Genomic DNA, 57671 nt, shown 5'->3' with positions numbered 1-57671 from the left:
AGATCGTGCGGCGGCGATCCGACGGGGCTCGGATCCCACTTGAGCCCCACCTCGACCTTCTTGATCCCCTTGCTGACACTGCTCACAGAGTCCCCTCCTCGTGTCCCGGCTGACGCTGTCGCTCCAGACATGTCCACATGTCCGCACGGCATGCCCTACGGACACGCTACGACGTGTGACTGACATCTCTGAAGTTTCCGAGTGCGCAGGGCCGTTGAGGCCGCCGGCGGCATTCCCGGTGGCGCGCGTGCCCGGGCGCGTAGATCATTGGCGTCATGACGTGGAACGGGGAAGAACTGGACATCGAGGCCTACTTGGCCCGGCTCGGGCATGAGGGGGAAGTGAAGCCCGACTTCGACACGCTCCGTGCGCTGCACCGGGCGCATGTGGCGTCGATCCCCTTCGAGAACCTGGAGATGATGCTGGGGCGGCCCGTGCCGCTGGACCTGGCGGCGTTGCAGGACAAGCTGGTGCGGCGGCGCAGGGGCGGCTACTGCTACGAGCAGAATCTGCTGTTCGCGGCGGCCCTGGAGCGGATCGGCTTCACCGTCAGGGGGCTCGGCGCCCGGGTCAGGGCGGGTGCCTCGTCGCGGCGCGCGGTGACGCACATGCTCCTGAACGTGGAGGCGGACGGGCGGCAGTGGCACTGTGACGTCGGTTTCGGCGCCGAAGGGCTGCTCGAACCGATCCCCTTGGGGGAGGGCGACGGTGACGTACGACAAGACGTACGACAAGACGTACGACAAGACGTACGACAAGACGTACGACAAGGAGAGTGGCGGTTCGGGATCGTCCAGGAAGCAAACGGGGCACGCGTGTTGCGGACCGAGCACGCGGACGGCTGGTTCGATCTCTACGAGTACACGCTGGAAGAACGCCTTCCCGTCGACTACGTAGTGATGAACCACTACACGTCGACCCACCCCAAGTCATCGTTCATCCGCCGCCCGGTGATCCAGCGGGCCGCGCCGGATGTGCGCCGGACCCTGGTCGGCGAGCGCCTGACGGTGACCCGTCCGGACGGCACATCGGACGAACGTGACGTATCCGCCCATGAGTTGGGCAATGTGCTCGTCCAGGAGTTCGGTATCGAACTGAACGCCGATGACGGCGCCGAGCTGATCCGGGTGCACTACGCCGGAGCATGACCCCGGCCACGTCCGGCGCCGTACGATGGCGCGGTGCTGGTCAAGTGGATTCGCTGCACCGTGGTGGACCGACGGGGGTTCGAGCGGGGGCAGCGAAAGTGGGCGGGGCTTCTGGGGGAGCCGGGGTTCCGGGGACAGGGCGGAGGGTGGAGCCGTGAGCGGCCGGGCGTGGCGCATGTCTTCGCCTTCTGGGAGAGCCGGGCTTTCTACGACTCCTTCATGGCACGCTCCCACGACCGGCTGGCCGCCGCGCAGTCGGGCACCTTCAAGGACATCCAGAGCAAGCTCTTCGTCCACCGTTTCGACGTGAAGACGGGCTTCGAGCCCCGTTTCGCGGACGCCGACGTGGTGCGCGTGGCGCACTGCCGGGTCCGTGAGGCGCGGGTGGAGCACTTCGCACTGATGCAGGAGAAGGTCTGGAACCCGGCGATGGCGGGCTCCCCGGGCATGGTGCGCGGTCTCTTCGGGGAGGCGCCGGGGCACGAGTTCCTCGTCCTTTCGATGTGGCTGTCGGCCGCCGAGCACGGCAAATACCGCAGGGAGCGGGTGGAGCGCCTTTCACTGCGTGCCCAGACGGAGGCCGATGTCGCGGCGCTGGCCGGTGACATCGTGGAACTGGAGCCGTCGTGGACGGTGTGACGGCGCGCGGGCCGAAGCGGGTGTCCGTCCTTTGCGCCGGATGGAGCCGGGGCGGCTGACCGGTTGGGCCGTCCGGCAGCGGCCGATCTAGGGTTTCCCCATGGCACGTCCGCAGCGCATCTTCCTTGTCCGGCACGGCGAGTCGGCCGGAAACGCCGACGACACCGTGTACGAACGCGAACCCGACCACGCGCTGGCGCTCACCGAGAAGGGGTGGCGGCAGGCGGACGAGACGGGCGAGCAGCTACGGGGCGCCGTCGGCCTGGAGCGGGTCAGCGTGTACGTCTCGCCCTACCGGCGGACCCACGAGACCTTCCGGGCCCTGCGGCTCGATCCCGAGCTCGTACGGGTGCGCGAGGAGCCGCGGCTTCGGGAGCAGGACTGGGGAAACTGGCAGGACCGGGACGACGTCAGGCTTCAGAAGGCCTACCGCGACGCGTACGGACACTTCTTCTACCGCTTCGCCCAGGGTGAGTCGGGGGCCGACGTGTACGACAGGGTGGGCGCGTTCCTGGAGAGCCTGTACCGGAGCTTCGAGGCCCCGGACCATCCGCCGAACGTCCTCCTCGTCACCCACGGCCTGACCATGCGGCTGTTCTGCATGCGCTGGTTCCACTGGTCGGTGGCGGAGTTCGAGTCGCTGTCGAACCCCGGGAACGGCGAGATGCGGACCCTGGTGCTCGGCGACGACGGCAAATACACGCTGGATCGGCCGTTCGAACGCTGGCGCGAACCGGAACCGTACGGTGTCACCGGATAGAGTGGGAAAGCGATGACCGCTGACTTCTCTCCCGAACGGCGCCTGGCCCGCGCTCTGGCCAGCCTGCGTGGACTGGCGGTGGGAGACGCGCTGGGCTCTCAGTTCTTCGTGCCCGCGAACTACCCGCTCCTGAAGCGCCGGGAAGCGCCCCCTGGCCCCTGGCAGTGGACCGACGACACCGAGATGGCCTGCTCCGTGTTCGCGATCCTGGTCCGGCACGACCGGATCGACCAGGACGCGCTCGCCCTCTCCTTCGCCGAGCACCACGACTTCGACCGCGGCTACGGCCCCGCCGTGAACCGCCTGCTCAGGCTGGTCCGGGAGGGCGGGGACTGGCGGGAGCTGGCCTCCGCGCTGTTCAAGGGGCAGGGCTCCTGGGGGAACGGCGCCGCCATGCGGATCGCCCCCCTCGGTGCCTGGTACGCGGACGACCCGGAGCAGGCGACACACCAGGCGGAGATTTCCGCCTACCCCACCCACCAGCACCGTGAGGCGGTCGTGGGGGCCATGGCGGTGGCTGCCGCCGCCGCACTGGCCGCCGACCCCGCGGGGCCGCCCGCCCCGAAGGCGCTGCTCGACGGCGTCATCGACCTCGTGCCCCGCAGTGCCGTCGGGGCCGGGCTGCGCCGGGCGCGGGACATGCTCGACTACGGGGACGCGGCGACGGTGGCCGCGGTGCTGGGCTGTGGCCGCCGTACGACCGCGCATGACACGGTGCCGTTCGCCCTGTGGTCGGCTGCCCGTGGCCTCGGCGCTTTCGAGCGGGCCATCTGGTCCACCGCCCAAGTGGGCGGCGACATGGACACGACCTGCGCCATCGTGGGCGGAGTGGTTGCTTCCGGCGAGGGCGGCGCGCCCTCGGGGGAGTGGCTGGAGCAGACCGAGGCGCTGCCCGGTTGGGTGCCGGTGGCTGCGGGCTGACGTCGGGGCCGGTCTCCCCGTGGGACTGTCACGGTCATGCCACAGCCTTGCCGAGGCGGGAGCCGTCGTCGGCCGCGCGGCTACTCTTGCCGCAGGCCGCCAGTTGATCATGACTTGCGTGTCCTCAACGAGATGCCGGTCGCCCGGCGGCCCCGCCACGCGTGCGTGCCGTCTGCTGCATGTGCGGACCGGCCGGGAGGGGGTCCCGTGTCCGATACACCGTCCACGCCTGAGCCATCAGCCGCAGATGTGGGAGATCCACCAAGGAAGCCGAGAGCACCGAGAGAGCCAGGGGAGCCGGGGGAGCCGGGTAGACCCACAGGCCCGGGAAGACCCGGAGAGCCCGAGGATGCCGTGCCGGGCCCGCGTGCCGTGGCGAGGCACCCCGCGCCTCCTGCCGACTGGGCGTACCCGGCGGGCAAGCCGGAGCCCCTGCTGGCCGATCTGAGGGCCGATGAGCCCGCTCCGATCCGGACGGGCACGCTCGGCGCGGTACTCGCGACCGGTCTGCTGAGCATGCTGCTGCTCGGCGACGGGCTCGCGCTCAATCTGCTGATCGTCGCCCTGCCGGCCGCACTCGCCGCGTACTTCGCCGCCGAGCAGGCCGGACGCAGGCCGCGCCCCTGGACGCTGGTCTGGGCGATCGGCGGCCTCGGGCTGCTGGCGGTGCCCGCCCTGCGGGACGCAGCCTGGCCCTCGTTCCTCGCCGTCGTCTCCGCCGTCGCGCTCGGCTCACTCGCCCTGCACGGCTGCCGCACCTGGCCCGGCGTGCTCATCGGCCCGATCGGGCTGTTCGAAGCGGTGGTCTCGGGGCTCGGCTGGGGCTGGCAGGGGGTGCGCAGTCGCGCGAGCGGGTCCAGGAGCGGGCCCGTTCTGCGGGCGGTGGTGGTGACCGCCGTACTGCTGCTGGTCTTCGGGGCGCTGTTCGCCGGGGCCGATGCCGCGTTCGCGGGGCTGCTGGGCGATCTGCTGCCCGACGCCTCCGTGGGCGAGGGGCCGTGGCGCCTGCTGCTCTTCGCGGCCGGTGTCGTCGGAGCGCTCGCGGCGGCGCGCACCGCTGCCGCGCCCGTGCGCTGGGACCGGCTCGTCGTGGGTCCCGGCCGGGAGCGGAGCCGCGTCGAGTGGGCGCTGCCGCTGGTCGTCCTGAACCTGCTGTTCGCGGCGTTCAACGCGGTGCAGCTGGCCGTGCTCTTCGGCGGCTACGACGCGGTCCTCGACAAGACCGGCCTCTCGTACTCCCAGTACGCGCGCCAGGGCTTCTGGCAACTGCTGCTCGCCACGCTGCTCACCCTGGTCGTCATCGTGCTCGCCCTGCGCTGGGCGCCGCGTGGCGGGGCTCGCGACCGCGGACTGGTGCGGGCCGTGCTCGGCACGCTCTGCGCTCTCACGCTCGTCGTCGTGGCGTCGGCGGTGCGACGCATGGACATGTACGTCGACGCGTACGGTCTGACCCGGCTTCGGGTGTCCGTCGTGGCCGTGGAGCTCTGGCTCGGCCTGGTCGTCGTGCTGATCATGGCGGCGGGGGTGTGGGGCGCGCGCTGGCTGCCGCGAGCCGTTGCCGCGAGCGCCGCGGCCGGGGTGCTGGCCTTCGGGCTCCTGTCGCCCGACGGCCTCGTGGCCGAGCGCAATGTCCAGCGCTACGAGGACGCCGGGAAGTTCGACCTGGAGTACGCGCGCGGCCTTTCCGCCGATGCCGCTGTGGCCATCGACGAGCTGCCGGAGCCGCTGCGCTCCTGCGCTCTCGAGGGCATCGCGAACAGCCTCGGGTCCGAGCCCGACCCCTGGTACGCCACGAGCCTGGGCGAGGCACGCGCCAGGGAGATCATCAAGGAACGGCCGCCGACGGTCGCCCCGGGGGACTGCGAAAGTTCCGACCGGGAGGTCTCGTACCGCTGAGATCGCCTTGCCGGGTCGGCGGCCCCACGAGGCCGCCGACCCGACACGTACGACACCCCCGTCAGCCGCCCGCGGGGCCCGCCGCGCTCGCCGTACCGGCCAGTGCGTCCATGTCGCTCTTGCGCACCCGGACCAGCACCACGGCGGTGACCAGCGCGAGCAGAGCCATGGCGACGGCCGGTATGAAGGCCGTGGAGATCCCCTCGGACAGCACTTCGTGTCCCCAGGGCGGCGGCAGCTCGCCGGTCTTGGCGAAGGCGGCCTTCTGTTCCGGCGACGCGTTCGCCATGAAGTCGGCCATCTGCTCCTTGCCCTCGTCCCGGCTGGCCGTGCCGAAGACCGTGGTCAGGATGGAGAGGCCGAGCGAACCGCCCACCTGCTGCGTCGCGTTGAGCAGGCCGGATGCGGCGCCCGCTTCGTGCGGGGCCACTCCGGAGACGGCCGTCAATGTAAGGGTCACGAAGTTCAGACCCATGCCGAAGCCGAACAGCAGCATCGGGCCGAGCACTCCGCCCACGTACGAGCTGTCCGGGCTGATGAGGGTCTGCCAGCTGAGCCCGACGGCGACGAGAGCCGAGCCGATCACCATGAACGGCTTGGGGCCGAGGACCGGGAGCATCCGCTGGGAGATGCCCGCGCCCGCCACGATCGCGACCGTGACCGGCAGGAAGGCGAGGCCCGCTTCGATCGGTGTGTAGCCCAGTACGTTCTGGACGAAGAGCACGATGAAGAAGAACATGCCGAACATCGCCGCGGCCAGGCTCAGCATGATCACGTACGAGCCGGAGCGGTTCCGGTCGGCGAACATCTTCAGCGGAGTGATCGGTTCCTTCGCCCGGCTTTCGATGAGGGCGAAGGCAATGAGCAGCACGACGGCCGCGCCGAACGACGCCAGGGTGAGGTTGTCGCGCCAGCCCTCCTCGGCCGCCCGGATGAATCCGTAGACCAGGGAGGCCATGCCGAGGGTCGACGTGAGGGCGCCGGCGATGTCGAACCGGCCGGGGTGACGCTCGGACTCGCTGATGTAGAGCGGGGCGAGGAAGGCGATCAGGACGCCGATGGGTACGTTCACGAACAGCACCCAGCGCCAGTCGAGCCACTCCGTGAGCATGCCGCCCGCCAGCAGCCCGATGGCGCCGCCGCCCGCGGAGACGGCAGCGAAGACACCGAACGCGCGGTTGCGCTCGGGGCCTTCGGGGAACGTCGTGGTGATGAGTGCCAGGGAGGTGGGCGATGCGATCGCGCCACCCACGCCCTGCAGAGCCCGCGCGGCCAGCAACTGCCAGGGCTCCTGGGCGAATCCGCCGAGAAGCGAGGCGAGGGTGAAGACCAGGATGCCGGTCATGAAGACGCGGCGGCGGCCGAGGATGTCACCGGCACGGCCGCCGAGGAGCAGCAGCCCGCCGAAGGTGAGGGTGTACGCGCTGACGACCCAAGTGAGGTCGGTGGTCGAGAATTCGAGCGCGTCCTGAATGTGCGGGAGCGCGATGTTCACAATCGTCGCGTCGAGGACCACCATGAGTTGGCAGGCCGCGATGACGGTCAGGGCGATTCCGGGCCGGCTTCCTCTGCGTGCGGCGCCAGGCTTGTGATCTTGAGTTAATTGAGAGGTTGTCACTATGGGTCCCCCACAAGTGCGTTAGTGAACGGCACCGTTCACTGTCTCGTCAACGGTAGTGACTCCCCATCAGTGAACGCAACCGTTCACTGACACTGCCTCGATCGCCCAACGGAGAGATATCGATGGTTACTTCGCGCTGGAGCGCCGCCCCCGCTCCGACGGCCTCCCTGCGCCGGCGGGGCCCCGTCCTGGAACGGGCGATCCTCGAGGCCGCACTCGAGCAGCTCAGCACCGTCGGCTGGAACGGCCTGACGATGGAGGGTGTGGCCGCGGGCGCGCAGACCGGCAAGGCGGCGGTCTACCGTCGCTGGCCCTCCAAGGAGGACCTCGTCGTGGACGCCCTGCAAGCCGGTCTCCCGAAACTCGATTCCGCGCCGGACTGCGGCGGAGTCAGGGAGGATCTCCTCCAGCTGTGCCGCCAGATGCGTGAGGCGATGTACTCGCGGCCCGGATTCGCACTGCGCGCCGTGCTTCACGAGTGCGACACGGTCACTGCCGAGCGGTTCCACGCGGTGATCTTCGACGGAGTCATCGGGCCGAGCGTGGAGCTGATCAAAGAGGTCCTGCACCGCGGTGTCGAGCGCGGAGAGGTGCGCGCGGATGTCATGGACCCCTATGTGTGTGACGTTCTTCCGGCGATGATGATGTATCGCTCCAAGGTGTGCGGGAGCGAATGGGGGGACGAAGAGGTCACCGATCTGATCGATCGGGTCATGGTTCCGCTGCTTCGACGGTAGGCCTGGGTGTCGCGGGCGGCATGCGGCGGCGTACGCTGTCTGGCGCCATGCCGTACGAACCACCCACCCACACCGTCGAGCGCTCCCTTCGCGCTACCACCGGCGCGAAGATCGTTGCCGGTGTCGACGAAGTCGGGCGCGGAGCGTGGGCGGGACCGGTCACCGTCTGTGCGGCGATCACGGGACTGCGCAGGCCGCCCGACGGGCTCACCGACTCCAAGCTGATCACTCCCAAGCGGCGCACCACGCTCGCCGGGGAGCTGGAGAGCTGGGTCACGGCCTACGCCCTGGGGCACTCCTCGCCGGAGGAGATCGACGACATGGGGATGACCGCCGCGCTGCGGCTCGCCGCGGTGCGCGCCCTGGAGTCGCTGCCGGTGCGTCCGGACGCGGTGATCCTCGACGGGAAGCACGACTATCTCGGGGTTCCCTGGCAGGTTCGTACGGTGATCAAGGGCGACCAATCCTGTGTGGCCGTCGCTGCGGCGTCGGTGATCGCCAAGGTTCGGCGCGACAAAATGATGGCCGAACTGGGTATCGAACATGCAGACTTCGGTTTTGCGGCCAACGCCGGCTATCCGTCGCCGGTGCACAAGGCCGCGCTGGCGGAGCGGGGGCCCACCCCGTACCACCGGATGTCGTGGGCGTATCTTGATGCGCTGCCCCAGTGGCGGCACCTCAAGAAGGCCCGCAGCTGGGCGGATGGAGGCGTTCCGGAAATCGAGGGCCAGCTCGGCTTCGATTTCTGATGTTTCCGGCAGTTCCACTCGCACTCATGTGCCACCCGCCGATGCGACCCGCATCGGCATTTGACAGACAACAACGCCTGCCTCTCAGTCCCGAGGAGCCTCAGATTCACGAGAGTGCCCAGGGTCCCCGCGTGACCCCGGCCAGTGGCCGCATCACGCCGACCCCTCGCCCCGTACCCGGCCCGCGTCCCGCCGCTGTGCCGCGTCCAGGCCGACCGGGCCCCGCCCGGCCGACGCCGCCGGCGCAGCGCACGTCGCGTGAGCCGGCCGCAACGCCGCGGCCTTCGGCCCCGGCTGCTTCCGGATCTTCCGCCGTTCCCGCTGCTTCCACCGCGGGCTCCGCCACGGCCGACGGCGCTTCGGTGCCGCAGATCCAGCTGATCCCGGCTTCCGCCGAGGGGGCGCTCGACGCCGCCGAGGAAGCCGTCGACCTGCTGCTCGACTCGGGCCGTGCCCCGGGCGAGGTCCTGGTGATCACCACCGGTGACCCGCACCCGTGGGCCACGCACGAGCTGTCGTTCGGCGAAGCCTCCTACTGGGCCCAGCACGAGGCGGGTGACGACGTCTTCTACGCCGACGCCGCCGCCCTGAACCGTGCCGCGTCCCGTCCCGTGGTCGTCGTCGCCATCAACGGCGGCAGTGAGGAGACCGCGGTCGGCGCCCTGCCGACGGCGCTCACCCGGGCCGGAGTCCTGTTGATCGTCTGCGGTGACCCGCAGCGGATCAACGCGATGCTGGGCGCGGGCGTCTGACGTTCCTTGCTGTCCGACACCTGCGCCGCGGTGCTCCGGCTCCGACTGCCTGAAGTCTGATGCCGGGTGTCGGGTGCTGGGTGCTGGGTGCCCGAGCCGGGTGGTCGGGCAGGCTCGTGTCATGCGCGCGCGTGCGTGCCTACGTGCGTGCGTCGAGTGGCGTGCGACGCAGGCGGCGGCGTGCAACCGGCCCTGCCGGTGGCCCGCCTCGCGGCGTCATGTCTTGCGCGGCATCCCGGAGGGCGCTTCAGCGTGCCGCCGCCCGGCGCAGCACATCGGACGCCGCGCCGCCGGTGCGTGGTGGTGGAGGATCCGTTTCGGCGAAGGCCTCGGGGCGTGAGCCGGAGCTCGGCCGACGGCCTCCGCGGCCCTCGCCGAGCACCTGCCAGCCGTCACGGGTCAGCGTGATGTAGGCGCCGCACCGCAGGCCGTGCAGCGTGCACGCGTCCCGCAGCCCCCACATCCACGCCCCGTCCTCCTGCGTCCAACGCGCGTCGCCGTCGCGGCAGTAGAGCAGGACGGCGGTACGCACCGGGGTACGGCGGCGCAGGTCGTGCGGTATGACCCGGCGCAGCTGTGCGAGCAGCGCGTTACGGAAGACCCAGCCGTCCGCGGCGCTCGGCCGCCGGGTGAACGAAGCGCTCGCCCGGAGTCGCTCCTCCGGATCGAGCACCGCGACGACGGCTGTCGCGGGCGTCGGACGATGCCGGGCGTGCAGGCCGCTGACGACCTCACGCGGATTGCGCAGCAGGGGAATTCCCGCGGCTGACCACTCCGCGGGCTCGAGCATCCGGGCCAGTCGGTTGGCGGAGTCGGCGGACATCTCAGCCGACGTCGAGAAATCCGACATCGATGCCGCACCGGACGAAGAGAATCCGAAGGTCACGGTCCTCCCTTCGGCTACGCGCCCAGAGGGCGGGGTCGGACTGTGGAGCGCACCGCGGCACAGCCCTGCCGGACCACGGGGAGGCGCGCGGGGAGCGGTGCCAATTCTTCCCGTCGTACTGCCTTGCGGCAACGAGCAATTGGGTCCGCCGACCGGTATCTGACGATGCGCCACCTATATCCTTGCCCACGGCGCACCGCATTGACGCTTGGGTCAGCCTTGTACAGCCAGGACCAGCGGCAACACCCCCTCGGCCCCGGCCCGGCGGAGCATGCGAGCGGCCACCGCCAGGGTCCAGCCGCTGTCCGTCAGATCGTCGACGAGCAGAACGGGACCGCCCGCTTCCTGGAGCGCCGCGGCCAGCTCGGCGGGCACGGTCAGTGCTCCGTCGAGGGCGCGCAGACGCTGTGCGCTGTTGCTCCGCGGCACATGCGCCGTATCGGCTCCTGCGGCGTACTCGATGGAGCCGAGGAGCGGAAGACGGCCGATCTCGGCGATCCGCGCACCCAGGGTCTGGATCAGCCTCGGCCTGGTGTGCGAGGACATGGTCACGACGCCGGCCGGCCGCGGCTGCGCGTCGGCATGGCCCGAGGCCCAGCCGCCGGGGCCCTTCGCCCAGTCGGCGAGGACGCCGACCACGGCATTGGCCACGTCGTCGGGCACGGGGCCGTCAGGGGCCTGCGGGGCGAGCATCGGCCGGAGCCGGTTTCCCCATCCGATGTCCGAGAGCCTGCCCAGGGCCCGCCCCGGGGCGGCCTGCTCTCCCGCGGGGATACGTCCCTTGAGCTCGACGCCGACCGCGGCGAGCCCGGTCGGCCACATCTTCCGGGGCTCCACGTCGACACCCGCGCGGACCAGCTCGCCCCGTGCCGTGTCCAGCGCGCCGGAGGACACGGCGTCGGTGAAGCGCGCGCCCGCGCAGTTGTCGCACCGGCCGCAGGGCGCCGCTGCCTCGTCGTCCAGCTGCCGCCGCAAGAACTCCATGCGGCAGCCGGGAGTCGTGGCGTAATCACGCATCGCCTGCTGCTCGCTCTGCCGCTGCTTGGCGACCCAGGCATAGCGCTCGGCGTCGTACTCCCAGGGCATTCCCGTGGAGATCCAGCCGCCCTTGACGCGCCGGACCGCGCCGTCCACGTCGAGGACCTTGAGCATCGTCTCCAGGCGGGACCGGCGCAGTTCGACCAGTGGTTCCAGAGCGGGCAGCGACAGCGGCCGTCCCGCCTGCGCCAGCACGTCCAGCGTGCGCCGGACCTGCTCCTCGGGCGGGAAGGCGAGCGAGGCGAAGTAGTTCCAGATCGCCTCGTCCTCCTTGCCGGGAAGGAGCAGCACCTCCGCGTGATCGACGCCGCGGCCCGCACGACCGACCTGCTGGTAGTAGGCGATCGGGGACGAGGGCGAGCCGAGATGCACCACGAAGCCGAGATCCGGCTTGTCGAAGCCCATCCCCAGGGCGGAGGTGGCGACCAGGGCCTTCACGCGGTTGGCGAGCAGATCCTCCTCGGCCTGCTGGCGGTCCGCGTTCTCCGTCTTTCCGGTGTACGAGGCGACGGTGTGCCCGCACTGCCGCAAGAAGGCGGTGATCTCCTCGGCGGCCGCGACAGTGAGCGTATAGATGATTCCCGAGCCCGGCAGCTCGTCCAGGTGGTCGGCGAGCCAGGCCAAACGGTGCGCCGCGTTGGGCAGTTCCAGCACGCTCAGGCTCAGGCTCTCCCGGTCGAGAGGTCCGCGCAGCACGAGCGCGTCCGAGCTGCCGCCGGTGCCCAGCTGCTCGGCCACGTCGGCCGTCACGCGCGCGTTGGCCGTCGCGGTGGTGGCCAGGACGGGGACGCCCGGCGGCAGGTCGGCGAGCATGGTGCGCAGCCGTCGGTAGTCGGGCCGGAAGTCGTGGCCCCAGTCCGAGATGCAGTGCGCCTCGTCGACCACGAGCAGGCCGGTGGCCGCGGCGAGCTTGGGCAGGACCTGATCGCGGAAGTCCGGGTTGTTCAGTCGCTCCGGACTGACGAGCAGGACGTCCACGTCGCCGGAGGCCACCTCGGCCTGGATGGTCTCCCACTCCTCCGTGTTGGAGGAGTTGATCGTGCGGGCGCTGATTCCGGCCCGCGCGGCCGACTCCACCTGGTTGCGCATGAGCGCGAGCAGCGGGGAGACGATCACGGTGGGGCCACTGCCCCGCTCCCGCAGCAGCGCGGTCGCGACGAAGTACACGGCGGACTTGCCCCATCCCGTGCGCTGCACGACCAGCGCCCGGCGCTTGTCCGCGACCAGCGCTTCGATCGCGCGCCACTGGTCCTCGCGCAGTCGTGGACCGTCCGACGGCGGCACCTCGCCGTTCGCGGGCGCGGGGCCGCCGACGAGGCGGGCGAGTACGGCATCGGCCGCCGTGCGCAGCTCTTCGTTGCTCATGCCCCCATGCAACCCGATGGGTCTGACATTCGGCGAACGCGTCCGGCGGCTTGTGGATAACTCTTGGCGTGCCCCTGTCCGCAGTTATCCACAGGGCAAACCGGAATCCAGTGATCCGCGGGAGAGTCGGCGCATGGCGAACCACAGCGAACAAAACGACTCGATCGACCCCACCGACTCCACCGGGCTCGACTCCACCGGGCCCACTTCATCCACCGAGCCCACCGATGCCCCTGGCATCTCCGATTCCGTCGACGAGGCCATGGTCACCCTGCGCACTCCGGCTGAACTCGCGGACGCCTTGCCGTACTTGCTCGGGTTCCGGCCCGAGGAGAGCGTCGTCCTGATTGCTCTGCACGGCGAGCGGGGGCGGTTCGGCGGACGGGTGCGCCTCGGTATTCCCGGGCGCGCGGAGGACTGGCCGCCCATCGCGGAGCAGCTCGCCCAGTGCCTGGTGGGCGGCTGCGAGCGGCGCGGGGCCCGGCCCGACGGCATCGTCGCGTTCCTGTGCGCGGAGCCCGACGGCGCCGAAACAGGGCGGCAGGTCATGGAGCGCCTGCGCCCGCTGGCACAAGTGCTCCGCACCGCCTGCGGAAGCCTCGACGTCCCCGTGTTCGAGGTCGTGTGCATCTCCGCGGGCCATTTCTGGACCTACTGCTGCCCGAACGAGGAATGCTGCCCGCCGCAGGGCGTGCCGCTGCTGCGGCCCGGCACATCGGTGCTGGCCGCGGCGACGGCCTACGCCGGCACGCAGGTGGGCGTCACGCCGAGGGAGATCCGGGCGCGTCTGACGCCGTGGGAGTCCGCCGCCGTGCCCGACCAGCGGGCCGCTCTCGATGCGGCCGGCATGGAGATCGTGCGCCGGATCATGGAAGAGGGCGGGCACGCCGAGGTCGCCGCCGACACGCTCGACCTGGCCCGCAGGATCATGGGGCGCATGACGTCCGCACCCCCTGTCAGCGACAGGCTTGAGGCGGATCTGCAGGACGACGAACTCCTGGCGCACGACGAGGCCGCGGCGCTGATCCTCGGCCTGCAGAACCGCACGACGCGCGATCAGGCGGCGGAATGGATGGAGGGCGACGTCGCGGCAACGGCGCTGCGTCTCTGGAGGGCCCTGGCCCGCCGCTGCGTCGGAGGCTACGCAGAGCACGCCGCCGCACCTCTCTCCCTCGCGGGCTGGGTCGCCTGGTCCCTCGGTGACATCACAGAGGGGCAGGAAGCGCTGGACATGGCGCTGTGCGCCGACCCCGCCTATACCTTCGCGCAACTCCTGCACCATGCCTGCGCCGGCGACCTGGACCCCGAGCCGATCCGCCGCTGCTTGCGCAGGGAACGAACCGGACGTGACGCGAAGGAGTCCCGCACCGACCTGCCGCTCCCTGCGGAGCCCCCGGGCCCGGAGCCCGAGCCGGTGGGTGCCGCTCCACGCCGCCGCCGCCCCGCGCGCCCGAAGAGCGGCAACGGTGCCCGGTCCACCGAAAGGCCGGGCACCGGACCGCAGAACCGCCGCCGCACCATCCGCCGCGCAGCGAGGAACGACACGTGAACGCGGGGCTGCGTGACGCGGGACTCCGCACAGCGGGACTCCGCCGTCGGAGGACAGGCCGGACGGCTCGGCGGGGGAGAGGGGGTCGGAGTACTGGGGCGAGACGGCTGTCCGAGGAACTGCCGCACGCGGAAGTCGGGGGCCGGCCGGGTGGCTTCCCGGCCCCCGGGCGTGACTCCGGGCGGGGCCGGTCCGTTCACCTGAGTGGCGGTACCCGTGCCCGGATCGAGCCGCCGAACGACCTCCGACTCCCCGTAGCGCGGACAGCGCGGAAGAAGCCGCCTCATGCCCCGGCCCGCCCCGTTTCCCGTTTCCGGCGCTTCAGGTGTCTCCGGTGTCGCCGGTGGCTCCGGCAGAGAGGGGCCCCGGCGGCCCGCGTCGGCCCCACCGCGTCCGCCCGGTGGGCAGGCCCCGGCTCCCGCGCCGCGCCGCCCCGCTCAGCTGCCGCCCGCGCACGCCGCGCTGATCTGTGTCGCCATGCCCGCGCTCGCTATCTCCTCGGACCAGGGGCAGTTGACCGGCCGCGGACTCGAGGGCTTCTACCGCGCGGGGCGCAGGCTGCTCTCGCGCTGCGAAGTGCGGGTGGCGGGGCGCGAACCGATCGCCGTCCAGGCCCGGATGATCTCCGCCGACCGTGCCCGCTTCGTCGCGACGCTGCGTCCGTTCGCGGACGGCGGCCCGGATCCGGACGTGGTCGTCGAGCGGACCCGGTACGCGGACGGCACCGAGCAAATTCTCCTGCGCAGCGCCGCGGGCCGCCCCCTGCGGATGCCCGTGGAGGTGTCGCTCGGCACAGACCTGGCGGAGCTCGGCGCGGTCGCGTCCGGCAACGCCGGTCCCGAACTGGCCGCCAGTGTCCACGACTCGGGCATGCGCTGGTCCTCGCCCAAGGGCCACTGTGCGGTCACCGCGCACCCCGCGCCCGCGGATGCGCTGGCCTCCGCGGGGCTGCTGCGCTGGGAGGTGGAGCTGCCGCCGGGCGGCACCTGGAGCGTGGAGCTGCGGGTACGGCCGGAGGGGGCGGGCCCGGTGCGGGCGGTCGGGCACGGGGCGTCGCGCTCCCTTGCCACGGCACGGGCCGCGGGCGACGATCCCGGGGCCGGGGCCCTGCTGGACCGTTCCGTGGAGGATCTCCAGGCTCTGCTGCTGCGGGACCCCGAGCACCCGACCGACGTCCACCTGGCGGCGGGTGCGCCGTGGCGCTGCGGTCTCGCGCCGGCCGAGGCGCTCGCTGCCGCTCGGATGGCCTTGCCGCTGGGTACGCGGATCGCCGTGGGGACGTTGCGTATCCTCGGCCGCCGTCAGCTCGCGGGCAAGGGGCCACGGGCGGGCATGATCCCCGGGCCGTTGCGGAACACGGGACCGCATTTGCCTGCCGGCTGTACGGGGGTCGAAGCCACGCTGCTCTTTCCGGCGCTCCTGGCGGAGGCGTGGCGCTGGGGAATTCCGGAGCAGGAGACGGAGGAGTTGCTTCCGGCGGCCGAACGCTGTCTGCGGTGGCTGGTTGCGGCGACCGCCGACGGGGAACTCCTGGCGGACCCCTATCCCGGCGGTCCCGCGCGCTGCGAGACCCAGGCTCACGCCCACCGGGCCGCGCTGCTCGGCGCCGACCTGCTCGACGCGCACGGCCGACCGGGCGCCGGCGAGCTGCGGCGGTGTGCGGAGCGGCTGCGGGATGCCTTCAGGGAGAAGTTCTGGGTGGGGGACCGGACAGGCGGGCGGCCTGCCGCTGCCCTGCTGGCCGACGGTCGCCCCGTGCCCCTCCTCACCGGCGGTGCCGCCCATCTCCTCGACACGGGGCTGCTCGGGTCGGGTGCGCTCGCGCCGGGGCTCCTCGACAAGGTGCGGACCGAGCAGCTCGCGCGGCTGCTTGGCGGGCCCGCCATGGACTCGGGGTGGGGGCTGCGGAGCCTGGGCGTCAAGGAGGCCGCGTACAACCCGTTCGGGCACCGGGGCGGAGCGGTCCGTGTCCACGAGACGGCGGTCGCCGTCTCGGGTCTGGCCGCCGCCGGATACGACAAGGAGGCGAGCGGGCTGCTGCGCGGGATGCTGGCGGCGGCCGAGACGTTCGGCCACCGGCTGCCCGAGATGTACGCGGGGGAGCAGCGCACGGAGGGTGGCGCTCCGTTGCCGCACCCAGCAGCGTGCCGCCCGGCGGCCACCGCCGCGGCCGCCGGAGTCCAGCTCCTCACGGCGCTCGCCGGGATCCGGCCAGATGCCCCGGCGGGCACGGTGACGCTCAGGCCCGTCCGCAGCGCGCCCCTGGGGGAGCTGGGGCTGACGGGGCTGCGCGTCGCGGGTGCTCCGTTCTCCGTACGGGTCAGCAGGCTCGGCCTCGCCATGGTCGAGGAGGCCGCCGAGGGACTGCAGCTGGGGGTGTGACGTACGGAAGAGGGACCTGCGGCCGGCGGCGGCAGGGGGCTTGTCGTACGGGAGGGGGAGCCTGCGCCAGGAGTGGCGCGAACCCGACGTGGGGGCCGGTGAATCCGGCCGGGATCGGTTGCCGGAGGAGCTGTTTATCGTCAGGCAGACGACTATGATCGCGGCATGTCGCCCTACGACCCGTCGGCCTTCCCGCCCTTCGCTGTCACCGTCGATCTGGTCGTGCTGACCGTGCGCCGCCACGCGCTCTGTGCGCTTGCCGTACGGCGGGGTGAGCCGCCGTTCCAGGGGCGTTGGGCGCTCCCTGGCGGATTCGTGCGCGACGACGAGGACCTGTCGTCGGCAGCCGCGCGGGAGCTGGTCGAGGAGACGGGGCTGCGCGCACACGACCCGGACACTCCGGCCCGGGCGAACGGCGCGCACCTGGAGCAGCTCGCCACGTACGGCGATCCCAAGCGCGATCCGCGGATGCGGGTCGTCAGCGTCGCGCATCTCGCGCTCGCCCCCGATCTGCCCGCACCGCGGGCCGGCGGTGACGCGAACAGCGCGCGCTGGGCGCCGGTCGAGGCGCTGCTCCACCAGGGCGGATACGGCCGTGAGGACGAGCAGGCGGCGCCGCTCGCCTTCGACCACGCGCAGATCCTGGCGGACGGCGTGGAGCGCGCACGTTCGAAGATCGAGTACTCCTCCCTCGCGACGGCCTTCTGCCCGCCCGAGTTCACCGTCGGGGAGCTGCGCCGGGTGTACGAAGCCGTGTGGGGCGTCGTGCTCGACCCGCGCAATTTCCACCGCAAGGTGACCGGCACGCCGGGCTTCCTCGTCCCCACCGGCGGTACGACCACCCGCCAGGGCGGCCGCCCCGCCCAGCTCTTCCGCGCGGGCGGCGCGACGCTGCTCAACCCGCCGATGCTGCGCCCCGAGGTCTGACGCCCCCGCCAGGGGTCACGCGCTGGTCAACTGCCGTTCCTGCCACGTGATGGACACCCGCGGCCCACGCCTTGACCGAAATGACGGAAATATCGCGTTATCTTGCAGAAGTACCCACGGGGTTCGCCCGCCCCCGACCCGGCGGACGGATCCCGGCCGTCGAGCGGTCGCACATCCCGCGAGAGAAGCGATGATCCAGGCCATCGGACTGACCAGCAATACCCGTCAGGAGCTGCCGCCCGCCGTCGACGACGTGTCGTTCGAGGCGCGAACAGGCCGTGTGACGGCACTGCTCGGCGCGCAGGGCGCCGGTAAGACGACGGCGCTCAGGCTCATGCTCGAAATCCAACAGGGCCGAGGAGTCACCTACTTCAGAGGGCGCCCCCTGCACCGCATCAGCCATCCGTCGCGCGAGGTGGGTGTCCTGCTGGGCGAGGTGCCGGGGCATCCCGGCCGCACGGTCCGGGGCCAGTTGCGCATGCTGTGCGCCGCGGTCGGTGTGACCGTCCAGCGCGCCGACGACGTACTCGAAGTGGTCGGTCTCGTCAGCCTCCGTGATCAGCGGCTCGGCACGCTCTCGCGCGGCATGGACCGCCGTCTCGGCCTGGCGTGCGCGCTGCTCGCCGACCCGCACACACTTGTCCTCGACGGTCCCGCAGACGGGCTCTCGGCACGGGAGGGCACATGGCTGCACAGTGTTATGCGCGCGCATGCCGCCCAGGGGGGAACCGTCCTGTTCTCCACGGCCGACCCCAAGGAGGCGGCACGGACCGCCGACCGGGTCGTCACGCTGGAGGCGGGCCGTCTGGTCGCCGACCAGGAAGCCGGTGACTTCGCCCGCACCCGGCTCCGCCCGCGGGTCGCGGTGCGCAGCCCGCACGCGGCACGTCTCGGTGCGCTGCTGGCCAAGGAAGCCCGTGCCGGGCGACGCTCCATCGAGGTGGTGAAGGAGGAAGGCAACCGGCTTTCGGTGTACGGCAGCCAGTGCGCCGAGATCGGAGAGACGGCGTTCCGCCACGGAATCCTCGTCCACCAACTCGCCGACGAAATCGGGGATGCGGGACCCGTGGCCGCGGTGCCGTCGCCGACGCCCGCGCCCGAACGCGTAACCGAAACTCCTGAAGCGGCGACGGCGGCAACGGAAGCGACGGCGGTAACAGCGCTTGCGGGCGGGACGGAAGTGGGCTCGGCAGGAGCCAACTCGGAGGGAGGCGACCCGGCTGCGACAGCCGACGTGCTGCCCGAGACCGACACCCTGGCCAGCACCGCCACCGCGACCACCACCGCGACCGACGCCGAGGCCACCATCGCCACCGCCACCACGACCGGCATCGACACCAGCACCGACACCGGCGCCGAAAGCGACGCCGAGACTGCGCCCACAGCCACAGCCACAGCCACAGCCACAGCCACAGCCACGCCCACGGCCGAGACCACCCCCACAGCCCAGACCAAGATCCTCATCCCCCTCGCCGCCGCAGACCCGACCAGCACCCCCGCCCCGCAGGATGCCGCGGCTCCGACCCCTTTGCCGCCCCCCATCTCGATCCGCCCCGCCCGCGGCCCCCTTCGCCCCTTGCGCTACGAGCTGCGCCGCGCCGCCGGTATCGGCACCGGGTACCTCACCATCGCCGCGGTGCTCGCCGTCTCCGCCGTCCTCGCCGTCTTCCTCGCCAGGAACGGACACACGCCGCAGCCGCTCCTGCTCGCGGCCTGGCCCGGGGAACTTCCCTTGCCGCCAGCGGCGCTTGGCGCCGGGCTGCTCGGGGCGCTCGCCTTCGGTGAGGAGTTCCGCCACCCCGCACTCGCCGCCGACCGCGGCACCGTCCCCCGCCGCTTGGGGCTGCTCTGCGCCAAGTTGATCGTCGCGGCGGGCACCGCGCTCCTGCTGAGCCTGCTCGTGCTGGTATCCGACGCCGCGTTGCTTCACTTGGTATACGGAGACGAGGTCGCGAAAGTTCCCCCTGACTGGCTTTCGCTGAGCGCGAGTTGGGTCGCCCTCGTGGCGGGCTGCGCCTGGGCGGGGGTGCTCGCCGGAGGGGTCTTCCGGTCCACGACCGCCGGCCTGGCCGCTGTTCTAGCGGTGCCGATCGTCGTCGTACCGCTCGTACAAAAGGCCTTGGAGGGACCATCTGTGCGATCGGCGGCGGGGCTGCCGGGGCGGCTTCGCGACCTCGCTCTGGTGCAGTGGCCGTTCGGCGTCGAGCGCTATCTGGCCGGCGGAGTCCGGATGATCGCCCAACCTGTGGGCAGCGCGCTGATGTTGTCGGTTACCGCTCTGCTCTGCGCGTTTCTGCTCACGGGGGTGCGAACCAGAGCCCGATGAGCGACCGTCCGGCGCTTCCGTTCGCGTGCTGCGCACAACTCCCCGCAGACCGGACGCTTCTTTCCGATAAGGCGTCAATTGCGGCGGGGTAAGCGATCACCCTTTCGTGTGCTTTTCACCAAAGACCTCAAGGGACTTGGAAGCCGCGCCGACAAAGGTTCCGTGAGTACCCTTGCGCACACCATGATGACCGCCGCCCGCTCCGCCGACTCCGGCCTCGCCGGTCCGGGCGAACTCGACCGCTACCCCTACGCGGAGGCCTCCGGTGCCGATCGCGTCGTCGCACCCTCGTGGGACAGCGCCGACCAGGATCTCGGCCGCGTCGGCCGGCGCACCGCAGGCAGCCGCGGCCGTGGACTGCACGGCCAACTCGTTCAACAGCTCGGCCAGATGATCGTCTCCGGTGACCTGGGCGCCGACCGCCCGCTCGTCCCCGAGGAGATCGGCCAGCGCTTCGAGGTCTCCCGCACCGTCGTCCGGGAATCGCTGCGCGTACTCGAAGCCAAGGGCTTGGTCAGCGCCAGGCCCAATGTCGGCACGCGCGTGCGCCCCGTCAGCGACTGGAACCTCCTTGACCCCGACATCATCGAGTGGCGTGCCTTCGGGCCGCAGCGCGATGACCAGCGCCGCGAGCTCGGCGAGCTTCGCTGGACGATCGAGCCCCTCGCCGCCCGGCTCGCCGCGGGCCACGGCCGCGAGGAGGTGCAGCAGCGGCTCGCCGACATGGTCGAGATCATGGGCCACGCCCTGAGCCAGGGCGACGGAATCACCTTCTCCCGCGCCGACGCGGAGTTCCACTCGCTGCTCATCCAGCTCGCGGGCAATCGCATGCTGGAGCACCTGTCCGGGATCGTCTCGGCCGCGCTCCAGGTCTCGGGGGGCCCGGTCACCGGCTGTGACCGTCCCACGGAGACGTCTCTGGTCCACCACTCGCGCATCGTCGACGCTCTCGGGGCGGGCGACGGGCCCGGCGCCGAAGCCGCCATGCGGCAGCTGCTCACGGCCCACCCCGAGGTGGAGCGCGTCGTGCCCGCCCCCCGCGAGCACTGACGGGCCGGGTCTGCGTCCGTACGGCCGGATCATGCGCCTCGCGGCCCGACCTCATCACTCCGCCTGCGCGGCACCGTCGCCGGGCCTCTGCGGGTTCCTCGGGGATCCGTCAGAGCCCGGCGACACGGTTGTCGCCCTGCGAGCGGCCTTCAGAGCCTAGGTCTGGACTCTTCTGACCGTATCTGGCCGCTTTTGAGTGCTTACGGGGTGTGACTCGGGCCACGTAGATTGGGCGTAACGCTCCTCGGGGCAGCGCGATGACCTAAGAGGTGATAGCCGAGGAAGGAATACAGCAGTCGTTCGCGGCGCTGTGTAGCTCCCCGGCCCCGCCTGCGCCGTCGGCCCATCCCCAGTCGTCGGTCGTCGGTCCTGGTCCACAATGGACGGGGCCGGAAGCCGTTTTCCAACGTTCCGAGAGGTTGTTCGTGTCGGCCAGCACATCCCGTACGCTCCCGCCGGAGATCGCCGAATCCGTCTCTGTCATGGCGCTCATCGAGCGGGGAAAGGCTGATGGGCAGATCGCCGGCGATGACGTGCGTCGTGCCTTCGAAGCTGACCAGATTCCGGCCACTCAGTGGAAGAACGTTCTGCGCAGCCTCAACCAGATCCTCGAGGAAGAGGGTGTGACGCTGATGGTCAGTGCCGCGGAGCCGAAGCGCCCCCGCAAGAGCGTCGCAGCAAAGAGCCCGGTCAAGCGCACCGCGACCAAGACCGTCGCGGCCAAGACGGCCACGGCGAAGCAGGCCACCGCGACCGCCGCCCCCGAGGCGTCGGCCGCAGATGTCGCAGCCGAGGACTCGCCCGCGAAGAAGGTCGCCGCCAAGAAGACGACGGCAAAGAAGGCCGTCGCCAAGAAGACCGTCGCCAAGAAGGCGACGGCAAAGAAGAGTGCGTCCAAGCAGGACGACGAGATCCTGGACGACGAGGCCACCGAGGAGGCGCCCGCCAAGGGCAAGCCCGGTGAGGGCGAGCCCGCGGAAGAGGGTGCCCAGGGCTTCGTGCTGTCCGACGAGGACGAGGACGACGCCCCGGCCCAGCAGGTCGCCGCGGCCGGTGCCACCGCCGACCCCGTCAAGGACTACCTGAAGCAGATCGGCAAGGTCCCGCTGCTCAACGCCGAGCAGGAGGTCGAGCTCGCCAAGCGCATCGAGGCCGGCCTGTTCGCCGAGGACAAGCTGGCGAACGCCGACAAGCTCGCGCCGAAGCTCAAGCGCGAGCTGGAGATCATCGCCGAGGACGGGCGCCGCGCCAAGAACCACCTCCTGGAGGCCAACCTCCGCCTGGTGGTCTCCCTGGCCAAGCGCTACACCGGCCGCGGCATGCTCTTCCTGGACCTCATCCAGGAGGGCAACCTCGGTCTGATCCGCGCGGTCGAGAAGTTCGACTACACCAAGGGCTACAAGTTCTCCACGTACGCCACCTGGTGGATCCGTCAGGCGATCACCCGCGCCATGGCCGACCAGGCCCGCACCATCCGTATCCCGGTGCACATGGTCGAGGTCATCAACAAGCTCGCGCGCGTGCAGCGCCAGATGCTCCAGGACCTGGGCCGCGAGCCCACCCCGGAGGAGCTGGCCAAGGAACTCGACATGACCCCGGAGAAGGTCATCGAGGTCCAGAAGTACGGCCGCGAGCCGATCTCCCTCCACACCCCCCTGGGTGAGGACGGCGACAGCGAGTTCGGTGACCTCATCGAGGACTCCGAGGCGGTCGTTCCGGCCGACGCGGTCAGCTTCACGCTCCTCCAGGAGCAGCTGCACTCCGTGCTCGACACCCTGTCCGAGCGTGAGGCGGGCGTGGTCTCCATGCGCTTCGGTCTCACCGACGGCCAGCCGAAGACCCTCGACGAGATCGGCAAGGTCTACGGAGTGACGCGTGAGCGCATCCGTCAGATCGAGTCGAAGACGATGTCGAAGCTGCGTCACCCGTCGCGTTCGCAGGTCCTGCGCGACTACCTCGACTAGTCAGCAGAGCTCCAGACAGAAGACCCGAAGCCTCACCGAGGCCTCGGGTCTTCTGTCTGTTCGATGCCTTCACCCGGCGCCGACCTGTTCTATGCGTCCGCCCTGCTCCGGACGCGCGTGGCGAGGGTGCGGGGCGTGCCGCTCTCGATCACTGTGGGTGTGCCATGGCAACTCAGAGTGGGGAGATCGCATGCCTCGTCCTTTCGCCCGAACATTTACGGCGGCGTTGGCCCTTGTCGCGCCGGTGGCGGTACTGCCGCTGGCCTCACCGGCCCCCGCGGCGGCCGACAGCATCGTCATCGGGGGCAGCCCGGTCAAGGTGGCCGACAGCCCGTGGGTGGTGGCGCTGTCCAGCCGTGACCGGTTCGGAGGTACGCGCTCGGGACAGTTCTGCGGAGGAGTGGTCGTCGGACGCTCGACGGTCCTCACCGCGGCGCACTGCCTGGGCGAAGAAGTCCTGGGAGTGCCGCTGAGGAAGATGAGCGACCTGAAGGTGATCGCGGGCCGGGACGATCTGGGCACGTCGACGGGCCGTGAGATTCCGGTTCGCGAGGCGACGGTCAATCCGAAGTACGACAGCACATCGAACTCCGGTGACGTGGCGGTGGTGACGCTGGCGAGCCCGCTGCCGCAGGACTATGTGATCGACATGGCAGGTCAGGGCGACCCGGCGTACGAGCCCGGCACCCGCGCGGCCGTCTACGGGTGGGGTGACACGACGGGAGCGGGTGATTACGCGCGGACGCTGCGCGCCGCGAATGTGCGCGTACTGCCCGACTCGACGTGCAAGAAGGCCTATCCGGGCAGCTCTGACGGAACGTACACGCCCGCATCCATGCTGTGTGCGGGGGAAGTCCAGGGGGGCCGTGACGCCTGTCAGGGGGACAGCGGCGGTCCGCTCATCGCGCGCGGGCGGCTGATCGGCCTCGTGTCGTGGGGCAGCGGCTGCGGCCGGGCGGGTAGTCCCGGTGTCTACACGCGGATTTCGGGTGTCGCGCAGGACGTGCCTCTGCGCGGCTGAAAATGCCGGAGCTGCCGGCGCGGGGAGTGCGGGGCGTCGCGCAGGGCCGCCGAGAAGGCGCCTGGGCGCCCGTGTGACGAGATCGGGCGGCCACCCCTGGGGTTGGCAGGGGTGGCCGCCCGATCACCGGCCTGATGAGCGCCGGATGGCTCGTCGTGGGTGCGAGGTGTCAGCGATCCTCGTCCGTGGTTTCGGGAACGGCCGTCAGCCGCTCCGTCTCATCCTGTATTTCAGCGGCGATCTTCTTGAGTTCCGGCTCGAACTTGCGGCCGTGGTGGGCGCAGAAGAGCAGTTCACCGCCGCTCAACAGGACGACGCGCAGGTATGCCTGGGCGCCGCAGCGGTCGCAGCGATCAGCGGCCGTCAGGGGGCTCGCGGGGGTCAGAACAGTAGTCACGTCGCCTCTTCTCTAGCTCGACGAGCTGTCGTACCAGGGTCAACATCCAACCAGGCCGAAAACGTTCCCGCTCGTGGCTTTTCCTCGAAGTTTTTTCCGAGGCGGCTGTCTGCTGCCGGTTGGCGGCGAATGTGCCGTATTACGTCTCTAACGTGTCGTACGGTTTCGCGCTGTCTGTCAGGTCGGTCGTCCGCCGGCTGGGTTGCCGGTTGTTCATGAGGACGTGCCCGGAGCCTAAATGGTTCATGCCTGGAAGGGAACGTGACGTGCGCTTCACTCAATCGAGGGATCGAACAAGCGTGCGGCACTGGACTAGTGTGAGTTGAGACGAGGGTGGCGTTACAACGGCTCTACCAGGCCTCGGTACCCTCTGAGCGGCAACCGAAGCCGGGCCCTTACCCCAAAGGGGCCCATTTGAAATTCAGCGAGGAGCGAACCGCGTGACCGCCGAGACGTCCGTGCCGTCCACAGCGTTGCTGACCGGAGCAGACCGGGACGGTTCCAACTACACCGCGCGGCACCTGCTCGTCCTGGAGGGGCTCGAGGCCGTTCGCAAGCGTCCTGGCATGTACATCGGGTCCACGGACAGCCGTGGCCTGCTGCACTGCCTGTGGGAGATCATCGACAACTCCGTCGACGAGGCCCTGGGCGGCTACTGCGACCACATCGAAGTCATCCTCCACGACGACGCCTCAGTAGAGGTCCGGGACAACGGCCGAGGCATCCCGGTGGATGTCGAGCCCAAGACCGGCCTTTCCGGGGTCGAGGTCGTCATGACGAAGCTCCACGCGGGCGGCAAGTTCGGCGGTGGCTCCTACGCCGCCTCCGGCGGCCTGCACGGCGTGGGTGCCTCCGTGGTGAACGCCCTGTCCGCACGCCTCGACGTAGAGGTGGACCGCGCGGGGCACACCCACGCGATCAGCTTCCGTCGTGGTGTCCCCGGAGCTTTCGCCAAGCCCGGCCCCGACGCCGACTTCGACTCGTCGGCCAAGCTGCGCAAGGCCAAGAAGATCCCCAAGACGCGCACCGGCACGCGCGTGCGCTACTGGGCCGATCGCCAGATCTTCCTCAAGGACGCCAAGCTCAACCTCGACACGCTGCACCAGCGCGCCCGGCAGACCGCGTTCCTGGTGCCGGGCCTGACCATCGTCGTGCGCGACGAGTACGGCCTCGGCGAGGGCGGCACCAAGGGCGAGGAGTCCTTCCGCTTCGACGGCGGCATCAGCGAGTTCTGCGAGTACCTCGCGCAGGACAAGGCCGTCTGTGACGTCCTGCGTCTCACCGGACAGGGCAGCTTCAAGGAGACCGTCCCGGTCCTGGACGACCACGGCCAGATGACCCCCACCGAGGTCACCCGCGATCTCGCCGTGGACATCGCGCTGCGCTGGGGCACGGGCTACGACACGACGCTGCGGTCCTTCGTCAACATCATCGCCACCCCCAAGGGCGGCACCCACGTGACGGGCTTCGAGCGCTCCCTCACCAAGACGATGAACGAGGCGCTGCGGGCCCAGAAGGTGCTGCGCGTCGCCGAGGACGACATCGTCAAGGACGACGCCCTCGAAGGCCTCACCGCGGTCGTCACGGTCCGCCTCGCCGAGCCGCAGTTCGAGGGCCAGACCAAGGAGGTGCTCGGCACCTCGGCGGCCAACCGCATCGTCGCCAACGTCGTGGCCAAGGAACTCAAGGCGTTCCTGACGTCCACCAAGCGCGACGCCAAGGCGCAGGCGCGCGCCGTGATGGAGAAGGCCGTCGCCGCGGCCCGCACGCGCATCGCGGCCCGTCAGCACAAGGACGCCCAGCGCCGGAAGACGGCCCTGGAATCCTCTTCGCTGCCCGCGAAGCTCGCCGACTGCCGCAGTGACGACGTGGAGCGCAGCGAGCTCTTCATCGTCGAGGGCGACTCGGCGCTCGGCACGGCCAAGCTGGCGCGGAACTCCGAGTTCCAGGCGCTCCTGCCGATCCGCGGAAAGATCCTCAACGTTCAGAAGGCGTCCGTGACGGACATGCTGAAGAACGCCGAGTGCGGCGCGATCATCCAGGTCATAGGGGCAGGGTCCGGACGGACCTTCGACATCGACGCGGCGCGCTACGGGAAGATCATTCTCCTCGTCGACGCCGATGTCGACGGCGCCCACATCCGGATTCTCCTGCTCACCCTCTTCCAGCGGTACATGCGTCCGATGGTGGAGGCGGGCCGGGTCTTCGCGGCCGTGCCGCCGCTGCACCGGATCGAGCTGGTGCAGCCGAAGAAGGGCCAGGACAAGTACGTCTACACGTACTCGGACAACGAGCTGCGCGAGACGCTTCTCGAGTACCAGCGCAAGGGAATCCGCTTCAAGGACTCCATCCAGCGCTACAAGGGCCTCGGCGAGATGGACGCGGACCAGCTCGCGGAGACCACCATGGACCCCCGCTACCGCACTCTGCGACGGGTCAACATCGGCGACCTGGAGGCCGCCGAGCAGGTCTTCGATCTGCTGATGGGCAACGACGTCGCGCCCCGCAAGGAATTCATCACGAGCTCGGCGGCGACGCTGGACCGCTCGCGCATCGACGCGTAGCGCTCTCCACCCGTGGGTGGAGCCGTCGGCTCCACCCACGTTCCACCCCTGCTCCGATGCCTTGACCAGGCCATTTCCGTAGCGTCGAAGGCGTCGGTCCTTCCCGGATCGGCTCCGCACTTCTTCGCTGCACGGAGGCCGTCATGTCTGGGCTCACCAATGTTCTGGTGATCTGCGCCGTCGTCGCGTTGGTGATCGCGCGCCAGTTCAAGGCGCAGCAGATCACCACGGACAGGCGCTGGTGGGTCATACCTGCCGTGCTGGTCCTCATGGCCGTGCGCGATCCGGACCTGCTGGATCCGCACCACCGGGCGGTGGCCGCCGTGCTGCTCGGTGCGGAGCTGCTGGTCGGTCTGGCCATGGGCTTCGGCTGGGCGCGGACCACGCATGTGTGGACGGCACCGGACGGTGCCGTGTGGGGCAAGGGGACCAAGGCCACCGCCATCGTCTGGACCGCCGGGATCGGGTTGCGGCTCGGTCTGTTCGGCATCGGCGCGCTGCTCGGGGTGCGGCAGGGCAGCGCCGCTCTGATGCTGGCCCTCGCGGCCACCCTCCTCGTGCGCAGCGGGGTGCTGGCGCAGCGGGCCGGCCTGTTCCGCCCGGCGTACGGTGTGGCGGACGCGGCGTACGAGCCGATGCGGAAGGACCCCGTGTGATCTCCGACCGGTGGATGAGATGGCCCTCGCGGGAAGCGCTCAGCCGGGGAGGGCAGAGCGTCGCCCGGCTGTGGTTCGTCAGGGTCCTGAGGGTGGCGGTCGCCTGCGCCCTGCTGTGGAACGCGTTCCAGCACGACAGAGGCTGGCTTCTGGTGGCCGGGGTCGGCCTGGTCGTGCTCTGCTGCGGGCTCGCCTGGGCCTTCCTGCGCACCTCCTTCGACCGGCGGTTGTGGCCTTCGGTCGCTCTGCTGCTCCTGCTGATGGGGGCCGGATATGCCGCGCAGGCGGGCGACTGGAGGGTGCTGGCGCTCGTCCTCTGGTGCAGCACGGGCGTCCTGGCCCTGGAGCGGCTGCCGCTCCTCGCGGCTGCGGCCTGTGTGCCCGTGGCGATGATCGCGTTCGCCGTGTACAACAACGACAACTGGCTCGTCACGGGCCTGATCGTCGTCGGGCTCGCGCTTGCCGGGTACACCCTGCGGCTCGACGCCGACGCGCGGGGCAATGCCCAGCGGCTCCTCGCCCAGGAGCGGGCCGCCAGCGCCGCGGAGGCCGAGACGGCCGCGCTCGCCGAGCGGGCCCGCATCGCCCGCGAGATCCACGACGTGCTCGCGCACAGCCTCTCCGCGCAGCTCGTCCACCTGGAGGCGGCGCGTCTGCTGATCGAAGGGGACGCGACACGCGATCAGATACTGGAGCGGGTGGTGGCGGCGCGGTCCATGGCCCGCGAAGGGCTCTCGGAGACCCGGCAGGCGCTCTCCGCGCTGCGCGGAGAGATGACACCGGTCGAGGATTTCCTGCACGATCTGGTCGCTTCGGACAAGGCGTCGGTGTCCGTGACGGGAGAGCGGCGCGCTCTGCCCGCCGAGGCGTCACAGGCGGTGCGGCGCGTCGCACAGGAGGCTCTGACGAACGTCCGCAAACATGCGCCGGGCGCCGAGGTGTCCGTGCGGCTGGCCTACGGAGAGGGTGAAGTGACGCTGGACGTGCGGGATTCGGGCGGGCCACCGGGTGAACTCGCGGCGTCCGGGGCCGGGTACGGTCTGCTCGGAATGCGGGAGCGGGCCGAGTTGCTGGGCGGGTCCCTGACGGCCGGGCCGGGCGAGGAGGGCTTCAACGTGACGCTGAAGGTGCCCACATGAGGACGGACGGCGGCGCCAGGGCGCCGGCGCGGGTGATCGTGGTCGACGATCAGACCGTGGTGCGCGAGGGCATCGTGATGCTGCTGGGGCTGTTGCCCGGTATCGAGGTCGTCGGTTCGGGGGGTGACGGGGAGGAGGCCGTCCGGCTGGTGGCCGAGCTGTCTCCGGACGTCGTGCTGATGGACCTGCGTATGCCGCGGGTCGACGGCGCGGAGGCCACCCGCCGTATCCGGGCCGAGTATCCGGGGACGCAGGTCGTCGTCCTCACCACCTTCGCCGACGACGACTCGCTCTTCCCCGCACTGAAAGCGGGTGCTCGCGGCTATCTCACCAAGGACGCGGGCGGGGACGAGATCGTGCGGGCCGTCGAGGACGTGCTCTCGGGCGACGCGGGGCTGTCTCCGCAGATCCAGCGGCGTCTGCTGGAGCGGCTTTCGGAACCCGAGCAGCCCGCGCCCGCGGCGGAGCCGCCCGACGGACTGACCACGCGCGAGACCGAAGTGCTCGTCCTGATCGCCGAGGGACTGACGAACCAGGAGATCGCCCGCGCGATGCAAGTCTCCACCGCGACGGTGAAGACGCACATCAACAACCTCTTCGCCAAGACGGGCATCAAGGACCGCGCACAGGCGGTCCGTTATGCCTACGGACACGGTCTCGTCACGCCTCCGAGCAAGCCGCCGGGGGCCAGGCCGGTCTGAATGAGGTCTTTGGTGAGGTCCTTCACCTGATGGGGTGAAGAGGAGGGAGAGAAGAGTCAGGGATCTTCCCGTTCTGTCCATCCTTGGGCACGCGGCCGAACAGGGCTGCGGACAAGGAGAGTTCGGTGGAGAAGCACGACGGGCGCGATGCGGGGCAGGCGCGGACCGGTGATCCGAGAGATCCCTGGTACGACGCGCTTGCCTCCGGCTGGGGCGAGTTGGACGGCACGGGGGCGCCGGCGCCCGTGGTGCCGCCCCGATCCGCGCCGGAGCGCAGCGCGAGCGCGGCCGACATCTACCTGGAGGTCCAGCGCAGTGCCGCCTTCCAGGAGGTGCGTGCCCGCTATCGGCGCTTCGTCGTCCCCGGCGTGGCCGTCTTCTTCACCTGGTATGTCGCGTATGTCGTGACGGCGACGACGGCGCCCGGCCTCATGGCGCGGCCCGTCGCCGGATCCGTGAACGTGGCGATGGTCGCGGGCCTCGGGCAGTTCCTCACGACCTTCCTGCTGACCTGGGCGTATGCCCGGCACGCCCGGCTGAGGAGGGATCGCGCGGCGCTCGATCTGCGCTGGGCCGTGTTCGAGCAGAAGCGGGAGCAGGACCAGCGCGTACTCGATCACCAGCGGGAACCCGGCGCGTGGGGCGCGCAGGAGCCGGTCCGGGGGAGCGAGCGATGACCGGGGACCACCAGACGCTCGCGCTGCTGCTGTTCGGCGTGTTCGTGGCCGTCACCCTCGGCATCACGACGTGGGTGAGCCGGAACCGGCACGGCTCGGCGGAGGAGTTCTATGCGGGCGGGCGGCTCTTCTCCCCCATGGAGAACGGTTTCGCCATCGCGGGCGACTACATGTCGGCCGCCTCCTTCCTCGGCATCTCCGGACTGATCGCCCTCTTCGGGTACGACGGGCTGCTCTACTCGGTGGGCTTCCTCGTCGCCTGGCTGGTCGTGCTGTTCCTGGTGGCCGAACTGGTGCGCAACTGCGGTCGGTTCACGCTCGCCGATGTCGTCGCCGCCCGGATGCGGGAGCGGCCCGTGCGCATCGCGGCGGGAACTTCCTCGGTGACCGTGTCCGTTCTCTATCTGGTGGCGCAGATGGTGGGGGCGGGCTCTCTGGTCGCGCTGCTGCTCGGCGGGACGAGCGGGGCGGCGCAGGCCTGGACGGTGATCGGCGTCGGCGCGCTCATGGTCGTCTATGTGTCGTTGGGAGGGATGCGGGCCACCACCTGGATCCAGATCGTCAAGGCGGTCCTGCTGATGTGCGGCGCGATCGCGCTGACCGTGCTCGTTCTGGTGCGTTTTCACGGCGACTTCGACCAGTTGCTGCGGACCGCGGCCGACCGCAGCGGACACGGCAGCCAGTTCCTCGCGCCCGGCCTGAAGTACGGCGGCGACTGGACTTCGCGACTGGACTTCATCAGCCTCGGGCTCGCGCTCGTCCTCGGCACGGCCGGTCTCCCGCACATCCTCTCCCGCTTCTACACGGTGCCGACCGCCCGCGCCGCCCGCCGCTCCGTCGTCTGGTCCATCGGCCTCATCGGCAGCTTCTACCTGATGACGATCGTGCTGGGCTTCGGTGCCGCCGCCATCGTGGGATCCGATGCCGTACGGGGATCGAATGCCGCGGGGAACACGGCGGTTCCGCTGCTCGCGCTCGATCTCGGGGGCGGCGCGGACTCCACAGGCGGAACGGTTCTGTTCGCCATCGTCGCCGCGATCGCCTTCGCCACGATCCTCGCCGTCGTCGCCGGGATCACGCTCGCCTCCTCGGCGTCCGTGGCCCACGACCTGTACGCGTCGCTGCGGCGCAAGCGGGCCAAGCCGCGCAGCGAGGTGGCGGTGGCGCGGCTCGCCGCCGCGGGCGTCGGGGTGGTCGCGATCGGCCTGGGGCTGCTCGCGCGCGACCTCAACGTGGCATTCCTGGTGGGCCTCGCCTTCGCGGTCGCCGCGTCCGCGAATCTCCCCGTACTGCTCTACTCGCTGTTCTGGCGGAACTTCACCACGCGGGGAGCGGTCTGGTCCGTCTACGGCGGCCTGGTGCCCTCCCTGGTGCTCGTCGTGCTCTCACCCGTGGTCTCCGGAGGACCGAGTTCGCTCTTCCCCGGGGTGGACTTCCAGTACTTCCCCCTGGAGAACCCGGGGCTCGTCTCCATCCCGCTGGGCTTCCTCGCCGGGTGGCTCGGCACCGTCACCTCGCCGGAGCCCGCGGACGAGGCCAAGCACGCGGAGACCGAGGTGCGGGCACTCACCGGGGCGGGAGCCGCGTAACAGCCGGCTACGAAGCACTCGCCGACGAAGCACCTGCCTACGAACCACTCGCCTACGAAGCGCTCGGCGCCCATTCGTAGCGGTGCTCCGGGCGGCCCGTGTCGCCGTACTTGAGACTGAGCCGGACCCGGCCCGAGCGCTCCAGGAGCTTCAGATAGCGCTGGGCCGTCTGCCGGCTCAGCCGGGTGCGGTCCGCGAGCTCCTGGGCGGACAGCGGCCCCTCAGCGCCCATCAGGGCCCTGCGCACCAGCTCGGCAGTGGTGGGCGAGTGCCCTTTGGGCAGCTCCGGCGCCGGAGTCGCCGAGAGCGCGCCGAAGATCCGGTCGACCTCGGCCTGCTCGGCCTCGCCCCCGCCGTCCAGGGTGCGGCGCAAGGTGGCGTACGCGTCGAGCTTGGCGCGAAGCCCCGCGTAGGAGAACGGCTTGACCAGGTACTGCAGGGCGCCGTGCCGCATCGCGGCCTGGACGGTGGCGACGTCGCGCGCGGCGGTCACCATGATCACGTCGGTCTGATGGCCGCGCTCACGCAGCGTACGGACCACCGCGAGGCCCGTCTCGTCCGGCAGATAGTGGTCCAGGAGCACCAGGTCGACGGGGAGCTCCTCGACGAGCCGCAGCGCCTCGGCGGCGCTGTGGGCCTTCGCGGCCACCCGGAAGCCGGGCACCTTCGCCACGTAGGCGGCGTTGACGTCCGCCACCCGGACGTCGTCGTCCACGACGAGCACCTCGATCATCGTGCCTCCTCCGTGGGGGCCAGTTCGGACGTGGGGGCCAGTTCGGACTGTGCGAGCGCTTCGGGCAGCACGACGGTGAACTCGGCACCACCGTCGGGCGCGGCGCCTGCCCGCGCGCTGCCGCCCTGCCGCTCGGCGAGCCTGCGCACCAGGGCGAGCCCGATGCCGCGCTTGCCGTGCGCAGGGGGCTCCTTGGTGGACCATCCCTCGGTGAAGATCGTCTCGCGCTGATCGGACGGTACGCCGGGACCCGTGTCGCGCACCTGAAGGACGACAGTGCGCCCTTCTGTGCGCACATCGACCTCCACGCACGCGTGGGCAGTGCCCGCGGCCGCGTCGAGCGCGTTGTCGACGAGATTGCCGACGATGGTGACCAGGCCGCCCGGATCGATGAGCCGGTCGGGCAACGCGGTGTCGCGCGGCACGGAGAGGACCACCCCGCGCTCCGCGGCGACCGTGGCTTTGCCGACCAGGAGCGCCGCGAGCAGCGGATCGCCGATCTTCTCCGTGATCTGCTCGGCGGTCACCCGGTGCGCGCCCGCCACCTCGCCGACGAACTCCGCGGCCTCCTCGTACATCTCCAGTTCGAGCAGGCCGAGCAGGGTGTGCATGCGGTTGGCGTGTTCGTGGTCCTGGGCGCGCAGCGCGTCGATGAGGCCGCGGGTGGAGTCCAGTTCGCGGCCCAGCTGCTCCAGTTCGGTGCGGTCGCGCAGGGTGGCGACGGCGCCTCCGTCGTCCGTGGGCATGCGGTTGGCGACCAGTACGCGCTGGCCGCGGACGGTCAGGAGGTCGGTGCCCGTGACCCTGCCGGCCAGCACGTCGGTCGTACGGCCCGGACCGAGCGCGGTGTCCAGCGGCTGCCCGATGGCCTGCGTGCCGAGGCCGAGAAGCCGCTGCGCCTCGTCGTTGAGCAGGCGGATCCGGCCGGCGCGGTCCAGCGCGACGACGCCTTCGCGGATGCTGTGCAGCATCGCCTCGCGTTCCGCGAGGAGCGCCGAGATATCGGAGAAGGCCAGGTCACGCGTCTGCCGCTGGACCCGGCGCGAGATCAGATAGGCGGCGAGCGCACCGACGGCGAGGGCCCCGCCCGCGTACGCGAAAAGACCGGGGATCGCGTGGACCAGGCGGGCGCGGACGCTGTCGTACTCGATGCCCACGGAGACGGCGCCCACGATGTCCCCGTCGATGTCCCGCAGCGGCACCTTGCCGCGCGCCGAACGGCCCAGGGTGCCGTCGTCGATCTCCATGACCTCGCTCCCCGCGAGGGCGTCGCTGGGGTCGGTCGAGACGACCCGGCCGATCTCGTCGTGATCGGTGTGGGACCAGCGGACGCCGTCCTTGTTCATGATCACGACGTACTCGGCGCCACTGGCCCGCCGGATGCGTTCCGCTTCCGCCTGCACGGGCCCGTCGACCGTCGGCTCCGAACCCTTGAGGTCATCGGCGATCTGCGGCTGCGCCGCCGTCGTCTGCGCGATGGCGAGCGCGCGGCGCATCGCCTGGTCGTCGAGCTGATCGCTGAGCGGTGCGAGGAAGAGTCCCGTGGCGAGCACGGCGACCCCGGCGGCGATCGCCAGCTGCATCAGCAGCACCTGCGAGAAGACGCGTCGCGGCAGGCCGAGGCGCAGTCGTCTGGCGGGGGAGGTCGGGCTCATGTGTACGAACGGTACGGCGGCCGGAGGGCTACTCCGAAGTCACTGTGGCGTGGATCTCCTGTACGGAGTCGTACGCGACCTGCCGCACCGCCACGACATCCATCCGCGCCGGGGTCGCGAGGGCCGCCCCGCAGCTCTCCGGCCGCGGCGGCAGCGAAGCCCCCTGCGCGACCGTCACGCGCCAGCTCCGCCCGTCGGTGTGGGCCACCGTCACGTCCCACCGGGGCGCCGTGCCCTCCGTACGGACGACGCGCAGGGCGCCCGCGGCCTCCTCGCCCGTCGAGGCGCGCACCGCGAGCTCGGCGGCCTGTCCGGGGCGCTCCCAGGCGGAGCTGCCCCGGCAGCCTTCGGTGACGACGCGGCCCGTGCGCACCCCTTCGAGGATCTCCTTGACGGCGGCCTGCCCGGAGCGGCCGTAGGCGTAGCCGTACGGCAGGACGAGGAGCGTGGGGGAGAAGCGGTGACCGCCCAGATGAGTGACTTCCCAGGCACCCTGTTCACCGGAAGCGGCGAGTTCCGCCGCGAGGGGCCTGCCCAGCAGGGCACAGCAGCGGTCACGCTTGCCGTTCGTGCAGACGAGGGCGAGCGGGTCGCCCGTGTGCGGGGTGCCGAATCCGCCGTGATCACCCGCGCCGAGGGCCGTGAAGTCCAGGTCGAGCAGCTCCCGGGGCCGGTCCGTGACGTGGCCGCGCAGCCAGGTGCTGCCGGGAGTGGTGTGGGCCGCGTACACCCGGCGCAGGGCGGGGGCGCGGCTGTCGGCATGGCGGCCGGGGCGGCGGATGAGCGCGACGCGGACGCCGGTACCCTCGGCGGCTGCCTCGAGGGCGCGGCCGACCCCGGGATCCAGGTGGCTGGAGGTGAGCGCCTTGGCGCCCCACGGGCCCGGCTGCTCGAGCAGCAGCCAGGTCCTTGCGGTGGCCGCGGTCCCCGCGAGAGGCTCGTCCAGATCCCGCGAAGCGGTGGCGCACTTACTCACAGAGGTGAGCCTAACCTGCGCCGGGTCTGCGGCGATTCATCCGCCGCCGGTCGGCGCGGGCAGGGGCTGGGGCGGGCGGAGACCGACGTAGTGCCCGCTGGGGCGCATGCGCAGCGGACGCTCCTCGTACTCCTCAAGGGCGTGCGCGATCCAGCCGGCCGTGCGCGCCACGGCGAAGATCGTCTCGCCGGCCTCCGCGGGCATCCCGGACGAGGCGGTCAGGACGGCGAGGGCCAGGTCGACGTTGGCGTGCAGGGCGGTGTGGCGGGCCGTGGTGGCCACCACGTCGCGGGCCGCGGCCAGAGCGGGGCCTGCCCCGGGGATGGCCTCCAGGAGGGTGAACAGGGCCTCCGCACGCGGGTCGTCGCCGGGGTAGAGACGGTGGCCGAGGCCGGGGACGCGGCGGCCCGCGCGGAGTTCGTCGGCCACTACGGGGGCCGCGCTGCCCCGGTCGAGGACGTCCAGGAGCATGCGGTGCGCGAGGCCGCTGGCCGCGCCGTGCAGAGGGCCCTCCAGGACGCCGAGGCCGGCGGAGACCGCCGCGTACGGGTGGGCGCGGGCGGAGGCGGCGACGCGGACGGCGAGTGTCGACGCGGCGAGGTCGTGGTCGACGAGCAGGGCGAGCGCGGTGTCCAGGGCGTGCAGGGAGGCGTCGTCCGGCTGCCGTCCGGTCAGCCGGGCCCAGAGGCGGTGGGCCAGGGGGCCTGTGTCCCGGTGGGTCCGGCGTGCCGGGGGCAGCGCGGCGACGAGGGTGGGGATGAGCGTGCGGGCGGTGCCGATGACGGCCTCTTCGGAGAGGTCGAAGCGCAGAGGGTCGGCCGCGGCCGCCGAGATGGCCGCCACGCGCAGCCGGTCGGTGGGGCCGCTGTGCTCGGGCAGCGCGTCGACGGCGCGGCGTGCGGCGCCCGCGGTCTCGCCGGGGGCGGAGAAGCGGACTCCGGGGCGCATGACGCCGGTCCACAGCCACTCGGCGACCTCTTCATAGGAGTGCGCCAGGGCCAGTTGCGTCGCGTCGACGCCGCGGTAGTAGTAGCGGTCCTTGTCGATGAGGGTGATGCGGGTGCGCACGGAGAGTTCGCCGCTCGCGGACGCGGCCGCGGGTTCCCTGCGGTTCCTGCGGGCGAGCGACTCGACCTCCTTGGCGTCGAAGGTGCTGCCCCGTGAGCCGGGGCCGCGGCGGCTGCTGAGCTGACCGCGGCTCACATAGGCGTACACGGTCTCCGGTTTCACGCCGAGCAGTTCGGCGGCCTCCCGGGTGCTCAGGCGTGGGCCTTCCTTCGGGGTGGCCTCTTGATCCGTCATGGGCGTCACCGTATCCACTATGACTGTCGACTACATATTGAGTCAATCAATATTGACAGAGATTGAGTCAAGCATGGACAGTCGAATCAAGTCCAGGGAGGAAGTCGAGGAACAACATGCCGATCAATGGCTCCGCCACCACCCCCACCGCACCCATGGAGGTCCCCCGCGGCCTCGCGGGCGTCGTCGTGACCGAGACCCGGCTCGGGGACGTCAGGGGATACGAGGGCTTCTACCACTACCGCCAGTACTCGGCCGTCGAACTCGCGCAGACCCGCAGCTTCGAGGACGTCTGGCACCTGATGTTCCACGGCACGCTGCCGGACGCCGGGCAGCGGTCCGCCTTCGCCGCGCGGACCGCGCTGCTGCGCCGGCTGCCCGACGACGTACGCGCCGCGCTGCCCGCCATAGCCCGCGCCAGTGCTCTGTCGGGACCGCTCTCCGGGCTGCGCACGGCGCTGTCGCTCTTCGGCGCGGCGAAGGGTTTCCGCCCGGTGTACGACATCGACGAGGACCGGCGCCGCGAGGACGCCCTCGCCGCGTCCGCCGTGGTGCCGACGCTGCTCACGGCGCTCTACCGGCTCGGCCAGGGGCTCGACCCCGTGGAGCCGCGCGAGGATCTGTCGTACGCGGCCAACTACCTCTACATGCTGACGGGTTCGGAGCCGGACCCCGATCGCGCGCGGGCGATCGAGCAGTACTTGATCTCCACCATTGATCACGGGTTCAACGCGTCAACGTTCACGGCCCGGGTGATCACCTCGACGGGTGCGGACGTAGCGGCCTGTCTGGTGGGTGCGGTGGGCGCCTTGTCGGGGCCGCTGCACGGAGGGGCGCCGAGCCGGGCGCTCGACACCCTCGACGCCATCGGCACGCCCGACCGTATCGACGGCTGGATCCGTGAGCGGGTCCTCGCCGGTGACCGGATCATGGGCTTCGGTCACCCCGTCTACCGCACGGAGGACCCGCGTTCGCGCATGCTGCGGGGCGTCGCGCGGCAATTCGGCGGCGACATGGTGGAGTTCGCGGTCGAGGTCGAGCGGCAGGTCGAGGCGATCCTCGCCGAACTGAAGCCGGGGCGTGAGCTGCACACCAACGTGGAGTTCTACGCGGGCGTCGTCATGGAGCTCTGCGGTCTGCCCCGCGAGATGTTCACGCCGACGTTCGCGGCGGCGCGGGTGGTGGGCTGGGGAGCCAACATCCTGGAGCAGGCACAGGACTCGAAGATCATCCGACCGGCGGCGCGGTACGTGGGCGAGTCGGTCCCTCAGCCGGTGCCTGCCGCCTCCTGAGGGCCCTCCGGGCCACAGGGGTCCATGGTCAGGGACTCCTCCGGAAGCGGTCCTCGAAGCGGTCCTCCAGAAGGCGCAGAAACGCGAAACGGGCCCGGCCGCCGGAGCGGCCGAGCCCGTCATGACGCCGGTCGACCGACGTCCGCCGACTGACGTCCGTCGACGAGCGTCCGCCCGGTGACGGCAGGCGTCACGCGTCAGGGATGTCGACCTTCGCGCGGACCAGCGTCTCGCGGCTCACGATCACGATGCGTTCGTAGTCCGCCCGCGAGGCGTCCGGCGGAAGTTCTTTCTCGAGCGTCGCCGTTGCCTCTGTCCCGATGACAGCGAAGTTCCCGTCGCTGAGCTCGAACACATCAGGGCACGACTGCCCCGACGCGCTGCCTCGCTGCTGGGGAGAGACTCCGATGCGGCGCACGATTTTCAACGGTATCCCTCGAAGAAGTTTAGGGGGCCGCGCAGTGGGTAATTCGTGCGCGCGCGCCCACCATAGGGACTGGAGATGCCCGAGACAAGCCGGGTCATCCCGGCGTGTGACGTCGCTGAAGGGGCCAACTTCCCCTATTCGTACGGAGGTTCCCCGACGACCCACCATTCGTCGGTGTCCGCTTCCTCCAGATCGTGTATGAGCTTGTCGACCATTCGGCCCATGCGGGCCTCGTCCGAAGTGTCGAGGAGGCTGGCCCGGTGCGGTCGGGTGGCCTTCCAGTAGTTGCGGAAGATCGGGTTCTGGCAGATCAGACGCAGATGCCCGTGCGCTTCTTCCCAGCTGAGGTTGCCGACGCGCCAGAACAGCAGGGTGTTGGTGTACACGGCGTTCGCGAAGAGGTACTGCCGCAGGGTCCGGGCGTCGAGCGTCACGTCGAAGGTGTCGAGGACGGCCGCCAGATCGGGGTCGTCCATCGCCTTGCTGAGCATGTTGAACTGCAGTTGCTGCTGCGCGATCAGGGCGGCGTTGCGCTCGTGCCCGGACTGTCCCGTGCGCGCGAGTCGCAGCCGCAGCGCCCCGTGCTTGCGTTGCCGGGCGGTCAGGACCGTCAGAGCCCCGACGGTGAAAGCAAGGCCTGCGGCAGCGGCGGACCCCAGCCTCCGTACCCCAAATTTCTGTGTGACCATGTCAACCCCCGATTCGGCGACCGTCCGCCGGTCGTCGGATGCGGGTCGACAGGATGAGGACCGGCGAGCGATGGGCGGCGCGCTTGCCGCCTCCCAGGATGCCGAGCGGCTCTGATCGGCAGGGAGGCGGAGAGGAGGCGCACGGAAGGCAGCGATGGTCGCATGTCCCGACGCCGTGCCCAATGTGTGCCCCGCCTGCGCCGCTAACAATCGTTCACTTCGTGGCCCTTCTACGCGCTCGTATGCTGGGGCGGCAGTCATTCGTCGTACGAGAGCCGGCCACGCGCCGGTGCACGCGTCAGTGTGAAAGGGGTCGCGCGTTGACTCGGCCGTGTGCGGGGCAGATCCCGGTCGTCGTCATCACCGGATTTCTGGGTTCCGGCAAGACGACGCTGCTCAATCATCTGCTCCACCGCAGTGGCGGCAGCAGAATCGGTGCCATCGTCAACGACTTCGGGTCCATCGAGATCGATGCCATGGCCGTCGCCGGGCAGCTCGGTGACTCCACCGTCTCGCTGGGCAACGGGTGTCTGTGCTGCGCCGTGGACGCCAGTGAGCTCGACGTGTACCTGGAGAAGCTCGCTCAGCCGTCGGCCCGGATCGATGTGATCGTCATTGAGGCCAGCGGGCTCGCCGAGCCGCAGGAGCTGGTGAAGATGGTGCTGGCCAGCGAGAATCCGCACATTGTGTACGGAGGGCTCGTCGGGGTCGTCGATGCCGCCGAGTTCGACGCGACCCGGCAGGCGCATCCCGAGGTCGACCGGCATCTGGGGATCGCCGATCTCGTCGTCGTCAACAAGGCCGACCGGGTCCTTGCCGAGGAGCTGGAGCGCATCACCGGCGTCGTCCGCGGCTTCGCCGACCGCGCGGCCGTCGTCCCCGCCTCGTACGGGCGTGTCGACGTGGAGCTGCTCCTCGACCGCAAACCCGTGGGGGAGCGGGTCGGGCAACTGTCCTTCGACGACCTGCACGGTCACGAGGACAGTCACGAGCACGGGGCCGGGCACCACGACCACCTGCACTCCGCCTACGAGAGCCTCTCCTTCTCCTCCGAAGTGCCCATGGGCCCCCGCCCGTTCATGGCCTTCCTCGACAGTCGGCCCGAGGGGCTCTACCGCATCAAGGGGTACGTCGATTTCGGCGCCGCCGACCCGCGCAACAAGTACGCCGTGCACGCCGTGGGACGGTTTCTGCGCTTCTACCCCGAGCCGTGGGCCGCGGGGGAGCCGCGTCTCACCCAGCTCGTGCTCATCGGGTCGGGCATCGACGTACCCGCTCTGGAGAAAGAACTCGGGGCGTCTCGCGACGACGCCCCACAGGCCGGTGCCGATGAGCACAGCATGTGGGGCGTCCTGCGATACGTCCAGGAGCCCGAGCCCGGGCCCCTGGATTAGGCGACTACGCCGGGCCCGCCACCGCTGCCACCGGCTTCGCCAGCGAGACGCCCGAGCCGTCGCGGCGCGGGTCGATCTCCGGCAGCTCCGCGGGCAGGCCGCTGCGCTGGGCCGCGAGCGGCGGCGTCGGGCCCGCCCACGCGAAGCTCAGGCAGTCCTCGCCCTTCAGGAAGCGCTGGACGCGAACGCCGCCCGTGGCCCGGCCCTTGCGGGGGTACTGGTCGAACGGCGTCACCTTGGCCGTCGTCTGCACCGAGTCGTCGAGCGTGCCGCGCGATCCCGCCACCGTGAAGACCACGGCGTCGACGGCCGGGTCCACCGCGACGAACGAGATGACCTTGACGCCGTCCGCGAGCTTGATGCCCGTCATGCCGCCCGCGGGGCGGCCCTGCGGACGGACCTGGGCGGCTTGGTAGCGAAGGAGCTGGGCGTCGTCCGTGATGAAGACCAGGTCTTCCTCGCCCGTGCGCAGCTCGGCCGCGCCGACGATCCGGTCACCGTCCCTGAGGGTGATGACCTCCAGCTCTTCCTTGTGGGACGGATAGTCCGGGACCACCCGCTTGACCACGCCCTGTTCGGTGCCCAGGGCGAGGCCCGGTGAGGACTCGTCCAGGGTCATCAGGCAGATCAGGCTCTCGTCCGGCTCAAGCGTGAGCAGCTCCGCGACGGGGGCGCCTCCGGAGAGGTTGGGTGCCGCCGCCGTCTCCGGAAGCTGCGGGAGGTCCACCACGGACAGGCGCAGGAGACGCCCCTCGGAGGTCACCGCGCCCACCTCGCCCCGCGCGGTGGCGGGGACGGCGGAGACGATCACGTCGTGCTTGACGCGCTTGGTGTCGTTCTCCGCGAAGGGCTCGCCGTTGGCCGTACGGGCCAGGAGGCCGGTCGAGGAGAGGAGCACGCGGCACGGGTCGTCCGCCACCTGGAGGGAGACCGTGGGCGCAGGGGTGCTCGCCGACTCCAGGAGGACCGTGCGCCGGTCCGTGCCGAACTTCTTGGACACGGCGGCCAGTTCGGCCGAGACCAGCTTGCGCAGCTCCGCGTCCGACTCCAGGATCCGGGTCAGCTCGTCGATCTCGGCCTTGAGCTTGTCGCGCTCCGACTCCAGCTCGATGCGGTCGAACTTCGTCAGGCGGCGCAGCGGCGTGTCCAGGATGTACTGCGTCTGGATCTCGCTCAGCGAGAAGCGCTCCATCAGGCGCTCCTTGGCCTGTGCGGAGTTGTCGCTGGAGCGGATGAGGCGGATGACCTCGTCGATGTCCAGGAGGGCGACAAGCAGGCCCTCGACCAGGTGCAGCCGTGCCTGCTTCTTGCCGCGGCGGAACTCGCTGCGGCGCCGCACGACGTCGAAGCGGTGGTCGAGATAGACCTCCAGGAGCTCCTTGAGGCCCAGGGTGAGGGGCTGGCCGTCCACCAGGGCGACGTTGTTGATGCCGAAGGACTCCTCCATCGGCGTCAGTTTGTAGAGCTGTTCCAGGATGGCCTCGGGGACGAAGCCGTTCTTGATCTCGATGACCAGGCGCAGGCCGTGCGAGCGGTCCGTGAGGTCCTTGACGTCGGCGATGCCCTGGAGCTTCTTCGAGCCGACCAGGTCCTTGATCTTCGAGATGACCTTTTCGGGCCCCACGGAGAAGGGCAGTTCGGTCACGACCAGGCCCTTGCGGCGGGCCGTCACGTTCTCGACGGCCACCGTGGCGCGGATCTTGAAGGTGCCGCGCCCCGACTCGTACGCGTCCTTGACTCCGGACAGGCCGACGATGCGGCCGCCCGTGGGCAGGTCCGGGCCCGGCACGAAACGCATCAGCGTCTCCAGGTCGGCCCCGGGGTGCTTGATCAGGTGGCGGGCGGCAGCGATGACCTCGCCGAGGTTGTGCGGCGGCATGTTCGTCGCCATGCCGACGGCGATGCCCGACGCGCCGTTGACCAGGAGGTTCGGATAGGCGGCCGGGAGGGTGACCGGCTCCTGCTCCTGGCCGTCGTAGTTCGACTCGAAGTCGACGGTGTTCTCGTCGATCGACTCCGTCATCAGGGACGTCGCGTCGGCCATCTTGCACTCGGTGTACCGCATGGCGGCCGGCGGGTCGTCGTTGCCGAGCGAGCCGAAGTTGCCGTGCCCGTCCACGAGCGGCAGGCGCATGGAGAAGGGCTGGGCCATGCGCACCAGGGCGTCGTAGATCGACGCGTCTCCGTGCGGGTGCAACTTACCCATGACCTCGCCGACGACGCGGGCGCACTTCACGTAGCCGCGTTCGGGGCGCAGGCCCATTTCGTTCATTTGGTACACGATTCTGCGGTGTACCGGCTTCATGCCGTCGCGGGCGTCCGGCAGGGCGCGCGAGTAGATGACCGAATACGCGTACTCGAGGAAGGAGCCCTGCATCTCGTCGACGACGTCGATGTCGAGGATCTTCTCCTCGAACGACTCGTCGGGCGGCGGGGTCTTCGTGCTGCGGCGGGCCATCGCTGCTGCGGCTCCTTCACGGTGTCTGCCAGGGCATCAGCAAGAGTCTGACGCCGACCATCAACGGGATCTGACGCCGACCATTGTGGACTGTCCCACTGACAACGCCGACCACGACCCGGACTTCGGGCACGAGTACGCCGAGCGCGGAGCGGGAACTTCGCCGGTAGTCAGCGCGCTTGCATACAGTGTCAGGACTGGCAGAAATTCCAGCTTTTAGCGATCGAAGGGACGTACATGCCCATGGGTCACACGGCCACAGCCGAGGCCGGCTCCGGCGGCCTGACAGCGACCGAGCACCGGCTGGCCAACGGCCTGCGCGTGGTGCTTTCCGAGGACCACCTGACCCCGGTCGCCGCGGTCTGTCTCTGGTACGACGTCGGTTCGCGCCACGAGGTCAAGGGCCGTACGGGCCTCGCACACCTCTTCGAGCACCTCATGTTCCAGGGCTCGAAGCAGGTCCAGGGCAACGGCCACTTCGAGCTGGTCCAGGGCGCGGGCGGTTCGCTGAACGGAACCACCAGCTTCGAGCGCACCAACTATTTCGAGACGATGCCCGCACACCAGCTGGAGCTGGCCCTGTGGCTCGAAGCCGACCGCATGGGCTCGCTGCTCTCCGCGCTCGACGACGAATCCATGGAGAACCAGCGTGACGTCGTCAAGAACGAGCGCCGCCAGCGCTACGACAACGTTCCCTACGGCACGGCGTTCGAAAAGCTGACCGCCCTGTCGTACCCCGAGGGCCACCCCTACCACCACACCCCGATCGGCTCCATGGCCGACCTGGACGCGGCGACGCTGGAGGACGCGCGGAACTTCTTCCGTACGTACTACGCGCCCAACAACGCCGTCCTGTCCGTCGTCGGCGACATCGACCCCGAGGAGACCCTCGCCTGGGTCGAGAAGTACTTCGGGTCCATCCCCTCGCACGACGGCAAGCAGCCGCCGCGTGACGGCTCGCTGCCCGACGTCATCGGCAAGGAGCTGCGCGAGGTCGTCGAGGAGGATGTCCCGGCCCGCGCCCTGATGGCCGCCTACCGCCTCCCGGAGGACGGCACGCGCGCGTGCGACGCGGCCGACCTGGCGCTCACGGTCCTCGGCAGCGGCGAGTCGTCCCGGCTCTACAACCGCCTCGTGCGCCGCGACCGCACCGCGGTGGCGGCCGGATTCGGCCTGCTGCGGCTCGCCGGCGCCCCCTCGCTGGGCTGGCTCGACGTGAAGACGTCCGGCGACGTCGAGGTGCCCGTCATCGAGGCCGCCGTCGACGAGGAGCTCGCCCGCTTCGCGGAAGAGGGCCCCACCGAGGAGGAGATGGAGCGCGCCCAGGCACAGCTGGAGCGCGAGTGGCTTGACCGGCTCGCCACGGTCGCGGGCCGCGCGGACGAACTGTGCCGTTACGCCGTCCTGTTCGGCGACCCGCAGCTCGCCCTGACCGCCGTCGGGCGTGTCCTCGACGTCACCGCCGAAGAGGTCAAGGCGGCCGCAGCGGCCCGCCTGCGCCCCGACAACCGCGCGGTGCTCGTGTACGAACCCGTAGCGGACACAGCCGACGCAGCGGACACAGCGGGCCCCGAAGCCACCGACGAGGACGAAGAGGAGGCGGCGAAGTGACCGAGGCCGCGACGATGCAGTTCCACCCGCAGCCGCAAGCGGGCGCCGCCCGGCCGTGGGCCTTCCCCGCGCCCGAGCGCGCCACCCTGGACAACGGCCTCACCGTGCTGCGCTGCCACCGCCCCGGCCAGCAGGTCGTCGCCGTGGAGATCCACCTGGAGGCGCCGCTCGAAGCCGAGCCCGCGGGCCTCGACGGCGTCGCCACGATCATGGCGAGGGCCTTCAACGAAGGCACCGACAAGCACTCCGCCGAGGACTTCGCCGCCGAGCTCGACCGCTGCGGCGCCAGCATGGACGCGCACGCCGACCACCCCGGCGTCCGGGTCTCCCTGGAGGTCCCGGTCTCCCGTCTGCCGAAGGCGCTCGGTCTGCTCTCCGACGCCCTGCGCGCCCCCGCCTTCGCGGACAGCGAGATCGAACGCCTCGTGACCAACCGCCTGGACGAGATCCCGCACGAGGCCGCCAACCCGGGGCGCCGCGCAGCCAAGGAGCTCTCCCGGCAGCTGTTCCCGGCCACCTCGCGCATGTCGCGGCCCCGGCAGGGCACGGAGGAGACGGTCAAGGCCATCGACTCCGCCGCGGTGCGTGCCTTCTACGAGAAGCACGTGCGTCCCGCCACGGCGACCGCCGTCGTCGTGGGCGACCTCACCGGCACCGACCTGGACGCCGTCCTCGCCGACACCCTCGGCTCCTGGACGGGCGGCACGGCCCAGCCGCGGCCGGTGCCCCCGGTGACCGCCGACGACACCGGGCGTGTCGTGATCGTCGACCGCCCGGGCGCCGTCCAGACGCAGCTGCTCATCGGTCGCGTGGGACCGGACAGGCACGACCGTGTCTGGCCCGCCCAGGTGCTCGGCACGTACTGCCTCGGCGGCACCCTCACCTCGCGCCTGGACCGCGTCCTGCGCGAGGAGAAGGGATACACCTACGGCGTACGGTCGTTCGCCCAGGTCCTGCGTTCGGCTCCGGACGGCACCGGCGCCGCCATGCTGGCCATCAGCGGCTCCGTGGACACCGAGTCCACGGGACCGGCCCTCGATGACCTGTGGAAGGTCCTGCGCACCCTCGCCGCCGAAGGCCTCACGGACGCCGAGCGCGATGTCGCCGTGCAGAACCTGGTGGGCGTGGCCCCGCTCAAGTACGAGATGGCGGCGTCCGTCGCGGCCACCCTGGCCGACCAGGTCGAGCAGCACCTGCCCGACGACTTCCAGGCCCAGCTGTACCGCCAGTTGGCCGCGACCGGCACCGTGGAGGCCACCGCCGCCGTGGTGAGCGCCTTCCCCGTGGACCGGCTCGTGACGGTGCTCGTCGGCGATGCCGCGCAGATCGAGGAGCCCGTCAGGGCGCTCGGCATCGGCGAAGTGAGTGTCGTCACCGGCTGAGCACGGTGACAGCCTGAGTGACAGTCAGGACATATGGGGACCCCAGTGGCTGGAATTAGCCACTGGGGTCCCCATATGTCCGAATTAGTACGGAGGTTACGTGTCTGCCCTGTGGCGTGCGCTACAAAAGCTCTGATCCGTTTGTCGTTTGAAAGACGCCACGCTTAGCGTCTGGTCCGGCTGTTCGTCATGCAGTACGCCGCACCCGCGGCACCGGACAGTCATCGCCGAGTCCCCGTACGGCGCGAGCCAGGGGAGCCGGGGACCCACATGTCCCCTTGGGGTGAATCGGGAACCTTGCCGTGAGGTGAGGGACTCGTAGGAGACCTTCCTGCTCCGAACCCGTCAGCTAACCCGGTAGGCGAGAAGGAAGGAAAGGATCAGCCGCTTCATGGCGTTTACCCGTGCCACCGGGAAGCACCGTCGCCCGAGCCGCCTCACGCGCACGACCGCGAATGTGGCGGGCGTCGCCGCACTGACCACCACCGGTGTCATCGGAGGCCTGGCCGCTCCGGCGCTCGCCGCCGACGACGCGGTTGCCCTCGAGCACACCGGCCTCACCCAGGCCGTCTCCGTCGGCGACTCGCTGGCCGCGAGCATCGACGCGCAGGCCACCGCCCAGCAGCAGGCCGCCGACGCCGCCGCGGCCGCCAAGAAGGCCGAAGAGGCCGCCAAGAAGAAGGCCGAGGAGGCCAAGCGCAAGGCCGAGGCCGAGGCGAAGGCCAAGGCCAAGAAGGAGCGCGAGGCCAAGGAGCGCGCCGCCCGCGAGGCCGAGCGCAAGCGCCTGAACACCTACGTCGCCCCGGTCTCCGGCTCGTCCGTCTCCACGGGCTACCAGGCGGGCGGCGGCATGTGGTCCTCCGGCAGCCACACCGGGATCGACTTCCACGCCGCGTCCGGCACCTCGGTCCACGCGGTGGGCTCCGGCACCGTCGTCGAGGCCGGCTGGGGCGGCGCCTACGGCAACAACGTGGTCATCAAGATGAACGACGGCACGTACACCCAGTACGGCCACATGTCGTCCCTCGGTGTCACCGTCGGCCAGGCGGTCACGCCGGGCCAGCAGATAGGCCTGTCGGGCTCCACCGGCAACTCCAGCGGCCCGCACCTGCACTTCGAGGCCCGCACCGGCGAGGACTACGGCACGGACATCGACCCGGTCGCCTACCTCCGCTCGCACGGCGTCAACGTCTGATCCACGGCGGCCCGCGCGACGCACACCCGATTCACCGAAAGCCCCGGCTCATCGCGAGCCGGGGCTTTCGTCGTTCCCCGCCTCCTTTGGTCACGTCCCCGCCGCCTTTGGTCACGCATCACCTTTGGCCAAAAGTATCCATGGATTCTGGCCAGCCATCGGAAATTCAGTCGCTCTGCAATAGAGTCACTGAAAAAGCGTCGATCGACCGCGTTTCGCGGGGATTAAGGCGGAGGTCAGGTCATGCGCATTCCCGCGCACTCGGTGTGCACGGCCATCCGGGACGACATCGTCTCCGGTGTCTACGAACGGGGCGGCCGGCTCACCGAGGAACTGCTCGCGCGCCGCTACGGAGTCTCCCGCGTCCCCGTGCGCGAGGCCCTGCGCACCCTGGAGGCCGAGGGCTTCGTCGTCACGCGCCGGCATGCGGGCGCCTGCGTGGCCGAGCCCACCGAGCAGGAGGCCGCCGACCTCCTGGAGATCCGCCTGCTCCTGGAGCCGCTCGGCGCCGCCCGTGCCGCGCAGCGCCGCACGGAGGCCCATCTGAAGGTCCTGCGCGGCCTCGTCAGGCTCGGCCAGGAGCGTTCCCGGCGCGGCCACAGCGAGGACCTGCGCTCGCTGGGCGGCTGGTTCCACGAGACGCTCGCCCAGTCGTCCGGCAGCCCCGGCCTCACGGCGCTGCTCACCCAGCTCCGGCACAAGATCGCCTGGATGTACGTCGTCGAGGGGCCGGCCGCTCCCGCGGAGTCCTGGGCGGAGCACGCCGCGATCGTCGACGCGGTCGCCCGCGGGGACGCGGAACGGGCCAGGTCGCTCGCCGCGGCCCACGCGGAACGGTCGACGGCCGCGCACCGGCCGCGCTTTGTTCCGCAAGGTCACCGGGCCGTGGGCCGTGATCGTGTGAGGGATTCGCAACATGCCGTAAACACGGTGGGCCTCCGGCATTAACAGAGGCGCCGTATACAAAGAAGTGCTATTCGGCGGGGTGCTATTTCTGCTGCCCGAATCCGGGATAAGTCCTCGGTATTCGGCGGGGTGCGCAAAAACGGCGAAGGGCCCGCCCTCGAATTCGGGCGGGCCCTTCGCCGTATGAGTACCGGTCTTTACTAGACAGTCTCGGGAAGCTCCTCGAGACCGTCGGCGACCAGCTTCGCCAGACGGTCGAGAGCAGCGTCCGCACCCTCGGCGTCGGAGGCGAGCACGATCTCCTCGCCGCCCTGCGCGCCCAGGCCGAGCACGGCGAGCATGGAGGCGGCGTTCACGGGGTTGCCGTCCGCCTTGGCGATCGTCACGGGGACGCCGGCGGCGGTGGCCGCGCGGACGAAGATGGAGGCGGGTCGGGCGTGAAGGCCCTCGGCCCAGCCGACGTTGACGCGGCGCTCAGCCATGTGTTGCTGCCCTTCCGGATGTCTCACAGTTGTCTAGACCAGTGTCTCATGCCGTCACGCGTGCTCCGCCGGCCGCTGGTCCGTACGGCATCGACCGGAGGTCCTGCCCCGTCGACCGTACGTCCTCGTGCCACGGGCCCGCGTCCCGCCCTTCGACGACTCCTAGCCTGCCCCGGCCGCCGCGCCCCCGCGACCCGTACCCTGGCCCCATGACGACCCCGTCGGACCGGCAGGCATATCCCTCCCACTGGGAAGCCGATGTCGTCCTGCGTGACGGAGGCACCGCCCGGATCCGGCCGATCACGGCCGAGGACGCGGACCGCCTCGTCAGCTTCTACGAGCAGGTCTCGGACGAGTCGAAGTACTACCGCTTCTTCGCGCCCTACCCCCGCCTGTCCGCCAAGGACGTCCACCGGTTCACCCATCACGACCAAGTGGACCGCGTGGGTCTCGCGGCCACCGTGGGCGGCGAGTTCATCGCGACCGTGCGCTTCGACCGCATCGACTCCCGCGGCATGTCCGCGAGCGCGCCCGCCGACGAGGCCGAGGTCGCCTTCCTGGTGCAGGACGCCCATCAGGGCCGCGGCGTCGCCTCCACCCTCCTCGAACACATCGCGGCCGTCGCCAGGGAGCGCGGCATCCGGCGCTTCGCCGCCGAGGTGCTGCCCGCCAACACCAAGATGATCAAGGTGTTCACGGATGCGGGCTACCAGCAGAAGCGCAGCTTCGAGGACGGCGTCGTACGACTCGAATTCGATCTGGAACCGACCGACCGCTCGCTCGCCGTGCAGCGCGCCAGGGAGCAGCGCGCCGAGGCGCGGTCGGTGCAGCGGCTGCTGACACCGGCGTCGGTCGCCGTGATCGGCGTCGGGCGCACGCCGGGCGGCGTGGGCCGCAGCGTGCTGCGCAATCTGCGCGAGGCGGGCTTCACGGGCAGTCTGTACGCGGTGAACAGCGCGTTCGAGGCGGGGAGCGAGGTCGACGGGGTGCCCGCGTACCGCTCCGTGCGGGACATCGACGCGCCCGTCGAGCTGGCCGTCGTCACCGTGCCCGCCGAGCGGGTGCCGCAGGCCGTCGCCGAGTGCGGCGAGCTCGGGGTGCCCGGCCTCGTCGTGATCTCCGCCGGGTACGCGGAAAGCGGTCCCGAAGGGCGTGAGCGGCAGCGCGAGCTGGTGCGGCAGGCGCGGTCGTACGGCACGCGCATCCTCGGCCCGAACGCCTTCGGGGTCATCAATACGTCGCCGGACGTGCGGCTCAACGCCTCGCTGGCCCCGCATCCTCCCGAGCGCGGGCGGATCGGCCTCTTCACCCAGTCCGGTGCGATCGGCATCGCGCTGCTGTCCGGGCTGCACCGGCGCGGTGCGGGTCTTTCGACCTTCGTCAGTGCGGGCAACCGTGCGGACGTGTCCGGCAACGACGTGCTCCAGTACTGGTACGAGGACCCCGACACCGATGTCGCCCTGATGTACCTGGAGTCCATCGGCAACCCCCGCAAGTTCACCCGGCTCGCCCGGCGGGCGGCGACGGCGAAGCCGCTGGTCGTGGTGCAGGGGGCCAAGCACAGCGGGATCGCGCCCACGGGGCACGCCGTCCAGGCCACGCGGCTTCCGCATGCCACGGTGTCGGCGCTGCTGCGCCAGGCCGGGGTCATCCGGGTGGACACCGTCACCGAGATGGTGGACGCGGGGCTGCTGCTTGCGGGGCAGCCGTTGCCCGCGGGGCCGCGGGTGGCGATTCTCGGGAACTCCGAGTCGCTCGGGCTGCTCACGTACGACGCGTGTGTTGCTGACGGGCTTCGGCCGTTGCCTCCGCGGGATCTGACTACCGGGGCCACCCCGGAGGACTTCCGGGCCGCCTTGGTCGACGCCCTGTCGGACGATGCCTGTGACTCGGTGATCGTGACCGCCATTCCCTGGGTGGGGGAGGACGGGCCCACTCCCGAGTCTCCCGAGGGGGAGGAGCTTGCCGCCGCTCTGCGGGATGCGGCCGCGGGGTGTCCGGCGAAGCCGGTGGCCGTGGTGCACGTCGAGCTTGGCGGGCTTGCCGAAGCGCTTTCGGCTGCCGCGAGTACCCGGCCCGACGCCCCTGCACAGGCACCCGGCGGTGAGCGCTGTGCCCACCCTTCCCCAAGCTCTCAACTACGTTCGAGCAGGGGAGACCCCAATCGCCCTGCGGAACGCCTGCCCACAGCAGCGGACACGGACACGGACACGGACTCTGCCTATCGCATCCCCGCCTACCCCGCCGCCGAGCGTGCCGTCCGTGCGCTTGCCGAAGCCGTTAAGTACGCGCAGTGGCGGCGGGAAGCAGCGGAGCCCGGCAAAGTGCATGAGTACGAGGACATCGACGAGCACGGCACCGCCCGGCGGATCGATGAGCTGCTGGCCGAGCAGGGCGACCCGCGTGGCGCCACCCTCACCCAGGACGACGCGCGCGAACTGCTCGGGCGCTACGGCATCGACGTACGGGACGCCCTGCCCGCGCCCGACCCCGGCGCCGCGGTGGCGGCCGCCCGCACGCTCGGCTACCCCGTGGCCCTCAAGACCACGGCCCCGCACCTGCGCCACCGCGCCGACCTCGGCGGTGTCCGCCTCGACCTCGCGGACGAAGAGCAATTGCGCCGTGCCTACGCCGAATTGACCGAGACGTTCGGCAAGCCCGTCGAGCTGCGGCCCGTGGTGCAGGCGATGGCGCCCCGTGGCGTCGACACCGTCGTCCGCGCGGTCATCGACCCGGCGGCCGGAGCGGTGCTCTCCTTCGGGCTCGCCGGCGCCGCGTCCGAGCTGCTCGGCGACACCGGGCACCGGCTGATTCCGGTCACGGAGCGCGACGCGGGCTCCCTGGTCAGGTCCATCCGGACCGCCCCGCTCCTCTTCGGCTGGCGCGGCTCGGCGCCCGTGGACACTCCGGCCCTGGAGGAACTGCTCCAGCGGGTCTCGCGCCTCGTGGACGATCACCCCGAGGTGGTCACCGTCTCCCTGGAGCCCGTGGTCGTTGCCCAGCGCGGCCTCTCCGTGCTCGGCGCCTCCGTGCGTCTAGCGCCGCCGCCCGCCCGCGACGACCTCGGTCCGCGGGCCCTGCCCGGGTACTGAGGCGGCCAGTGGGGCACCGCGTGCCCTCTGCCGGGCCGTAGGATGGACGGCATGGCAAAGACCGGTACGACGACCCAGGGGCTGCGCGCGGCGATCGAGCGCAGCGGCTACTACCCGGCCCTCGTGGCCGAGGCGGTGGAGGCCGCGATCGGCGGCGAACCCATCGGGTCCTACCTGGTCCATCAGGAAACCACGTTCGACGCGAACGAAGTGCGCCGGCACGTGACGGTCCTCGTCCTGACCGGCACCCGTTTCATCGTCAGCCACACGGACGAGCAGGCGGCGGACAGCACGTCCCCGACGCCGTACGCGACGACCTCCACGGAGTCCGTGAAGATCGGCCGGATCTCCTCCGTCGTCGTCAGCCGGGTCGTCGCCAACCCCGAGAAGTACGTTCCTGGCTCGCTGCCCCGCGAGGTCGTCCTGACCATCGGCTGGGGCGCCGTGGCGCGCATCGACATCGAGCCCGCGGCCTGCGGCGATCCCAACTGCGAGGCGGACCACGGGTACACCGGCAGCTCCACCGCCGACGACCTCAGCCTGCGCGTCAGCGAGGCGGGTGACGGCCCGGACACCGTGCGCCAGACCCTGGCGTTCGCGCAGGCGCTGTCCGAGGCGACCGCGGAGACCGCCCGCTGATGTCCCTGCCCGCCTGGGACGACGTACAGCCGCTCGCCCTCGACACCGCGCCCCTGCCCGAGTACGGCACGGGCTCGCTCGCCGACCTGCTGCCCACGCTCGTCTCCCACCAGGGCGTCGAAGGCTTCTCGCCGGTGATCCAGGAGCTGGCCCCCGCCGACCGGAACTGCGTCTTCCTGATCGACGGCCTCGGCTGGGAGCAGCTCCGCGCCCACCCGGCGGAGGCGCCCTTCCTGACCTCGCTCATCGGTTCGTCCCGTGGCGGTACGGGCCGTCCGATCACCGCCGGTTTCCCCGCCACCACGGCGACCTCGCTCGCCTCGGTCGGCACGGGCCTGCCGCCCGCCTCGCACGGCCTGCCCGGCTACGCCGTCCGCAACCCCGCCACCGGCGAGCTGATGAACCAGCTCCGCTGGAACCCGTGGACGGACCCCCGCAAGTGGCAGCCGTACCCCACCGTCTTCCAGCAGGCCCACGCGGCGGGTGTGCACACCGCCCAGGTGTCGTCGCCGACCTTCGAGAGGACCCCGCTCACCAAGATCGCGCTCAGCGGCGGCACCTTCCGCGGCAAGCTCTCCGGCGAGGACCGCATGGACCTCGCCGCCGAGCAGCTCGGCGCGGGCGACCGGTCCCTCGTCTACACGTACTACGCGGAAGTCGACGGCAAGGGCCACCGCTTCGGCGTCGACTCCGACGCCTGGCGCGGCCAGCTCATGTACGTCGACCGGCTCGTCCAGCGCCTGGCCGAGCAACTCCCGCCGCGCAGCGCCCTGTACGTCACCGCCGACCACGGCATGCTCGACATCCCCTTCGACGAACAGTCCCGCATCGACTTCGACGAGGACTGGGAGCTGCGTGCCGGTGTCGCCCTCCTCGGCGGCGAGGGCCGCGCCCGTCATGTGTACGCGGTGCCGGGCGCCGAGAACGACGTCCTGACCGTCTGGCGCGAGGTGCTCGGCGAGCAGTTCTGGGTGGCGGGCCGGGACGAGGCGATCGCTGCGGGCTGGTTCGGTCCGCCGGGCGCCGTCGACGAGCGGGTCCGCGGACGCATCGGCGACGTCATCGCGGCGGCCCACGACGACGTGGCGATCATCGCCACCGAGAAGGAGCCGAAGGAGTCTGCCCTGGTCGGCATGCACGGCTCCATGACCCCCGTCGAGCAGCTCGTGCCCCTGATCGAAGTACGCTCCTGACCGGACTCCGACCCCCGGCGAGCACCGTCCCCGCGTCAGCACCGTCCCCTCGTACGTACACCTCGAAAGGCCGCAACTCCCCATGCCCGAGCTGGTGTTCTTCTCCGGAACGATGGACTGCGGAAAGAGCACGCTGGCTCTGCAGATCGAGCACAACCGCTCGGCCCGCGGCCTGAAAGGGATGATCTTCACCCGTGACGACCGCGCGGGCGAGGGCAAGCTCTCCTCGCGGCTCGGCCTGGTCACGGACGCGATCGAGGCCGCGGACGACTTCGACTTCTACGCCCATCTCGTCGACCACCTCTCGCGGGGCGGCCGCGCGGACTACGTGATCGTGGACGAGGCGCAGTTCCTCGCCCCCGGGCAGATCGACCAGCTGGCCCGGGTCGTCGACGACCTGGGGCTCGGCGTCTTCGCCTTCGGCATCACCACGGACTTCCGCTCCAAGCTCTTCCCCGGCTCGCAGCGCCTGGTCGAACTCGCCGACCGTGTCGAGGTGTTGCAGGTCGAGGCGCTGTGCTGGTGCGGCGCCCGCGCCACCCACAACGCCCGCACCATAGGCGGTGCGATGGTCGTCGAAGGCGCCCAGGTCGTCGTCGGCGACGTCAACCACGCCGCGGACGAGGTGGGTTACGAGGTGCTGTGCCGCCGCCACCACCGCAAGCGCATGACGAGCGCCACGTCGCACGCGGCGGCCCTGTCGCCCGACGTCCTGCCGGTCACTCCCGGCTGAGCGCCGTCCGCCCGCCGCCCGCCGCCGTACGGGCGTGCGGGGAGGGTGCGCGGGGACACGCATGAATTCGTCATGTTGAAGGCATGACGGCGAGGATTCCCTGGTCGGCGGGGTGTGGCCGAGACTCGAACGTGCCAAGGATTCGGTCGCCCGCCCCGAAGGACTGCCATGGACATCGTGCCCGAGCTTTCGCCGTTCTTCCGCGGTCCTCAGCACTTGGTGCACAAGCCGGAGAGCCCCGAGGCCTTCCTCCTGGACGCGGGCGCGCCCGTACGGCAGAGCTTCACCTACGCCACCGAACTGCCCGAAGGGCACCCGCTGTTCGACGACGTGGCCGCGCCCTTCCACGACCTGCTCTTCCCCGTCGAGGCGCTGCGGCACGCCGCGCTTTTCGCGGCCCGGCAGTACTTCCGGGTGCCGCCGCAGCGGATCACCGCGGTCTCAGCGAGCGGCACGGAGATCACCGACGTGACTCCGTGGCGGCGCTCCGGCGGGCCCGCCCGGCTCGCGCTCGAACTCGCCCTCACCCCGGTCAACGTGATCACGGGAGTGCCCCGCGGCCTGGAGTGCGAGGCCGTCGTGTCGATCGGCGGCCGGCGCTGCGGGACGGCCGGGGCCGAACTCGTCTTCCTCTCGCCCGGCGTGCACCGCGGTCACCGCGAGGCGGGGCGGCGGCAGAGCGAACAGAGTCTCCTCGCGGGGCACGGGCAGTTCACGGTGACCGGTGTGCCCGCGCCCGAACGCGTGGGGCGGCGCAGCTCCCGCAACGTCCTCGTGGGCCTGCCGGTCGAGGGCGAGGACGAACGGCTGGTCTTCCCCGTGGACCTGGACGCCGCTGGACAGGTACTCGGCGACGAGGTGCCCGCGGCGCTGTTCCTGGAGGCCTCGCGGCAGGCGGCCCTGATGGCCGCCGCCGAACTGCACGGCTTCGTCACGTCGCACGCGCTGCTCACCCACTGGCACGGCGCCTTCCGCGGCTTCGCCGAGCCCGCGCTGCCCCTGCACTGCGCGGTGCACGCACAGAAGCCGGACGAGGGAGGCGTCGTGCGGGATGCCGCCGGGCAGCCCACGGCCCGGTTACGCCTCGACTTCCTGCAGGGCGACCGCGAAGTGGCCAGGGTGTCCGCGTCCGTACTCCAGGACTGCTAGGCACGCCATGCGATTCCGAGTGCTCGGACCGGTACGGATGGCGCCGCGGGCGCCGACCGCGGCCAAGCCGCGCGTGGTGCTCGCCACCCTGCTGATGCAGAGCAACAGCGTGGTGTCGACACACGCCCTCATCGACGAACTGTGGAGCCAGGAGCCGCCCCGCACGGCCGCCACCACCCTCCAGGTCTACGTCTCCCACCTGCGCAAGGCACTCGCGGACGGCGTCGCGGGCAGCGGCGACGGCGTCGCGGGCGCGGGCACAGGCGACGGCGTGCAGCCGCTCCTGACCGTGCCGCCCGGCTATCTGCTCCGGGTCGCCGACGACGACCTCGACCTGCTGGTCTTCGAGACGTTGCGGGACGAGGGGCGGGCAGCATACGGGCGCAAGGACTACGCGGAGGCGTCCCGGCGGCTCTCGCGGGCGCTCGCCCTGTGGACGGGCCCCGCGCTCTCCGGCATTCCGCACGGGCCGACCCTGCAGACCTCCGCGATCCGGCTCGACGAGCTGCGCCTGGAGGCCCTGGAGCAGCGCATCTCCGCCGATCTGCGCATGGGCCGCCACCAGGAACTGATCGGCGAACTCATGGCCCTCGCCCATGACCACCCCCTGCGCGAGACCCTGCATTGCCATCTGATGGTCGCGCTGTACCGCTCGGGACGGCAGTCGGACGCCCTGCACGTGTACCACCGGGCCCGCCGCGGACTCGTCGACGAACTCGGGGTGGAACCCGGCCCCGTGATGAGCCGCCTCCTGGAGCGGATTCTCGCCTCCGACCCCGCACTGACCTGGCAGCAGGACACTCCCCGTACGCCCGGGACTCCGCAGACGGCCGCGGGGCCCGTGGTGCGGCTGCCGGGACCGGTGGACCACTTCACCGGGCGCGCGGCCCAACTCGCCCTGGGGCGACGGTTCCTGTCGGGCGCCGGGCCGCTGCCGGGGCGGGTGCTCGCGGTGTCCGGGCGGGCCGGGGCCGGGAAGACCGCCCTCGCCGCCCGCCTCGCGCACGACGCCGGTGATCTCTTCCCCGACGGCCGGGTGCTGCTGTTGCTGCGCGACGCCGGTGGGCGCGCCCTGACCCCGCATGCCGCCCTGACGACGCTGCTGCGCAGGCTGCGAGGCGGCAGGGAAGACGCGTCGCCCGTGGTGGGCGGCGGCCGGGAGGAGCCCGCCGTCGCCGCTCCGGAGTCCGAATCCGCCGATCTGGTCTACGAGTTGACCAAGGGACGCAAGATGCTCTTCGTCCTGGACGACGCGGTGTCCGAGGCGCAGGTCCGGCCGGTGCTCGCGGCGCTGCCCGACAGCACGGTCCTGCTGACCGGCCGGCATGCGCTCGGCGCCCTCGACGGCGTACAGCACCTCGTCCTCGACGTGTTCAGCAGCCAGGAGGCGGCGGAACTGCTCGTGCGGTGCGGCGGTCCCGCGATGCGCGAGGACCCGGCCGCGGCCGGCGAGACGGCCCGGCTGTGCGGCAACCTGCCGCTCGCGCTGCGGGTGGCCGCCGCGGGGCTCGCCGCGCGGCCGCACTGGAGCGCCGCGGACCTCGTGGGACGGCTCGCCGACGAGCGGACCCGGCTCAGCTCCCTGGAGCTCGGCGACCTCGACGTGCGCAGCAGTCTGCTGACCGCCTACCGGGACGTGGGGATACAGGGACGCCAGGCGTTCCGGCTGCTCGGGCTCGCCCCGCTGCCCGACTTCGCGCTGTGGAGCGCGGCGGCGCTGCTTGCCACGGAACTCCCGGAGGCCGAGCGGCACACCGAGGAACTGGTGCGCGCCCGGCTCCTGGAGGCCGTCGCCCGTCCGGGGCAGCTGACCACGGTGCGCTACAGCTTCCACCCCCTGCTGCGGTCCCTCTCCCTCGAACTGCTCGACAGGCGCCCGGTGTCGGCGACCGACCGGCTCGGCCGCGCCTTCCTGGCCCTCGCGCGGCACGCCGACGCCCTGCTCGCGCCGGGGCGCGACCCTCTGGGGGACTCCCTGGTGCCGCCGGCCGGTATCAACCCGGGCGCACTGATCGGACCGGCGCCCCTCCAGTGGTTCCGGGAGGAGGCTGCGGGTCTCCTGGAGACCGTACGGCAGACGCACGCGGCCGGACTCTGGCAGCTCTGCTCGGCCCTGGCGTCGGCGGCGGCGGGCTACTACGAGGCCGGGGCGCTGTGGGACGACTGGGCGCAGGGGCACCACCTCGCCCTGGACGCGGCCCGGCAGGCCGGTGACCCGCACGCGGAGGCCGCGGTGCTTCGCTCGCTCGGCGATCTGGCGTGGCAGCGGCAGGAGACGGCGACGGCCGTCGACCGCTACCGCCTCGCCTGGCACCTCTTCACGCGCTGCGGGGACCGCGCCTGTGCCGCCCGCTGTCTGTCCGGCGAGGCGGACGTCATGCTCGGGCAGGGTCGCGGGGCGCGGGCCGAGCGTGGCTACGTGCGCGCGCTGTCGGCCGGGCAGGCCGAGAACGACCACCGCGGCATTGCCGACGCCCTGCGCGGTCTGGCGCTCGTGGCACTGCGGGAGGGGCGGACCGCCGAGGCCAGGGGGCGCCTCGCCGAGTGCGCGACGCAGGCCGGGCGTGCGGGAGACCGGCGCTGGGAGGAGTACGCGACGCGCACCCTCGGCGCCGTGGACGCGGCGGTGGCCGCGGGCCGCGAGGGTGACATCGCGGGCCGGCCGCTGGAGGTCAGGCCGGGCGTGTGGCTGCTTTCGGCGCCCGTTCCCGGCCGCTGAAGGGACGCTTGTGCGGCCTCAAAGCGCTCTGCAACTCGATGAGTTGACCCAGTAGCGTTACGTGGTGCCCCCCGGTGAGTGAATCCCGTGAGTGGCTCCCCAGGGACGCCACGAAAGGAGCGCAGAGACAGTGCGCCGTATCGCGTCCGAAGTCCAGATCAGCGCCGGTCCCCAAGAGGTGTGGGCCGTG

46 protein-coding genes and 1 riboswitch (1 of these 47 running past the window's edge) are annotated in these 57671 nt (G+C 71.1%); of the genes, 33 read left to right on the top strand and 13 right to left on the bottom strand.

Annotated elements, in window-relative coordinates; all coding sequences use genetic code 11:
* Positions 1-86, bottom strand: partial view of a TerD family protein gene (locus ACQKIP_RS02110; protein WP_365858163.1) — the 5' portion only. Its footprint begins 448 nt before the window's first position; 86 of the gene's 534 nt are visible here — the first part of the coding sequence; it begins with the start codon at positions 84-86; its stop codon lies off the left edge, out of view.
* A 189-nt stretch (positions 87-275) separates the two neighbouring features.
* On the opposite strand from ACQKIP_RS02110, the gene ACQKIP_RS02105 reads away from it, so the two are divergent.
* The 5 genes from ACQKIP_RS02105 (at position 276) to ACQKIP_RS02085 (ending at position 5364) form a co-directional block, all read left to right on the top strand.
* A complete protein-coding gene (locus tag ACQKIP_RS02105; RefSeq protein ID WP_365858165.1) occupies positions 276-1148 on the top strand; it encodes an arylamine N-acetyltransferase family protein in 873 nt (290 codons plus the stop codon).
* 33 nt (positions 1149-1181) lie between these two features.
* Positions 1182-1787 carry a YdbC family protein gene (locus ACQKIP_RS02100; RefSeq protein WP_365858167.1) on the top strand — a complete coding sequence of 202 codons (606 nt, stop codon included), beginning with the start codon at positions 1182-1184 and terminating at the stop codon, positions 1785-1787.
* A gap of 100 nt (positions 1788-1887) precedes the next feature.
* Entirely contained in the window at positions 1888-2547 is a 660-nt protein-coding gene (locus ACQKIP_RS02095) for a histidine phosphatase family protein (RefSeq protein ID WP_365858169.1), read from the top strand.
* 12 nt (positions 2548-2559) lie between these two features.
* Positions 2560-3468 (top strand): ADP-ribosylglycohydrolase family protein, encoded by a 909-nt coding sequence (locus ACQKIP_RS02090; protein ID WP_365858171.1) that lies wholly within the window; start codon positions 2560-2562, stop codon positions 3466-3468.
* 36 nt (positions 3469-3504) lie between these two features.
* Positions 3505-5364 (top strand): DUF4153 domain-containing protein, encoded by a 1860-nt coding sequence (locus ACQKIP_RS02085; RefSeq protein ID WP_427741931.1) that lies wholly within the window; start codon positions 3505-3507, stop codon positions 5362-5364.
* A 61-nt stretch (positions 5365-5425) separates the two neighbouring features.
* Here the strand turns inward: ACQKIP_RS02085 and ACQKIP_RS02080 are convergent, their stop codons facing one another.
* Entirely contained in the window at positions 5426-6982 is a 1557-nt protein-coding gene (locus ACQKIP_RS02080) for an MFS transporter (protein ID WP_365858173.1), read from the bottom strand.
* A gap of 125 nt (positions 6983-7107) precedes the next feature.
* On the opposite strand from ACQKIP_RS02080, the gene ACQKIP_RS02075 reads away from it, so the two are divergent.
* The 3 genes from ACQKIP_RS02075 (at position 7108) to ACQKIP_RS02065 (ending at position 9223) form a co-directional block, all read left to right on the top strand.
* A complete protein-coding gene (locus ACQKIP_RS02075) occupies positions 7108-7722 on the top strand; it encodes a TetR/AcrR family transcriptional regulator (RefSeq protein ID WP_365858175.1) in 615 nt (204 codons plus the stop codon).
* Positions 7723-7769: 47 nt separating this feature from the next.
* On the top strand, positions 7770-8471 hold the full coding sequence (locus ACQKIP_RS02070; RefSeq protein ID WP_365858177.1) for a ribonuclease HII: 702 nt from the start codon (positions 7770-7772) through the stop codon (positions 8469-8471).
* Between the two features lie 77 nt (positions 8472-8548).
* Positions 8549-9223 (top strand): hypothetical protein, encoded by a 675-nt coding sequence (locus tag ACQKIP_RS02065; protein ID WP_365858719.1) that lies wholly within the window; start codon positions 8549-8551, stop codon positions 9221-9223.
* A 247-nt stretch (positions 9224-9470) separates the two neighbouring features.
* Here the strand turns inward: ACQKIP_RS02065 and ACQKIP_RS02060 are convergent, their stop codons facing one another.
* Together ACQKIP_RS02060 and ACQKIP_RS02055 are read right to left on the bottom strand one after the other, a co-directional pair.
* Positions 9471-10109, bottom strand: a complete 639-nt coding sequence (locus tag ACQKIP_RS02060; protein WP_365858179.1) for a hypothetical protein — start codon at positions 10107-10109, stop codon at positions 9471-9473.
* A 213-nt stretch (positions 10110-10322) separates the two neighbouring features.
* Positions 10323-12512 carry a RecQ family ATP-dependent DNA helicase gene (locus tag ACQKIP_RS02055; protein WP_365858181.1) on the bottom strand — a complete coding sequence of 730 codons (2190 nt, stop codon included), beginning with the start codon at positions 12510-12512 and terminating at the stop codon, positions 10323-10325.
* Between the two features lie 133 nt (positions 12513-12645).
* Here ACQKIP_RS02055 and ACQKIP_RS02050 point away from each other — a divergent pair, with 133 nt between their 5' ends.
* The 7 genes from ACQKIP_RS02050 (at position 12646) to ACQKIP_RS02020 (ending at position 23731) form a co-directional block, all read left to right on the top strand.
* On the top strand, positions 12646-14061 hold the full coding sequence (locus ACQKIP_RS02050; RefSeq protein ID WP_427741927.1) for a DUF4192 domain-containing protein: 1416 nt from the start codon (positions 12646-12648) through the stop codon (positions 14059-14061).
* A 477-nt stretch (positions 14062-14538) separates the two neighbouring features.
* The gene (locus ACQKIP_RS02045; RefSeq protein WP_365858183.1) at positions 14539-16443 is read left to right on the top strand and encodes a glycogen debranching N-terminal domain-containing protein; all 1905 of its coding nucleotides are present in this window, start codon (positions 14539-14541) and stop codon (positions 16441-16443) included.
* A gap of 165 nt (positions 16444-16608) precedes the next feature.
* A complete protein-coding gene (locus ACQKIP_RS02040; RefSeq protein ID WP_365858185.1) occupies positions 16609-17370 on the top strand; it encodes an NUDIX hydrolase in 762 nt (253 codons plus the stop codon).
* Positions 17371-17560: 190 nt separating this feature from the next.
* Positions 17561-19696, top strand: coding sequence for an ABC transporter ATP-binding protein (locus ACQKIP_RS02035; protein ID WP_365858187.1), 2136 nt, complete (start codon positions 17561-17563; stop codon positions 19694-19696).
* 162 nt (positions 19697-19858) lie between these two features.
* On the top strand, positions 19859-20746 hold the full coding sequence (locus ACQKIP_RS02030; RefSeq protein WP_361197784.1) for a FadR/GntR family transcriptional regulator: 888 nt from the start codon (positions 19859-19861) through the stop codon (positions 20744-20746).
* A gap of 419 nt (positions 20747-21165) precedes the next feature.
* Complete coding sequence (locus ACQKIP_RS02025; RefSeq protein ID WP_361197781.1) at positions 21166-22710, top strand: RNA polymerase sigma factor; 1545 nt, start codon at positions 21166-21168, stop codon at positions 22708-22710.
* A gap of 190 nt (positions 22711-22900) precedes the next feature.
* Positions 22901-23731 (top strand): serine protease, encoded by an 831-nt coding sequence (locus ACQKIP_RS02020; protein ID WP_365858190.1) that lies wholly within the window; start codon positions 22901-22903, stop codon positions 23729-23731.
* 169 nt (positions 23732-23900) lie between these two features.
* On the opposite strand, the gene ACQKIP_RS02015 is transcribed toward ACQKIP_RS02020, so the two are convergent.
* Positions 23901-24128, bottom strand: coding sequence for a DUF7455 domain-containing protein (locus ACQKIP_RS02015; protein WP_351173659.1), 228 nt, complete (start codon positions 24126-24128; stop codon positions 23901-23903).
* A 440-nt stretch (positions 24129-24568) separates the two neighbouring features.
* On the opposite strand from ACQKIP_RS02015, the gene ACQKIP_RS02010 reads away from it, so the two are divergent.
* The 6 genes from ACQKIP_RS02010 (at position 24569) to ACQKIP_RS01985 (ending at position 31454) form a co-directional block, all read left to right on the top strand.
* Positions 24569-26692, top strand: a complete 2124-nt coding sequence (locus ACQKIP_RS02010) for a DNA gyrase/topoisomerase IV subunit B (RefSeq protein WP_365858192.1) — start codon at positions 24569-24571, stop codon at positions 26690-26692.
* Between the two features lie 143 nt (positions 26693-26835).
* Positions 26836-27348 carry a DUF1453 domain-containing protein gene (locus ACQKIP_RS02005; protein WP_365858194.1) on the top strand — a complete coding sequence of 171 codons (513 nt, stop codon included), beginning with the start codon at positions 26836-26838 and terminating at the stop codon, positions 27346-27348.
* Positions 27345-28487, top strand: a complete 1143-nt coding sequence (locus ACQKIP_RS02000) for a sensor histidine kinase (protein WP_365858196.1) — start codon at positions 27345-27347, stop codon at positions 28485-28487. Before ACQKIP_RS02005 ends, ACQKIP_RS02000 begins: the two co-directional genes overlap by 4 nt.
* A complete protein-coding gene (locus ACQKIP_RS01995) occupies positions 28484-29188 on the top strand; it encodes a response regulator transcription factor (RefSeq protein ID WP_365858198.1) in 705 nt (234 codons plus the stop codon). The genes ACQKIP_RS02000 and ACQKIP_RS01995 overlap by 4 nt, the downstream gene beginning before the upstream one ends.
* Positions 29189-29313: 125 nt before the next feature.
* A complete protein-coding gene (locus ACQKIP_RS01990; protein WP_365858200.1) occupies positions 29314-29865 on the top strand; it encodes a DUF485 domain-containing protein in 552 nt (183 codons plus the stop codon).
* Entirely contained in the window at positions 29862-31454 is a 1593-nt protein-coding gene (locus ACQKIP_RS01985; RefSeq protein WP_365858202.1) for a solute symporter family protein, read from the top strand. The genes ACQKIP_RS01990 and ACQKIP_RS01985 overlap by 4 nt, the downstream gene beginning before the upstream one ends.
* 52 nt (positions 31455-31506) lie before the next feature.
* On the opposite strand, the gene ACQKIP_RS01980 is transcribed toward ACQKIP_RS01985, so the two are convergent.
* Genes ACQKIP_RS01980 through ACQKIP_RS01965 form a run of 4 tightly spaced genes read right to left on the bottom strand, consistent with a single transcriptional unit; the run spans position 31507 to position 36120 of the window.
* On the bottom strand, positions 31507-32187 hold the full coding sequence (locus tag ACQKIP_RS01980) for a response regulator (protein ID WP_365858204.1): 681 nt from the start codon (positions 32185-32187) through the stop codon (positions 31507-31509).
* On the bottom strand, positions 32184-33842 hold the full coding sequence (locus tag ACQKIP_RS01975; RefSeq protein WP_365858206.1) for a sensor histidine kinase: 1659 nt from the start codon (positions 33840-33842) through the stop codon (positions 32184-32186). The genes ACQKIP_RS01980 and ACQKIP_RS01975 overlap by 4 nt, the downstream gene beginning before the upstream one ends.
* Before the next feature lie 28 nt (positions 33843-33870).
* Complete coding sequence (locus ACQKIP_RS01970) at positions 33871-34818, bottom strand: sucrase ferredoxin (RefSeq protein WP_365858208.1); 948 nt, start codon at positions 34816-34818, stop codon at positions 33871-33873.
* 36 nt (positions 34819-34854) lie between these two features.
* Entirely contained in the window at positions 34855-36120 is a 1266-nt protein-coding gene (locus ACQKIP_RS01965) for a citrate synthase family protein (protein WP_365858210.1), read from the bottom strand.
* Between the two features lie 116 nt (positions 36121-36236).
* On the opposite strand from ACQKIP_RS01965, the gene ACQKIP_RS01960 reads away from it, so the two are divergent.
* Positions 36237-37412 carry a citrate synthase/methylcitrate synthase gene (locus ACQKIP_RS01960; RefSeq protein WP_365858212.1) on the top strand — a complete coding sequence of 392 codons (1176 nt, stop codon included), beginning with the start codon at positions 36237-36239 and terminating at the stop codon, positions 37410-37412.
* A 190-nt stretch (positions 37413-37602) separates the two neighbouring features.
* Here the strand turns inward: ACQKIP_RS01960 and ACQKIP_RS01955 are convergent, their stop codons facing one another.
* Positions 37603-37839 carry a hypothetical protein gene (locus tag ACQKIP_RS01955; protein WP_365858214.1) on the bottom strand — a complete coding sequence of 79 codons (237 nt, stop codon included), beginning with the start codon at positions 37837-37839 and terminating at the stop codon, positions 37603-37605.
* A 134-nt stretch (positions 37840-37973) separates the two neighbouring features.
* On the bottom strand, positions 37974-38528 hold the full coding sequence (locus tag ACQKIP_RS01950; protein ID WP_365858216.1) for a DUF6082 family protein: 555 nt from the start codon (positions 38526-38528) through the stop codon (positions 37974-37976).
* Between the two features lie 320 nt (positions 38529-38848).
* Here ACQKIP_RS01950 and ACQKIP_RS01945 point away from each other — a divergent pair, with 320 nt between their 5' ends.
* Positions 38849-39922 (top strand): CobW family GTP-binding protein, encoded by a 1074-nt coding sequence (locus tag ACQKIP_RS01945; RefSeq protein ID WP_365858218.1) that lies wholly within the window; start codon positions 38849-38851, stop codon positions 39920-39922.
* 4 nt (positions 39923-39926) lie between these two features.
* On the opposite strand, the gene ACQKIP_RS01940 is transcribed toward ACQKIP_RS01945, so the two are convergent.
* Positions 39927-42380 (bottom strand): DNA gyrase/topoisomerase IV subunit A, encoded by a 2454-nt coding sequence (locus ACQKIP_RS01940; protein WP_365858220.1) that lies wholly within the window; start codon positions 42378-42380, stop codon positions 39927-39929.
* A gap of 237 nt (positions 42381-42617) precedes the next feature.
* Between ACQKIP_RS01940 and ACQKIP_RS01935 the strand changes: the two genes are divergently transcribed.
* From ACQKIP_RS01935 to ACQKIP_RS01920, 4 genes are all read left to right on the top strand, one after another.
* Positions 42618-43991: a M16 family metallopeptidase gene (locus tag ACQKIP_RS01935; RefSeq protein WP_365858222.1), complete on the top strand. Its 1374-nt coding sequence runs from the start codon at positions 42618-42620 to the stop codon at positions 43989-43991.
* Positions 43988-45373 (top strand): M16 family metallopeptidase, encoded by a 1386-nt coding sequence (locus tag ACQKIP_RS01930; protein ID WP_365858224.1) that lies wholly within the window; start codon positions 43988-43990, stop codon positions 45371-45373. Before ACQKIP_RS01935 ends, ACQKIP_RS01930 begins: the two co-directional genes overlap by 4 nt.
* A gap of 215 nt (positions 45374-45588) precedes the next feature.
* A riboswitch (cyclic di-AMP (ydaO/yuaA leader) is annotated at positions 45589-45752 on the top strand.
* Between the two features lie 12 nt (positions 45753-45764).
* Positions 45765-46568: a M23 family metallopeptidase gene (locus tag ACQKIP_RS01925; RefSeq protein WP_365858226.1), complete on the top strand. Its 804-nt coding sequence runs from the start codon at positions 45765-45767 to the stop codon at positions 46566-46568.
* A 243-nt stretch (positions 46569-46811) separates the two neighbouring features.
* Positions 46812-47516 (top strand): GntR family transcriptional regulator, encoded by a 705-nt coding sequence (locus ACQKIP_RS01920; protein WP_365858228.1) that lies wholly within the window; start codon positions 46812-46814, stop codon positions 47514-47516.
* Between the two features lie 158 nt (positions 47517-47674).
* On the opposite strand, the gene ACQKIP_RS01915 is transcribed toward ACQKIP_RS01920, so the two are convergent.
* Positions 47675-47956, bottom strand: coding sequence for an HPr family phosphocarrier protein (locus ACQKIP_RS01915; RefSeq protein ID WP_190085156.1), 282 nt, complete (start codon positions 47954-47956; stop codon positions 47675-47677).
* A 209-nt stretch (positions 47957-48165) separates the two neighbouring features.
* Here ACQKIP_RS01915 and ACQKIP_RS01910 point away from each other — a divergent pair, with 209 nt between their 5' ends.
* From ACQKIP_RS01910 to ACQKIP_RS01885, 6 genes are all read left to right on the top strand, one after another.
* Complete coding sequence (locus tag ACQKIP_RS01910; RefSeq protein WP_365858230.1) at positions 48166-51048, top strand: GNAT family N-acetyltransferase; 2883 nt, start codon at positions 48166-48168, stop codon at positions 51046-51048.
* 51 nt (positions 51049-51099) lie between these two features.
* On the top strand, positions 51100-51687 hold the full coding sequence (locus tag ACQKIP_RS01905; RefSeq protein ID WP_365858232.1) for a DUF5998 family protein: 588 nt from the start codon (positions 51100-51102) through the stop codon (positions 51685-51687).
* Complete coding sequence (locus ACQKIP_RS01900; protein WP_365858234.1) at positions 51687-52880, top strand: alkaline phosphatase family protein; 1194 nt, start codon at positions 51687-51689, stop codon at positions 52878-52880. The genes ACQKIP_RS01905 and ACQKIP_RS01900 overlap by 1 nt, the downstream gene beginning before the upstream one ends.
* A gap of 82 nt (positions 52881-52962) precedes the next feature.
* Entirely contained in the window at positions 52963-53613 is a 651-nt protein-coding gene (locus ACQKIP_RS01895) for a thymidine kinase (protein ID WP_361197977.1), read from the top strand.
* 168 nt (positions 53614-53781) lie between these two features.
* Complete coding sequence (locus tag ACQKIP_RS01890) at positions 53782-54762, top strand: AfsA-related hotdog domain-containing protein (RefSeq protein WP_365858236.1); 981 nt, start codon at positions 53782-53784, stop codon at positions 54760-54762.
* Positions 54763-54769: 7 nt separating this feature from the next.
* Positions 54770-57481, top strand: a complete 2712-nt coding sequence (locus ACQKIP_RS01885) for an AfsR/SARP family transcriptional regulator (protein WP_365858238.1) — start codon at positions 54770-54772, stop codon at positions 57479-57481.
* The last annotated feature ends 190 nt before the right edge of the window (positions 57482-57671 follow it).

Origin of the sequence: Streptomyces sp. NPDC059900 (genome assembly GCF_050270335.1) — a bacterium.
Taxonomy (GTDB): domain Bacteria; phylum Actinomycetota; class Actinomycetes; order Streptomycetales; family Streptomycetaceae; genus Streptomyces.
The sequence above is the reverse complement of the archived record's forward strand: the minus strand, read 5'-3'. Positions and strand labels throughout refer to the sequence as shown.

What these genes read in the sequence shown, in the direction of transcription:
- ACQKIP_RS02105 (WP_365858165.1), top strand. Translation starts at nt 276, where the DNA reads ATGACGTGGAACGGGGAAGAACTGGACATCGAGGCCTACTTGGCCCGG.
- ACQKIP_RS02095 (WP_365858169.1), top strand. Translation starts at nt 1,888, where the DNA reads ATGGCACGTCCGCAGCGCATCTTCCTTGTCCGGCACGGCGAGTCGGCC.
- ACQKIP_RS02090 (WP_365858171.1), top strand. Translation starts at nt 2,560, where the DNA reads ATGACCGCTGACTTCTCTCCCGAACGGCGCCTGGCCCGCGCTCTGGCC.
- ACQKIP_RS02085 (WP_427741931.1), top strand. Translation starts at nt 3,505, where the DNA reads ATGCCACAGCCTTGCCGAGGCGGGAGCCGTCGTCGGCCGCGCGGCTAC.
- ACQKIP_RS02075 (WP_365858175.1), top strand. Translation starts at nt 7,108, where the DNA reads ATGGTTACTTCGCGCTGGAGCGCCGCCCCCGCTCCGACGGCCTCCCTG.
- ACQKIP_RS02070 (WP_365858177.1), top strand. Translation starts at nt 7,770, where the DNA reads ATGCCGTACGAACCACCCACCCACACCGTCGAGCGCTCCCTTCGCGCT.
- ACQKIP_RS02055 (WP_365858181.1), bottom strand. Translation starts at nt 12,512, where the DNA reads ATGAGCAACGAAGAGCTGCGCACGGCGGCCGATGCCGTACTCGCCCGC.
- ACQKIP_RS02050 (WP_427741927.1), top strand. Translation starts at nt 12,646, where the DNA reads ATGGCGAACCACAGCGAACAAAACGACTCGATCGACCCCACCGACTCC.
- ACQKIP_RS02045 (WP_365858183.1), top strand. Translation starts at nt 14,539, where the DNA reads ATGCCCGCGCTCGCTATCTCCTCGGACCAGGGGCAGTTGACCGGCCGC.
- ACQKIP_RS02040 (WP_365858185.1), top strand. Translation starts at nt 16,609, where the DNA reads ATGTCGCCCTACGACCCGTCGGCCTTCCCGCCCTTCGCTGTCACCGTC.
- ACQKIP_RS02035 (WP_365858187.1), top strand. Translation starts at nt 17,561, where the DNA reads ATGATCCAGGCCATCGGACTGACCAGCAATACCCGTCAGGAGCTGCCG.
- ACQKIP_RS02020 (WP_365858190.1), top strand. Translation starts at nt 22,901, where the DNA reads ATGCCTCGTCCTTTCGCCCGAACATTTACGGCGGCGTTGGCCCTTGTC.
- ACQKIP_RS02005 (WP_365858194.1), top strand. Translation starts at nt 26,836, where the DNA reads ATGTCTGGGCTCACCAATGTTCTGGTGATCTGCGCCGTCGTCGCGTTG.
- ACQKIP_RS01995 (WP_365858198.1), top strand. Translation starts at nt 28,484, where the DNA reads ATGAGGACGGACGGCGGCGCCAGGGCGCCGGCGCGGGTGATCGTGGTC.
- ACQKIP_RS01985 (WP_365858202.1), top strand. Translation starts at nt 29,862, where the DNA reads ATGACCGGGGACCACCAGACGCTCGCGCTGCTGCTGTTCGGCGTGTTC.
- ACQKIP_RS01980 (WP_365858204.1), bottom strand. Translation starts at nt 32,187, where the DNA reads ATGATCGAGGTGCTCGTCGTGGACGACGACGTCCGGGTGGCGGACGTC.
- ACQKIP_RS01975 (WP_365858206.1), bottom strand. Translation starts at nt 33,842, where the DNA reads ATGAGCCCGACCTCCCCCGCCAGACGACTGCGCCTCGGCCTGCCGCGA.
- ACQKIP_RS01965 (WP_365858210.1), bottom strand. Translation starts at nt 36,120, where the DNA reads ATGACGGATCAAGAGGCCACCCCGAAGGAAGGCCCACGCCTGAGCACC.
- ACQKIP_RS01960 (WP_365858212.1), top strand. Translation starts at nt 36,237, where the DNA reads ATGCCGATCAATGGCTCCGCCACCACCCCCACCGCACCCATGGAGGTC.
- ACQKIP_RS01950 (WP_365858216.1), bottom strand. Translation starts at nt 38,528, where the DNA reads ATGGTCACACAGAAATTTGGGGTACGGAGGCTGGGGTCCGCCGCTGCC.
- ACQKIP_RS01940 (WP_365858220.1), bottom strand. Translation starts at nt 42,380, where the DNA reads ATGGCCCGCCGCAGCACGAAGACCCCGCCGCCCGACGAGTCGTTCGAG.
- ACQKIP_RS01935 (WP_365858222.1), top strand. Translation starts at nt 42,618, where the DNA reads ATGCCCATGGGTCACACGGCCACAGCCGAGGCCGGCTCCGGCGGCCTG.
- ACQKIP_RS01925 (WP_365858226.1), top strand. Translation starts at nt 45,765, where the DNA reads ATGGCGTTTACCCGTGCCACCGGGAAGCACCGTCGCCCGAGCCGCCTC.
- ACQKIP_RS01920 (WP_365858228.1), top strand. Translation starts at nt 46,812, where the DNA reads ATGCGCATTCCCGCGCACTCGGTGTGCACGGCCATCCGGGACGACATC.
- ACQKIP_RS01915 (WP_190085156.1), bottom strand. Translation starts at nt 47,956, where the DNA reads ATGGCTGAGCGCCGCGTCAACGTCGGCTGGGCCGAGGGCCTTCACGCC.
- ACQKIP_RS01910 (WP_365858230.1), top strand. Translation starts at nt 48,166, where the DNA reads ATGACGACCCCGTCGGACCGGCAGGCATATCCCTCCCACTGGGAAGCC.
- ACQKIP_RS01905 (WP_365858232.1), top strand. Translation starts at nt 51,100, where the DNA reads ATGGCAAAGACCGGTACGACGACCCAGGGGCTGCGCGCGGCGATCGAG.
- ACQKIP_RS01900 (WP_365858234.1), top strand. Translation starts at nt 51,687, where the DNA reads ATGTCCCTGCCCGCCTGGGACGACGTACAGCCGCTCGCCCTCGACACC.
- ACQKIP_RS01895 (WP_361197977.1), top strand. Translation starts at nt 52,963, where the DNA reads ATGCCCGAGCTGGTGTTCTTCTCCGGAACGATGGACTGCGGAAAGAGC.
- ACQKIP_RS01890 (WP_365858236.1), top strand. Translation starts at nt 53,782, where the DNA reads ATGGACATCGTGCCCGAGCTTTCGCCGTTCTTCCGCGGTCCTCAGCAC.
- ACQKIP_RS01885 (WP_365858238.1), top strand. Translation starts at nt 54,770, where the DNA reads ATGCGATTCCGAGTGCTCGGACCGGTACGGATGGCGCCGCGGGCGCCG.